This is a genomic window from Rhodococcus sp. NKCM2511 (assembly GCF_014905595.1).
In the GTDB taxonomy this organism is placed as follows: Bacteria; Actinomycetota; Actinomycetes; order Mycobacteriales; family Mycobacteriaceae; genus Rhodococcoides; species Rhodococcoides fascians.
In genome coordinates this window covers 458,712-515,963 of sequence record NZ_BNHJ02000002.1, presented here as the reverse complement: position 1 = coordinate 515,963, position 57,252 = coordinate 458,712, and the positions used below count along the sequence as shown (strand labels likewise).

Here is a 57,252-nt window from a genome sequence, read left to right as displayed (position 1 = left end):
CGGGTAGCAAGCGTGCGAGGGAGGAGCGTCACCAATGTGCTGTTGCGCAACATGAATGGGGCTACGGTGGCGCTTGCCGTGATCTCGACTCGGCGCGGTATGCCGAGTACATCGAGGTTCGTGTCGCCCAACGAGGGCCGTGACCCGTCTCCGAAAGTTGCTGCGAGATAGGGCATGGCGCTGAATTCGTCGACCGTCATTGCCGGACGGACTGCGCTGTTGGCGGCGTCCGCTGCCAAGACATATCGATCCCGATAGAGCACCTCGCGACGGACGTTGTCTCTCCATAACGCAGGAAATGACGAGATCGACTCGCGCGGTAGCACGATCACGTCAGCGCGTCCACGGAGCAGCTCATCGGGGATATCGTAGGAGACCGTCCTGACCTCCAAGCGGATGCGGGGGTATGTCGACGAAATCTCCACCAGAAGCGGGTGCAGGAGCGCTGCCGCTGCGAAGTCACTCGCGATCACGGAAAATGAATGCTCGTCGACCTCTGGGTCGAACGTTCCAAGAGCCGACAATGTCACCTGAAGCTCGGCCAGCGAGTCGCTCACCGGTTTGCTGAGCGCGTTCGCGAGTGGAGTGGCGATCATTACTCGGCCCTGGCGTACGAGGATCGGGTCCTTGAGGAGTTTGCGCAGGCGTGAAAGGGTCGAGCTCATCGCAGGCTGACCCACCCTCAGTCGCGCAGCAGCTCCGGTAACGCTTCGTTCGGACATCAGCGCCTCGAAGGCCACCAGCAAATTGAGATCGACACGGCTCAGTTGCGCGAGCAGGGGATGCGGCAGATGGCCGGTGCCGAAACCGATTCCTTCGCTCACCGTTCGACTCCTGCCATCGTTGGCCACGTCTTCCCAGAGGCTATGTCGACCAGCCGTTCTCGGAGCCATACGTGGCTTGGGTCGTCATCGTTCCGACCCTCCCAGACCATGACCTCTGTGATGGGCTCCAGCTGCATGGGCGGCGTGAGCAACTTCAACCGAGCGCCCTCAGCGACTGTCGACGCCAAACTGGCCGGAATAATGGACACGAACGGCGTGTCGCGCAACAGGAATGGCGCTATTCCAAACCCTGTGGTCACATCCAGGCGGCGCGGGATCCCGAGCCGATCCAATTGCGTCTCGATGAGCGTGGGGGAGCGACCATCGTTGCTGGCGAGATAGGGCAGCGACGAAAACTGTTCCAGCGTGATCTCATTCGAGACATGCGGGTTGTCCGCGTCTACAGCGATGACGTAGGGATCGGTGTACAGCGTCCGGTAATCGAAGGAATCGGCGAGTGACTCCACGGCTGCCAGTGGGACAATCGTCAGATCGACGGTGTCGGCAGTCAAATCGTCGAGAAAGCTTGCAGAAACCGGCAGAATGCGTAGCTCGATATGAGGTGCTTCCGCCGGTAGCGCGACCAGTAGCGGCTGGAGAACTGCCATGGACGCGTAATCACTTGCCATCACCGTGAAGCTGCGGTGGTCCTGTGCGGGGTCGAAGTCCGGTGGTTCGGTAAGTACGGAATTGAACCTGACCAATGCCTCTCGCACCGGAACTACGAGCGACTCGGCCAGTGGAGTCGGAAACATGTTTCGGCCCCGCCGTTCGAGCACTGGATCGTCGAGTAACGTCCGCAACCTCGCCAATGTCGAACTCATCGCCGACTGTCCGACCGACAGCGTGCGTGCAGCCGCCGTCACGTTCTGCACGGACATGAGTACATCGAACGCCACCAGAAGGTTGAGGTCGACTTGTCTGAGATCCATGGGCCGAGGCTACGCCCAATGATCGACGAAATCGATAGCAACGCATCGTCAGACATTGTTGGTGCCGCGTGATCGACGCCACTAGCGTGGTTGACGTCGGTGCCCCGCCCGGGGGCGCAGTCGAGAGGCGAGGAGTTCATCGGATGGCTTCCGGATTCAGTCCGATCACGCATTTGCGGCACGTCGGTCTTGCCGTACCGAATTATGACCAGGCTGTGGAGTTCTACACGAAGGTGTGGGGCCTCACGCCCATAGCCAATGATTCAGGAGTGACCTTTTTCGGTTCTCCCGCGGATCCAGAGCACTACATTCTGCGAATTCGAGAAGACCGACAGAAGCGTCTCGACCTCATTTCGTTCGGGGCGGAATCGATGGGTGAGGTCGACCTCTTGGCTGAGCGTCTGGGGCGAGCAGGCGTAAAGATGAACCGCGAACCGAGCGTGATGACAACCCCGGGCGGTGGGTACGGCCTGCGGTTCTTCGACTTGGACGGTCGTCTGATCGAGGTGTCGGCAGACGTGCAGCAGCGCCCGTTCCGACTCCTCGAGGAACGGGAGTCCATACCGCGCAAGCTCAGCCATGTGGTGATCAATTCGACGGACGTCCAGAAGACGAAGGCGTTCTACGAAACGCATCTCGGATTCCGATTGTCGGATTGGCTGGGCGACATGATGTGCTTCATGCGCAGCAGTTCTCAGCACCATATTTTGGCGATCTCGCAAGCACCGTCCACGTCGTTGAACCACATCTCTTTCGAGATGCGCGGAATCGACGAGTACATGCGCGGCACGGGCCGGATGATTCGCAGCGGCTACCGGCCGCTGTGGGGACCGGGTCGCCACGGTGCCGGCGACAATACGTTCTCCTACTTTCTCGATCCGCTGGACAATGTTATCGAGTACACGACCGAACTCGAGATCGTCGATGAAAACACTTGGGAGCCATCGGTATACGATCCGACCCGTTCGGACACTCAGGATCAGTGGGGCACCGGTGGGGCCATGACAGAGGTAATGCTTCCGGTCATGCTGAAGCAGCGCGACGACATCGGTCTATGGGTTCCCTCACCGGTCTGACTCGCCCGCAGCATTGTCTTCCAACAAATCCACCCACAGCCCAATGAAGGAAACCCGCGTGTCTGATCTGGACGGAAAAGTCGCTGTCATCACCGGCGGTGCCAACGGCATCGGCTTGGCCTGCGCTCAGAAATTGAGCGATGAGGGGGCCAAGATCGTGATCGCCGACATCGATGTGGCAGCAGCCCAGAAGCGAGCCGACGAACTCCCGACGGAGTCACTCGGCGTCCGACTCGACGTACGAGAGTCGGCCTCCGCCAACGAATTGGCCTCGACGGTGCTTCGTGAATACGGTCGAGTGGACATACTCGTGAACAACGCGGGAATGAACATCGGAGCCCGAAACACTGTCGACGTCACCGATGAGGAGTACGACCGTCTCATGTCGATCAACGTGCGGGGTACCTTCACGACGACGAGGGCACTGCTACCGGCTTTCATCGAGCAGCGCGGCGGCAGCATCGTCAATATGTCTTCGATTTGTGGCCAAAGAGGGGTCGCCCTGATTGCGGCCTACTGCGCATCGAAGTTTGCCATCGTGGGGATGACCAAGAGCTTTGCAGCCGAACTCGCTCAGTACGACATCACTGTGAACTCAGTCCATCCCGGCATCGTAGCCACCGATCTGCACGACAAGGTGGTTAAAGAATTCAGCGGGCTCAATGGCCTCAGCTTCGAGGAGGGATGGGACGGGTTTGCTTCGAGGATCCCGCTCGGTCGGTTACAGACCACCGATGACATCGGCGACATGGTGGCATTCTTGGCGTCCAGCAAAGCTCGCAACATCACCGGGTCCGAATTCAATGTCGACGGTGGACTTTTGGTGTCTTGACCAGGTTGGCGCTCGAAACGCGCCGATGCACTCATCACTTACGATCCATTGCAATCATTTTGTGTAGTTATCCGGGCCTGGTTGCGAAGACGTAGTTCGTCCCGTGTTATGGACATGATCCATACGGCAGCGGAACCGAGTATGTACGAGGATCGACACCGGCCGCTGGCGATGCTGCTGTGGCTGCCGTCGAACGAGGTCGGGTAAAACACACCCAAGGGTCACCGAAGGTCTGCGTGTGAGCAGATCATCGGTGACCCTTGGGCAGGTTGGTCGCTGCTTGCGGTGCAGTCGCGCGCGCAGACCGATGTCGACCCCCCGGAATGTCCGAGGGGCTGCCGGTGCTCGCGCTGTCAGGTCGGTTCGTCAGTGAGTACAGCGGTGGTGATCCCGAATCCCGCGATGTACTCCTTGATAGGCCGATAGAACTCGTAGGTCACCCGGTATTCCCCACACGCGGCCAGTGCTGAGTACGCGGACACCCAGTTCCGAACCTCATGGGCTGAATGGCCGGCCACTGCGTCCATCTCTTCGGCCCTGTAGTCGTCGAAGTTCTCGACGCGACCGGAGTGGCATACGTCGAGAAACGCGCGATCCCAGCCGGGGTTGAGATCCATGATGTCGGCACCGTCGGCAGCGAAAGCGCGGGCTGTGGCGATCACGCGGGCCTGACGCGCGTCGCGGGCTTCGGGCGTGGGGTTTCGGCCGTCGGTAAGCAGTTTGCGCTGTGCCTCCGTGGCCGTGGCGATTTGGGGCACCGGAGGATCGTGCGACAAGCCGCCGGAGCCGATGAACAAGATCCGGTTGTTCGACGACGCGAAGTACTCGCCCACGGCCTGTCCGAAGGCACGGACACGCGCCATCTTCACAAATGGCCGTGCCACCGAGTTGACGAAGATCGGGACGACCGGCACGGGCGCGACGTCGCCGAAGATGATCTCCATGGGCTGGACCGCACCGTGGTCGACCTCCATCTGCCGAGAGATCGCCACGTCGATCCCACGGTCGATGACGTGTTCGGCGAGTGCTTCGGCGACATCGGTCGGGACATTCAGTTCGCCCGCGAACGAGTCGAAGTCGCCAGTGCCGCGTGCCCTGTACCCGATACAGAAGGGTGGCATCAGGTCGTAGAAGAATCCGTTGTAATGGTCCGGCCCGAAGTTGACCACGAGATCGGGGTCGAAGTCGCGAACAAAGGCGCGGGCTTGCTCGAATGCCGCATCGACCGAAGCCTTGACCTCGTCCGGTGGGTTCACGTGATGTAGAAGCGGGCTGTGCGACATGCAGAGCAGTGCGTGTGGCATGGTCCGAGCCTCCTCAGTGTCCGACGCCGTGGCTGGCGAGGTACCGCGTGATCACGGTATTGAAGTCCTCCGCGCGTTCTACCTGCGACCAATGGCCGCACTGGCTGAAGATATGTGCGTCCGCGTGGGGGATCAGGTTCAGCAGTTCCCACGTGCGCGACACCGGAATCACAACATCCTGTACACCGTGTATCAGCAGTACCGGAATCTTCAATGCAGCAAGCACATCGAAGTCGAGGGGCAAATCGTGTCGATCGCGGTCACGGGCCGCGACGACGTCGGCCAGACGGTCGGACGCGGTGTCGTTCAATGCCGATCGGTAACGAAGTGCCACCAGTTCATCGGTGACGAGGGACTTGTCGACGACAAAGAGTTCGAGGGTATCGCGAATGCCATTCTCGGTGAGCGTCGGGTTGGAGTGTCCGGCAAGGGCGCCGGTCAGCTTGGCACCTCCAGTACCCATCGACACGATACCCAGCAATCGATCCGGGAAGTCGATCGCGAATTGGAAGGCCAGCCATCCACCCAGTGAGTTGCCGACGATCCACGTCTTGTCGATACCGAGTGCGTCGAGTACTCGGACCGCATGCCGAACCCATTCCTTGATTCCGTACGCGGTGTCATCCGCGACGACGGTCTGTCCGTAGCCGATCGAATCGATTGCAATGCAACGACCTTGTTCACTGACGGCGGGAAGATTGAGCCACCAGTTGGCCGCCGCCGTTACCCCGGTCCCAGACCCGTGCAGAAACAGAATGGGTGTTCCTTCGCCGAGTTCGTGGTAGTGCGTGACTTCGCCGGGGGCGGTTTCGATCCACTGGTCTCGAAGGCCGAAGAAGGAGTCGGTGACATATTCGGGCGTGGGTGTATCGATCATGGTGTTCCTTAGCTGTATTTTTCGGCCGCCGAATTCATATTGCAGCAGATGTTTTGTCGGGGATATCGATTGGCGCGTGGTCGACGAACGACATGGAAGCGAGGATGGCGTCGAGAGTGGCGGGGGCGTTCTGCGTCAGACATGCTCCCGCGACGAAGCGGTCGGGACGCAGGAAAACCAAAGGCGTCGGTCTATCGTCGAACCACTTCTTGAGCAGCCCGGTGTGATCTCCCACAACGAGCACGTCCGCGTCGATGTGCTGGTGCGCCCACGCGCGTTGGGTGTCGGGTACCACCGCCACCAGTCGCGCGCCCAATGCTTCGAGTCGGCGGAGGGAGCATTGGGGCAGAACGTCTTTGGGGTTGTTGCCCCACACGATGACCGACCACCAGTTCCCGATGGCATCGTCGAGCAGAACGATGGCTCCGTCCACAGTGGTCACTCGCGGCTGTGGGAACTGAACCCCGACCGGAGAGATCCTCACGTTGGCGGTCCGTACCGGAATCAGGCGACTTGTGATCGTTGCTCCTGCTCGACCGGGTGTGCAGTCGGATGGATCGGCCAATACGCCCTCGGTGTACCGCGGCATGGGCTTGAAGCGCATCTCGGAAAAGTAGCTCTTTATCTGCGGGAGTCGGTTCAGGAACGAGGATGCTGTGTCTCGAAGAAGAGCCGCAACGGGATTGGTGACCTTGATGACCTTTCCGAAGGTCAACGACAGGTCGACCATCGCCTTCGCATGGTCTCTACGTTCCGTCGTGTACGTGTCGAGCAGATCGTCATCGGCCTGCCCGGACAGTACGGTGGCGAGCTTCCAGCCGAGGTTGGTGGCGTCGCGTATCCCGGAGTTCCAACCCTGTCCCAGCCAGACCGGCATGAGGTGGGCCGCGTCGCCTGCGATGATCTGGCGGCCACGCCTGAAGTTGGACGCGACTCTGGCGTGGTGGGTGAAGACGCGTCGGCGAATGAAGTCGAGTCCAGCGGGATCCGGAACATGTTCGGCCAGTAGCGTGTTTACGTATTCGGGGTCGGTGACCTGGTCTTCGGTCTCGTCGTCGTGCAGCATGAATTCCCACCGTCGGACAGCATGGGGCAACCCGATCGAGACGTACGGACGCTTCGGGTCAGCACCGAGGAAGACATTGGGCGTGCCAAGTGGGTCGTTATTGACATCCACCACCAACCAACGGGTCGAGGGAGATTCGCCATCGAAGCTCACCCCGAGGCGCTTACGCGTAGGTGATTTTCCCCCCTCGCAGCCGACGAGGAATCGGCCTCGGATCGAACGGCGAGTGACTTCGCCGTCCTCTGACTCGACGAGTGCTATGGCCGTGACCCCGTCGCTGTCCTCCTCCACGTCTTCCACTCGATGGCCGAAGAGCACCTCGATGCTGTCGAACCGCGCGAGTCCCTCGTACAGAGTTCGGTCCACCTCGGGTTGTATGAAAGAGTGCTTTCGTTCCCAGCCGAATTCCTCGGTCTGCGGATTGTTGACCAACATGACTTTTCCCGCGCCGTTGACCAATCTCATGATGTGTTGTGGACTCGTGTGCGGGCGCACTGCTTCCGCAAGGCCCACTGTTTGAATCGTGCGGAACGATTCGTCGTCCAGGCCGACACCACGGGGATAGTCGATGAGCGAAGACAGCCCTTCCAACACGATGACACGTTTCCCGTACATCCCAAGGATATTGGCCAACATCAGTCCGGCGGGACCGGCTCCGACGATCACTACCTCGGACTCTATGGAAGATTCCATCTGCGCCGCACTCACTTTCGTCATCGAGAAGAAGACTTACCCGTAGAACGGTCTGGCCGAAGTCAGACCAACCCGCTGCAAAACACGCGTTCCGCAACACTTCGAGATCGACTACCTGACCCCGGAGTTCTGCTTGGTCCGCAGTGTCGACCTACCCGCTCAGGCATGTACAGGCAAAGGGCCTCCGTTGTACGTGACCATGTCTTGGAACACTTTCGGCACGTCGAGTGGTCCGCCTGCGGGGAGTCCATCCAGCTCGGCCATGGCCCGGTGCAGGTTGCCGACGATGCGCTCGGTGTCCGTCCACTCACCGAACCGGCCGAGATTCAGCTCTCGCGCGGCATCCAACGCCGGTACGCCTGCCGCACGTGCGTCCCTAGCGGCCTTCGATACGAACTGGAGGTAGTCGACCGTCTCGTCGATCACCTCGGTCCCGCACACCGGACCGTGGCCAGGAACAATGGTGGTGGCACCCAACGGGCGGATCACATTCTCGAGGACGTCGATCAGGCCCGTCACAGAGCCGCTCAGGAGAAACGGGGTCCCGCCTTTGAACAACAGGTCACCTGCGTAGAGGACGGACTGATCGGCGACCCACACGATCGAGTCATTGGTGGTGTGTGCAGGACGGCCCACGTAGCTTATCTCGCACCGTCGGTCTCCCAACCACAGCGTCATCCCGTCGGTGTAGGTCAGGAATGGAGGGGTGAACGGGGGGTTCCCATTGTCGATTTCCTCGAATATGCCGGGTGGTAGCTCGATCTCTGCGTGCGCAATCATCTCTGCTCGCGTTTGTTCGTGGCCGATGATGGTGGCACGGGGAAGCATTCCGTTCCCAGCGGTATGGTCGGGGTGGTGGTGGGTATTGACCACTGTCCGGATCTCGCGCCCTGTGAAGTCACGAACTGCGTCGATGTATGCCTGTGTGCGCTGGGCAGTTTCGCAGGTGTCGACGCTGACGACGCCATCGGGACCGACGATGAACCCGGGGTTGTTGATGGACCATGTGCCGTCGGGCTGGATGTAGGCGAACAGGCCGTCGCCGACCTCGTCGATGTGTGGTGTCCCGCTCTTGAAGGTCGGAATGTGTGGTTGGGGGATAACTGCTGTCATCGGACTCTCCTGGTTGTCGGCGGCTGAACGGAGTGGGCGCTTCTACGGCGACGTCGAAGGCACAGATGAGGGTTCGGCTGGGCACACCGAAGTTGGAGACCGAAATTCAGCCTGTCGCCACGACTTTGCTACGGGAGCCCGGGCAAGGGCCCGTTACTCGCGAGTCGGTGAGTGCCGCTGGAGTGGTCTCGCATCGAAGGCTGCACCGAATATGTCTGCAAGGAGCCGATCTCCGCCTTCGTCCAGTGTGATCTCGAGACATGGATACAGCTGCGCGACAAGGCGGACGGTGCGCTGGACCCGGAACGGTACGCCGCCGAACCCTGCCGCAGCGCATCAGGGGCCGTCGGGTCGTGCTCCAAGATCGCCACCTCCGCGCCTCTGACGCGGCAACAACCGCGCAGCTCAAGACTACGAGAGTCGAGGCATGGTGAGAATCAGTTCGTATCGATGAGCGCTTATCGATGTCGTCGATAGGAAACGGCAGGGCCGAACCGGCAGTCGAGCCGACCCTGCCCCACACGTGAGGCTCAGCGTGGCCTCCGTTGAGTCTACTTTTCTGGTACCGATCCGAGATTGTTCGCGACAGGCCGTCTCGAGGACGGTTCAGACCGTCGGCGGCTTACACGGGAGAGTTCGATCGCCTCGCGAATGTTTCGGTTGGGGTTGTGTAGCTGCTGTGCAGCGGGGAGTGCAGGAAGCTGGTTAGTCGATGCGCTCGATCAGCGGGCGCAGCGCACCTGGCGCGATACCCGCATTCTTCAGCTTCTTCGGGATGACGACCTTCCACCGATGCTATCGCCAGGAGATGCCCGCCCTTTTCGAGACGTAAGGCGCAGCGGCACGGGAAGTGCGCCATGCGCCGGTCAGATTGACGTCCACGACGCGTTCGAACTCCTCGGCTCGGGTCGCGTCGATGGACCCGATTACGTTTCCGATTCCGGCTCCGGCTCCGGCCACGACGATATCGATTCCTCCGAAGTGCTCCGCGGCGGCAGCCATCGCTGTCTCGACACTGGACATGTCAAATCTGCCTGCTGAGAGGATCTATTTGCCGTGATCGGCTTTCCTGACGTCATGTGGTCTTCATTGCGTTCACCCGCGCCGATGCCTGTGTTCGCGATCACACATCGGTGAGGTATGTTTCGCTGAACGCCACAGAGCGTCCATGGCAACGGAGTCACCCCTGTACAGCAACAGACCGTACCGACAGAGCATCACCAGCTTCATCGGCCGCCGTAAAGAGATAGATGAAGCGCGCGTCCGCCTGCAGCAATCCCGGCTGGTTACGCTGCTCGGTCCTGGCGGCGTCGGAAAGACTCGGCTTGCGGAACGGATCGCGGAACAAACGTCCAGGGCGTTCCGCGATTCATACCGATGGATAGATCTTGCCTCGGTTCGAGATCCGGACGCGTTGACACCGGCCGCGGCTGCTGCGCTAGGGGTGATCGATCAGTCCAACAAAGATGCGATGGACAAGATACTTGACTATCTTCGCGACAAGCACGTGCTCATCGTGCTCGACAACTTCCGGTGATACGCCGAAATCCGTAGCTAATAAACTGAATTGGGCTTGGTCCTACGTACGTGTGGTCTCCGTACAAGTCCAAGAACACCGGCAGGGCGGTTGACTTCATCGCGTGGCATATCAGATGTCCGTGCCGTCCGCCCCCGATGACTGCCACCCGACCGGGTCGAGAACTCACCTCGTGTTCTGACATTGCTCGACTCCTTCCTCGACCTGTGCTGCAGACCACACTTCGCCCCTTACCTGAGTTGCCGGGGGAGTGTTCGACAGTGCGGACGATGCAGTCGATTTCCGAATCCGATGTTCGACAGAATCGGCAGTTACGTCGCCCCGGGCATGGCCCATCTACGGTCTCGCTGCATCAACAGCTATCGAAGAGGTCAATCGTGGACTGCGACGCAGCGATGCATATCGATATTCCGCGGCAATGGTCGCTCGCTCGAACCGCATTGACGGCCGCGGGATGCGCGTCGGTGGGGCTAGGCGTACTGACCGTAGCCACCACGTGGAGCGTCCTGCCGTTGGCAATCGTTCTCGCGGGTGTGCTCGTTCTGGTGTCGAGCTCGTCTGCTACTCCATTCACCGAAGCTGGATTGGTCATCGGTGGCACCATTGCGTTGCAAGCGTCCCTACTCCAAACACCCCACACCGACCGAGTCTCGTTCCCGTCGGTTCACGGGGCCTTCGTTTTCATCGGCTGTGCCTACATCGGCCTGGGACTGCTTTCGATTCGGTTGTACCGATCTCGGTTTCGTCCGTACTTCTTCGATTCGTCGGCCCCACGATGAGCAGGCGATGAAAATTTTGGGCACCCGCGGCGAGCCGGACTGTGCGCGATCTCGAACTCTTCGTTTCGCGAAGACGCATGACTTTGGGGATATTGCCATCCCTTTCTCGAGGAGAACGGCAACACGCGGAGGCAGTCTCTTGTCCAGATGCTGTCCAGTCGAGGCTTGGTCTGGCGTGGAATTCGATCGAGCTGAAGGAACTGAACCGCGTACACCATCTTGCGCGGGCCGTGCAGAACATGGAACCGCTTCGACTGATGTTCGCGAAGATCGGCGGCGACGATCCGGCGCACGTTTTCAGCCGTGATGTTTAACGAACGGGGGTCACCGGCATCGGTGCCGTAGCTTTGGATCGCAGTTCACGGCACCGGGACACCACGCGCAGCATCTTAGGGGGCGTCGCGTCCGCGGCGTATCCTCATTCCGATGCTGGATGAGTCCCAAGGACAGGGCGGTCCGTTTAGACGTTGAAAGATTTTACGGACGCCGATGGACTGGGAACGGGTCTAAGGAGGTCATCGTTTACTCATCACTTTGGATCGAGCCCGTCTGGATTCACCTGGACATCGGTGGCCACTCGATTCGCCGAACACCCAGCTCGGCGGGTCTGCGGTGAACGTTCTGGGACCTCCCTGAATTGTTATCTCTAGTACAGCGGGTCCGGGGTTCGAATCCCTGATGGCGCACAGCGAAATGCCCGTTCACCGCAGTTCGTGAACGGGCATTTTTGTTCGGTAGCCCGCGTCGTCAACCCATCTCGACCGTTTCCGCCGCTGAGTGCTCGGATCCAGTCGAGCGGCAGGGAGAAACAGTCAGCAACTCGGCCGGCCACCACATCCCTCCGAGTCGCGCTAGCCCTCGACAACTCGCAACCGGCTTTACTCGACTAAGCCCCCCACTATTCGAGGGAGTCGCCGACCTGAAACTGTCCGCTGCGCAATAGTTCCTGAGTAAGTTCGATTCCAGTGTGGTTGACGATCATCGCTGTGTAGACCTCCAGCGTGTGAAACAGGCCGTCGGGCATCGGACCCTCGCCGTCGGGGTCATCGCCAGCTTCACGCATGCGATCTCGCCAGGGGCTGTCAGGTTCACTGAAACCCGGCCCGTCCTTCAGGAGCGCATCGAACATTGCTGTTCGAGCACCGTCGACCCACTGGGCGAGATTACTGTGGCCGACCTGAGTGGCGAACGTGAGGGCCTCGCCACCGATCGACAGCGGTGCCATCAGCTCATCGGCCAACCCTGCCACCGACCTGCAAAGCTGTGCCCATGGCGTTCACCATCAGGCTCACGACTTCGATCGCGGCGAACCCCGCTGACGTGTTCGATCTGGAGTCGGATGCAATCGTTCACGCCGAGTCTCAGGGAGCGTACGGAGAGAGCGTGCGAGTCGATTCGAAGCGGAGTGCTCTTCGTTTGGGCGATGAAATCGACATCCGCTCCAGGCATCTCGGTGTGTGGTTCACCTTGACCAGCCGCATCACCGAGTACGAGCCCGCGAGATATTTCGTGGACGAGCAGGTCACCGGACCCTTTGCCTCGATGCGCCACGAGCACTTCTTTCTCGCACGCCGGGGTCAGACGCAGATGGTCGACATCATGTCGGTCGAATTCCGTGGTGGACGACTCGGCGCGGCGATCCTGGATATTCCAGGCAAGCTGTATCTCCTGCGCGTCCTGTGCGTTCGGAATGCATACATCAAGAAGCGTGCCGAAGCGGTGCGAGAAACTCGCGACCCATAGCAGTCTGCAATCCGACACCGACACAACGGTTCTCGACCCTGTTTCTCGCCCCGTTCGGCTGCATTCGGTTCGAAAGATGCTGATCGGTATTTTTTGATGCAGACTGGCAACTCGGACATAGTTCACGCGAACCAGGAGGATTGCCATGCGATCGACCAGTCGGATTCTGATCGGAGCGCTACTTTGTGCGCCAGCACTAGCGGCGTTTCCAGCGACGGCATCAGCGGCGCAATCGACAGACGTGACGTATGCGTTCGAGGTCGACGGATCGACGGTGACCAACACGATCACCAACAACTCCGGTAGCGACCTGGCCTGCGGCACATCGTTGGCTCCGGCACCGGGCGGAGTGCTGCCTCCGGTGTGGGAGGTCGTCGGTAACGGCCAGTCGCTGTACTCGACCGACGACGGGGGCCAGATCGGAATCAGCACCCAACACGTCACCGATATCCCGGCCGGCACCTATGTCGCGCTCGCATCGTGCGTAACCGAAGGCGTCGATCCGACAACAGCGTGGGTCTCCGATTACCCCGGGCTGCCCGACGTCCTCGCGACTTTGCCGTGGAACTCGTTTACCGTGCAGCAGGCTTCTCCGATCGTGACGATCGAAGACTGAGCGCCTGCACTGGATTCGAGCCTCGGGAGCCGCAACCACCGAGGTGTCGCTGCCCCGTTCTTGTGGACGGTCAGCGGCCCTTGGATCGGAGGAAGTCCGCCACCGTGGTGACGGCGGCGGGGTTGCGTGGTCCTTCGACGAGCGCTGCGTAGGGGAGGGCAATGATGTTGTTCTCACGTACGGCGGTGGTGCCGGACATCAGGGGTTGTGCACGTAGTTGCGCGATCTTGGCGTCCACCGAATTCGACGGTCCGGCACCGTAATCGACGATGACGATGAACTCGGGGTCGCGGTGGGCTGCGGCTTCCCAGGACGCGGTGGTCCAGGAATCGTCGAGGTCGTCGAAGATGTTGCTGCCACCGGCTTCTCGGATGATCTGCGACGGAGCTGCGGTGCGGCCGGAGGTGAAGGGCTCGGGATCGGCGCTGTCGAACAGGAACACCCGCGCCGGGTCTCGGCCGTCCGGAGCCCCGGCGTTCGCGGCACCGATCTGGTTCTCGTAGTCGGTGACGAGTCGGTCGGCCCGGTCAGGAACTCCGAAGAGGTCGCCGAGGTTTCGTAGGTCGGTGTAGAGCGCGTCGAGGGGCTCCATGACTCCGCGTGCAGTACTGCCGGGTTGCCGGCATGCTTCGGTGAGTTGGTAGGGAACTGCGCCTATGCTGCGAATCCAATCGGGAGTCACACCGGTCGACTCCTTGTAGCCATAATTCCAGCCGGCGAAAACGAAGTCCGGGTTCGCCGACTGAATCACCTCACGGGTGAAGGCGTCGGCCAGTTCCGGTGCCGCGTCGAAGTCGCTCTTCCACGGCGAGGAGTCGATGTCTCGCTCCTTGCCCGGGTAGCTGGTGTATCCGACGAGGCGGTCGGCGAGGCCGAGGGCGAACATCATCTCGGTGATGCCGGTATCGTTGGTCAGTACCCGCTGTGGGGTACCGGTCACGGTCAGCGGCTCGCCGCAGTTGGTGACCGTCACCTGATCGCCACCCTGCTCGGTGGCTGTGTCGACCTGGGCTCCGCACGAACTGACCAGTGCTGCAACAGCGGTCGCGGCAATGGCGATCGTGCGAGGCCGGCGAAAGAGGTGGGTCATCGAGTGTCCTTGTCGTCGAAGAGAACCTGGGGAACTCCCAGGCGTGGGTGGGTGACGATGTGTCCGCCGATCCCGAACCAGGTCGAGAGCACCTTCTCGGTCACGACATCATCGGGTGAACCCGCACAGACGATGCGGCCGGCGTGAAGTACGACCAAGCGGTCGCAGAATTGGGCGGCGATATTCAGATCGTGAAGCGCGGCGATCACGGTGATCTGCAGGCTCGCAGCGGCGCTCAGCACTGCGTATTGGTGTCGTATATCGAGGTGATTGGTGGGTTCGTCGAGCACGAGCACGTTCGGTTGCTGGGCGAAAGCCCGTGCGATCAGAACACGTTGGCGTTCGCCTCCGGACAGGGACAGGAACGATCGGTCCAACAGATGTTCCACGTCGGCGACGGTCGAGGCACGAGCGCACGCGTCGTCGTCGCGGGTGCGGTTGCGTCCTAACGTGGAGTTGTGTGGAAGACGTCCGGTGGCGACGACCTCGCGTGCGGTGAAGTCGAAGTGCATCGAGGAGTCCTGGGTGAGTGCTGCGACCTGACGTGCGTTCTCTTGCATGGTGATTGCGGTGATGTCGCGGCCACCTACCTCGATGCGTCCGGTCGAGGGCTCGGTCGCTCGATACAGGCACCGCAGCAGTGTCGACTTGCCGCTCCCGTTCGCGCCGACGATGCCGACGATGCTGCCGGCGTCCAGGCTCATGGTGATGTCGTCGATGATGCGGGTGCCGCCGATATCGACTGCGACGTCGGCGTAGTCGACGCGCATCAACGGTCGCCGATCATCGCGCCGCGGCGACGCATCAGCAGCACGAACGCCGGAACTCCGACTGCCGCGGTGATCGCCCCCAGGGGGAGCTCTTGCGGCGGTAGAACCGTTCGGGACACCAGATCTGCGGTGACGAGGAAAGCCGCACCCAGGACCGGGGTGATCACGACAAGCCTGCTGTGGTCGGCCCCGACCAGTAACCGTGCTACGTGAGGGACGACCAGACCGACGAATCCCACTGCGCCACAGATCGACACGTAGCACCCTGTCATCGCTGCGGATGTCACGAAGAGAGACAGACGTAGACGTGCCGCGTTCAAGCCCAGTGCCGCGCTGACTTCGTCTCCCATCGACAGCGCGTTGAGTCTGCGGGCCGTCAGAGCGGTCGCGGCTACTCCGGCCACGGTGACGGCGGCGGCCAGCGGGACGCTGGCCCAGGTGGCACCGGCGAGGCTGCCGAGCAACCAGAACATCACACTGCGAGCGCCGTCGCCCTGAGGTGCCAGGAAGATCAGCACGGTGGTCATTGCTGAAAATCCGTAACCCAACGCGGTACCCGTCAGGACCAGGCGCAGTGGCACCAGCCCTACCGGGGAGCGTGCCATCAGATACACGAGGGCGGTTGCGGCGAGTGCGCCGAGGAACGCTGCGCTCGAGAGCGCGTAGATGCCCAGGGCACCGAAGGTGCCGAACAGGACCACCGACGTCGCGCCTACCGATGCACCCGACGAGATTCCGAGAACGTAGGGATCTGCGAGTGCGTTGCGCACCATCGCCTGCACCACCAGTCCGACCACAGCCAGACCTGCTCCGATGACCGTCGCCAGCAACACCCGAGGCAGCCGAGAATCGACGACGATGCGGTAGTCGGGGACATCGCTGACGGCGATCGTGCCGCCCGACAGCTGTGCCCACAGGTAGCCCATCGCGTCGGTTGCCGGGATGTGCGCGGCCCCGAACATCAGTGCCGAGAGTGCAGACACCGCCCAGATCGCGGCGGCGAGCACAGTGAGGGGCAGGACCGATCTGGACTGCATGCGCAACTTTCTCCGCTGATCCCTGACCTGGCGACCTGCGAAAAGCACGGCTTCCGAGGCGAATCCGCGCAGCGCGAACGACGACCTCGTCGACCGTGTCCCTCGGGATCGACAGGCGACCACGCCGGCGGCGCAGCCGCGGTGGCAGGTCTTCGGACTCGCGGACACGCCATCCGACCACCTTCTCGGACGACTCCTATTGGCGGTCGCTTCCCGGGACGAATCCCAGTGCTCGATGACCGCGGTCGTTTCCACTCACCGCTGCGGGGCAGTTCCGGGTTTTCACCGGATTCCCTCTTACGATCCGATGACCAGCACGGCCATCGAAAACCAACGCCCACGCACGATAACAGCTCATGCGTGACGCGTTGTGTCGGTCGGCTTCGGTGCAAGTCAGCGGATGTACTTCGCGGCGGATGAGGCGAAGCGTCGGGGAGAGTAGTAGTTTTCTGCCCACCGTCCACTGGAATAATTGAACCTTCATCGACGCTGATGGGTTCGTCCATCCCGAATCGAGAGGTACCCAATGCACCTGGGCGTAGACAGCTTCGTCTCTTCCGTGACCGATCCGACCGACGGCCGCGTCATCGCGCCGGAGGAGAGGATGGGGCACCTACTCGAGGAGATCGCCCTCGCGGATCAGGTCGGTCTCTACTCGTTCGGCATCGGTGAGCACCATCGCAGCGAGTACTACGACTCCGCTCCGTCGATCATTCTGGCCGCAGCAGCCGCGCGCACCGAGAACATCCGGCTCGGCAGCGCGGTCAAGGTACTCAGTGCCGACGATCCGGTGCGAGTGTTCCAGGAGTTCGCCACTCTCGACCTGATCTCGAAGGGCCGGATCGATTTGGTGGTCGGCCGAGGCTCGTTCACCGAGTCTTTCCCACTGTTCGGACTCGACTTGGCCGATTACGACTCCCTGTTCGCCGAGAAGCTGGATCTCCTGCTGCAGATTCGCGACAACGAGGAGATCACGTGGTCCGGCCGGCACCGGCCGGCGCTGAACCGTCAGGGGATCTATCCGCGTCCGCTGCAAGATCCGCTACCCATCTGGGTCGGTGTCGGCGGAACCCCCGAATCATTCGCTCGTGCAGGGCTTCTGGGCCTACCCCTGATGATCGCCATCATCGGCGGAGAGCCGCGCCAGTTCGCGCCGCTCGTCGACCTGTATCGGCGCGCGGGCGCGCAAGCGGGTCACGCGCCGGAGAAGCTGAAAGTCGGATTGCACGTGTTCGGATTCGTCGCCGACACCACCGAGGCGGCAGCCAACACCATCTACCCGGGCTGGAACGAGATGTTCACCAAGATCTCTCGCGAGCGCGGGTTCGCTCGACCGAGCCGACAGCAGTTCGACGCTACGTCGGGACCCAACGGCGCGTTCTTCATGGGAGACCCGAAAACCGTCGCCGACAAGATCGTTCGGGTAAGCGAGCAACTCGGCGGTGTGGATCGACTGTCACTGCAGATGACCAATCCGCGTCTCGCCCACGGTGATCTGTTGCGCGGCATCGAGCTCCTCGGTACCGAGGTCGCTCCGCTGGTAGCCGACGCGTAAGCGGCAGCGAGCCAGAATCAGTTCGCGGCCCATTCCATTTCGTCCACACCGGCGACCGGAGTGGACAGCGAACGTATCTCGCTCGCGTACATCGTGCGCTTGATTTCGCCGAGTACGGGCCCGCGGGTTCCGATCAAATCCGTTGCCCTCGAGAGTGCGTCGTCACGCAGCCGATCCTCGGTGGACACTGCGTCCACCAAGCCGAGGGCGGCTGCGTCCACTCCGCCGTAGCGTCGGCCCGTGGTCAGTGCTTCGTGGAACGTGTGCGGTGCGAGCTTGGCTCGGACCATGTCGACTGTTCCCGGGCTGTAGGTGGCACCGATGTTGACGCCAGGAAAGCACAGGAAGCCGCGATCGGAGCGCATGACGCGGTAGTCGTGTGCCATGACGAAAAATGCGGCACCGCCGTAGGTGTGCCCCTGCATGGCCGCCACCGTCTGCATCGGGAGGGTCAAGAACCGCACCAGCAGTTCCTGCACCGTTCCGATGAACCGGTTGATCTGGTCCAGGTTCTCGGCACCCCAGGACAAGTCGACTCCGGTGGAGAAGTACTTGCCGGTGGCCGTCGTGACCAGTGCAGTCGGGCCACTACTGGCTTCTACCTCGTCGAGCTGAGCGTTGACCTCGGCCACCCAATCCGGCCCCATCCGGTTCTCGGTGTCCTCCACGTCGCGAGTGCCGAGATTCAATACGAACACGTCCGCGACACGATCCAGGTAAGGCATGTCCCGAAGGTACCCAGCTTTCGTTGTTCTACCCCACAGCGACAGAAGGCAAGTGTGTTTGCCGGCGGGAGCACCGGGTAGTTGTATCAGTACAAACGATCGAACGGAGGACCAGCATGCCCACCAACGATGACCAGCCCCAGCTCAAGGACCAGGATCTGTACGAGAAGCTCCGTGACGAAGGAAACTCGAAGGAGAAGTCGGCGCGCATCTCGAATGCCGCGGCCAACGAGGGCAGGAAGAACGTAGGCAAGAAGGGCGGCGAGTCCGGATCGTACGAGGACTGGACCGTCGACGAACTGACCGATCGAGCGAAGGAGATCGGCCTGGAGGGCTACTCCAAGCTGAACAAGAAAGAGCTGATCGAAGCGTTACGCAATCACTGACGTCATTCCGGCCGCAGAGACGAGTAGTACTCCTGCTGTGCGGGGTAGTAGTCGTCGAAGCTCGGCAGCGGTGCGGCGTCCCTGGATGCGATCAGCATGTCCAGGTAGTACTCCCAGCCCGGACCTATGTCGCCGATGCCGTCCGTGCTGTCGAGGCCGTGGGTCAGCACGACGAGTGTGTCGCGGCCCTTCTCGGTGAGCCTGACCTCGAGCGGCCAGCCGCCCTCGTCCGACATACGGACGGCCAGTCGTTGGGGCGGCTCGCAGGCGTCGATCGCCATGTCGGCGACGGGTTCGCCGTCCTCGAAGATCATGATGACGCGGATGCTGTCGTCCGTCACCCGTTCCCAGGGCCCGAACCACAACGCGGTCCGAGAGGATTCGGTGAGGCTGGCCCACACATCCTCTCGTGACGCGGCGACGGTTCGGCTCAGCTCGAGGGCGTAGCCGGTCTCGGTCTCGCGCAGCGTGCCCGTGGGTATCGGTGCCATCGGGTCATTATGCGTCGTGCGACGATCCACCGTCGAGCACTCATCCTGTCAATCGGTGAAATCGATCCGCACAGATATCGGGTCGGTCTGGAGGGCGCGAAAACCTGCGCCGATGAGCCGCCCGAACAGTGGGTTCGCGGAAAAAGCGCGCGCTCGCGCACTGACGTCGTCCTCGGGCACGAACGTAGCTGTGCCCGCTCGCCAGCGATCGCCGACGCGAATCCTGATACGCGGCTCGTCTCCGATGTTGGCTCCCCAACCGGACCTGGTTCCGTGCTGGGAGATCACCCACGCTCCTGCCCGGTCGAACGACGCAGAGACCGGTACCTGTCGGCGCAGACCGGATCGACGGCCCACGGTCTCGATGTCGGTGACCAACGATGTTCTGAATCCGACCGACGTCAGCCCGTTCACGAGCGGGTTGGCGACGTGCTTTCCGATCCACCGCTCCCGGCGGAACTTCGCGGCTGCGGCGGACGCTGTCGTGGTGCCCCCGGCGCGCCGACTGCGAAACGCGTCCCAGCCGTTGCGCTGCACCATTGCTATCGCTGTTCGCCAGGCGGGGCGTCCCGAATCGGGTTGCTTTCCGTCGCCGATGAGCTGCAGTTGGTCGGTGTGCCACTGCAAGTCCAGAGCGCCGTTGATCTGTTTGAAAGCACCAGCTTTCGACGGAACTCGCAACGCGACGAGCGGAGTCTCGACCCGATCCAGTGAGCCGTCGACCAGTGAGCGGGCTACTGCCGGGGCGAGAGCAGTCGGGCGACCGAGACCGACGACGTCGCACTCTCCCGATCGTACGGCCGCACTCATCACCGAGCGGGTGCGGAAACCACCGGTCACTGCAAGTGGAACGCTCCCGGCTGCGTCGCGCACCGTGTGGGCGTATTCCAGGAAGTAGGCTTCGCGATCGCGAGTGCTGGAGGTGCCCATCATCGCGGGTGATTCGTAACTGCCGCCACTGATTTCGATCAGATCGATCGCTTCCTCGACGAGATGCTCGACGGTGATGCGAGATTCCTCTTCGCTGAATCCGCCGCGCTGGAAGTCTGCGGAGTTCAGTTTGATTCCCACTGCAAAGCCGGGGGACACGGCCGCTCTGATGGCGCGCACGACGTGAAGAACGAATCGCATCCTGCCGTCGAGGTCTCCGCCCCACGCGTCCTCGCGTCGGTTCGACAGTGGTGAGAGAAACTGGGACACCAGGTATCCGTGGGCACCGTGGAGCTGCACACCATCGAAGCCGGCCGCCTCCGCTACCGACGCGGCCAGGGCGAACCTGTCGATGATGTCTCGAATCTCGTTCTCGCTCAACGCACGCGGTGTCGGTAGCCCGGGTACGCCGGACGCGATGGCAGACGGGGCGACGGGCGTGGCACGGGTGACGATCGGATTGGCCTGCCTACCAGGGTGATTGAGTTGTACCCAGATGGGGACGCCACCGTCGGAGGTCGATTTCGCCCAGCGCGCCAGCGCATCGTGGTCGCGGTCGTCTTCGATGACGACGTTGCCGGGTTCGCCCAGGTGAGATCGGTCGACCATCACGTTGCCGGTCACCACCAATCCGTAGCCACCCGCGCCCCAACGGCGGTACAGCGTTTCGAGCCGGGTATCGGGTGCGTGTTCGGCAGTCCCAAGGCCCTCGCTCAAGGCCGCTTTCATCACCCGGTTCGGAAGGGTCTGCCCGCAGGGGAGTGGGAGCGGGGTGCTCAGTTCGACGACGTCGGTCTCGGTGGGCATGGCGTGACTCCGGTTCAGCGATAGCGTGACGGGATATGATTGCCGTCATAGTCACACGCGACTGTAGATGTAACTCGGTGTCACGTCAATGATCGTGTTCGGAAAGGTGATGGATGGCGAATCGAAGCAGTGCTCGTGAGGACATGCTGCGCAGTGCGGCGCAGTTGTTTCGGCAGCGTGGAGTCGAAGCGACTTCGTTGGCCGACGTCATCGAGCACGCAGGTGCGCCGAGGGGCTCGATCTATCACCACTTTCCTCGGGGCAAGCCTCAACTGGTCGAGGAGGCAACGCGAACGGCCGGTGCGGTGATGGGGGCGATGATCTCCGAGGGGTTGGCCCAGGTCGGGCCGGCGGCGACGGTGCGCGCGATCATCGAGGGCTTTCGCAGTGAACTGTCGAGCACCGATTTCGTGTCCGGTTGCCCCATTGCTCCTGCCGCACTCGAGGGGGCGAATGCCCCCGGTGCCGTCACCGCGGCCGGTGAGTCGTTCTCGTCGTGGGAAGACACGATCGCCGCATCGCTCTGGCAGCACGGGTTGACGAGAGAGCGGGCGCAGGCGCTCGCGACGTTCTCCATATCGGCGATCGAGGGTGCCCTGATCGTGGCGAAAGCGCAGCGATCGACCACTGCGCTGGATCGGACGGAGGGGGAGTTGTTGGCTCTGCTCGACGCGGTCCTGGACGCAGCGGGTGGGCAGAGTTCCCGATAGCGTCTATTGCTATAACGCCGAGTTACAGTTACTTTCCCCTCAGGAACTATGTCACCTGTCATAGCCGGAGGGGATCTCATGCCGTCACTCACCACTTCTCGACACCGCGTAGAGGGTACGAAGCTTCGCGGCCGATATCTGGCTCTACTCGTGATCTGCGCAGCGGAACTGCTCGTTGTGTTGGACAACACCGTCGTCAACGTCGCCCTGCCGTCGATGGGGCTACAGCTACGCGCCGACATCAGCGGCTTGCAGTGGGTGGTCGACGCCTACACGCTGACGTTCGCGGGATTGCTTCTCGCTTTCGGCCACCTAGGAGACCGATACGGGCGCAAGAAGGTGATGATCATCGGCCTGGCGGGCATTGGGCTGATGTCGGTGGGCGGCGCGGTCGCCGTCGACCTCGGGCAGGTCGTTGCCGCCCGCGCCGCGATGGGAGTCTGTGCGGCGGCGGTCTTTCCGGCCACGTTGGCTCTCATCATCAATATCTTCACCGACGCCAAAGAGCGAGCGCTGGCCATCGCAGCGTGGACGGCGATGGCAGGTTTCGCCATCGCCATCGGTCCGACAGCGGGCGGCTTTCTGCTGGAGCACTTCTCGTGGCATTCGGTGTTCTGGATCAATGTTCCGGTTGCCCTGCTCGTTCTGGTGGCCGCACTGGCCTGCGTTCCGGAGTCGAGGGCCGAACATGTGGGCAAGTACGACCCTGTCGGAATCGTGCTGTCCTTGACGGGCATCACGGTCGTGGTGTGGGCGATCATCGAAGCGCCGCACAACGGTTGGTTGTCAACGGCGAGCATCGGAGGCTACATCGCCGGATGCGTCGCGCTTGCTGCGTTCGTGTGGTGGGAGTTGCGAACACCGTCTCCGGTACTGGACCTGAATCTGTTCCGAATCAGACGATTCTCGCTGCCCGCCTTGGCCATTGCTGTGGGGTACTTCAGTATGTTCGGCTTCCTGTTCATGATCACCCAGTATTTTCAGGGTGTCATGGAACTGACGCCGTTGCAGTTCGGCGTTCATTCACTGCCGTTCGCGGTATCCATCGCGGTCGGGGCACCACTGGCCACACTGATCGCGCAGCGAATCGGAACGACGGCCGTCATCGTCTTCGGACTCGTCGTGATGAGCATCGGCATGTTCATTGCGGGCCAGGTCGAGGTCGAAACGCCGTACCTGGGACCGGTCGTCGTCTCGATGATCTTGATGGGCCTCGGGTTGGCGATCGTGCAAGGCCCGGCCACCGAATCCATCATGTCGTCGGTGACGCTCGACGAAGCAGGTGCGGGCTCGGCGGTGAACGACACCACCCGTGAGGTGGGTGGAACACTCGGCGTCGCGGTGCTGGGCTCGATCGTCGCGTCGATCTACACCACGAAAGTGGGCCCCCGAATCGACGCCATTCCCGACGCAATCATGGAGCCCTACCAGAAGGCCTTTGCCCGTGAGACCGTCGTCAGCGTCATCGAAATCGTCAAGGCGCCGACCAACCCGATCTTCGCGACGCAGAAGGCGGAGCTCGTGTATGCGATGAAAGCCGCGTCTCTGGAGGGATTTCAGCTCGCGTCGTTCGTCACCGTCGGGGCCGCCATGGCATGCGCGTTCGCTGTGGCGCTCTTCCTGCCATGGCGGCGACCCGAAGGAGACGGGGTGCTGTTGGCGTGGCGGGCGTCGAAGTCCGAAGACCCCGAGATCAGTTGAACGGGGTGCCCCCGGTGACCGCAATGGTCTCGCCTGTGATGTAGCTGGACTCGTTCGAGGCCAAGAAGACGTAGGCCGGAGCCAATTCCGCGGGCTGGCCCGGGCGGCCCAACGGAACCGTCTCGCCGAACTCGCCGTACTTCTCGGCAGGCATGGTCGCAGGAATCAGGGGAGTCCAAATAGGTCCGGGCGCAACGGCATTGACTCGAATGCCCTGGCCGGCGAGGTCGCCGGCCAGGCCCTTGGTGAAAGCGACGATGCCTGCCTTGGTGGTGGCGTAGTCCATCAACTCCGGTGACGGATTCGATGCCTGAATCGAGGTGGTGTTGATGATGGTGGAGCCCGCACCCATGACGGCGGCGGCGTGCTTCGAAATCCAGAACAAGGCATACAAGTTGGTCTTGAGCACACGGTCGAACTGGTCGGTGGTGATATCGGCGATGCCGCCCATCTGGGCCATCTGGAACGCGGCGTTGTTGACGACGATGTCGAGGCCTCCGAGAACCTCCACGGCAGTGTCGACCAACTTGGTGCACTGCGTTTCGTCGGTGAGGTCGCAGGCGATCGCTCGGCCCGACCGCCCAGCGGCTTCGATCAGGTCGACGGTCGCTTGGGCATCGGGGCCCTCGGATTCGAGATGAGCAATGACGACATCGGCACCTTCTCGCGCGAATGCCAGCGCCACAGCTCGTCCGATCCCGGAATCACCACCGGTGATCAACGCTTTTCGGCCGTGCAACCGATCCGAACCCCGGTACGACTTCTCGCCGTGATCCGGTGCGGTGACCATGTCGCGAGTCAATCCCGGATGCTCGAGCTCGGGCTGGTCGTCCCGATCGGGCATGGAGAAAGCAGTGGTGGGGTCGCTCTTGGTGAACTGGTCGGACATTGTCGATCCTTGCCTCGTGTGAAGAGGACCCATTGCGGCAAAACGAAAGCCGCCCCAGTTCTCGAGACGATTCACGGTCGTTACCGACTGGAGTCGCTGTCCACATGAGGTTTGCCGGTTGTACCTCCACGCAAACCTTGCGAATCAGCGCGCGGAGGGATCTTCCCCGATGAAGCTCGCACCCACCGCATCGAGCACTCGGCGCGCCGGCCGGGTAGGAGCGAAGACCTCGACGCGTCCGTCGGAACGTTCGACAGCATCGACGATCGCGCTCGCGGCACCCGAGTACATGAAGTCCACCGCCGACAAGTCCAGCAGCACAACTGCATTGCCCCGTAGGGCGCCGTCGAGGGCGTTCACCAAATCTGCTCGTGCACTCATGTCCAGCTCGCCGACGGCGCGAACAACGGTCAGATCGGGGGAGTAGGACTCGATACCGATCGAGTGGCGTCGGTCGGGGGCGGTGGAGCGAACATCGGTGAAATCGGAAACAGTCACGGTGCGAACCTCTCAGTTCGGGTGGCCTATCGAACCGGCGTGCTCGGTGTGGAACCCGAGGGCTGCAGGTTCCGGTGCACGCTGTCCCGTAATCCTGACAGCGCAACATCACCGAACCGAGCCTGCAACATCACGGATTCGTCGCTACTTGGTAACGGCGAGGTAACACAGCCCGATGCCCGGCATCAGGGCAGTGTGTGACCTGCTGCGCGGAACAGGCCGTACCATTCCGCCCTGGTCAGGCGGATGTCCGACCCCGTAGCGGCCTCTACTATCCGATCCGGCGTGGTGGTCCCCAGGACCACCTGAATGTCGGCCGGGTGGCGTGTTATCCACGCGACCGCTATCGCAGCCGGTGTCGTGTCGTATCGGGTGGCAATGTCGTCGAGCGCATCGTTGAGGGCCGGGTAGTTCGCGCGATCTCCGACGAACACACCCGACGAGGTCCCGCTCTGGAGTGGCGACCACGCTTGCACGGTGATGCCCCGCGCCCTCGCGTAGTCGAGCAACCCGTTGTCACGATCCACCGACTGGTCCAGCGCGCCGATGTTGGCGGTCAGGCCCGCAGCGATCAGCGGTGAATGGACGACGCTCAACTGCACTTGGTCGAACAGAAGTGGTTGTGTGACTGCTGTTTCGAGCAATTCGATCTGACCGGGAGTGTGATTGGAAACGCCGAAACCGAGCACTTTGCCCGACGTGTGCAGTGTGTCGAATGCCGCCGCGACCTCGTCGGGCTCGACCAGGCTGTCCGGTCGATGCAGCAGCAGGGTGTCGAGATGATCGACGCCGAGAGCCGAGAGCGAACCCTCGACGGTCGACACGATGTGGTCTTCCGAGAAGTCGAAATAGCCGTCGCGAATGCCGACCTTGCTCTGAATGCTGACGCGCTCACGCTGCGACGGAGTGAGTGTCACCGCTTGTCCGAAGCGCTCCTCGCACCCGTGGGGTCTGCCGCCGTAGATGTCGGCGTGATCGAAGACGGTCACACCCACGTCCAGGGCGGTGTCGACCAACCTGCGAATCCTGTCGTCGTCCAGATCGAGGATGCGCATGAACCCGAGGACGATGCTCGACACGGTTGTGCCGGTCTGGGGGTGCGTGAAGGTGCGCAAGGTGAGTCTCCCTCTGTGCGGACGTGGTCGCAGTCGAGTGTGTCAAACCGCGGACCCAGTACGCCCGGGCCTCTGTTGCGCAAGGCGTTGACAATATTGCGCAACTTCTGCCATCGTTGTGCTCGGCATCACAAAGAACCCAGGAGGTGAACCGTGGCACCCACGCTCACGCAGGTCGCACAACGAGCAGGTGTGTCGCTGTCGACGGCATCGCGCGCCTTCAGCAACCCGGATCGAATCGGGGCGGACACGTTGGCTCGGATCATCGCCGTCGCCGACCAGATCGGCTATGTCGCGGCCTCGGGGCGCTCCTCCGACACCCGCGTCTCGGCGACGACGGTCGCAGTCGTGGTACCCGACATCGGCCACACCGTCTTCGCCAGCTTCGTCAAGTCCGCGCAAGCGCAGGGCTGGCATCGCAGACAGACCATCGTCCTCACCGACACCGACGGAAGCGCAGACCGTGAGCGTGAAGTGATCGGTGACCTGCAGGGCCGAGTCGACGCTCTGATCGTCTGTGCTCCACGACTACCGGCCGAGGACATCGTGCAGCTGGCGGGCGACACACCGCTGGTGCTGGTCAACCGATCCTCCAGCGAATGCGATTGTGTCGTGGCCGATTCCGAGGACGGTATCCGGCAGGCCGTCGATTACCTGGCAGCTCTCGGTCACACGCATCTCGCGTACGTCCAGGGATCGCCGCAATCGTGGTCCAACGAGCGACGCGTCGACGCCGTTGAACAGTTCTGTGCAGCACGAGGAATTGTGCTCGATGTACTGGGGTGGCAGCAGGAGACCTTGGCCGGCGGCCATGCTGCGGCTGCCAGCGTCGTCGCCACGGGTGCGACCGCCGTCATGACCCACAACGACCCCATGGCCATCGGTGTCATGAACGGGGTCCGGTCGATGGGCCTGGCAGTACCGGAAGACCTCAGCGTCATCGGCATCGACGATTCGCCCCTGGCCGAACTCGCGCATCCCGCTCTGACGAGTATCAACGTTCCGATGGGCCGTGCAGGTCTGGTGTCCTCCGATCTGGTGTTCCAGCGGGCAGCCGAACCGGAGTCGTCGCCCAGAACCATCCACCTCCCTACCCAACTCGTGGTCCGCGGCTCATCGGGGCCCGCTCGGATTCGCACTCTCGCACCAGGAAAGGACGACTCGAAATGAAGGTCGTCATCGCAGATTCCAACCTCCTACCGCATCGTGGCCGCTTCGAGAGCCGAGTCGCCTCCGATATCGAGCTGTCGTGGCACGAGAAGTTCGACGTCGATGCACTCGTCGCGGACATCGCCGATGCGACCGTGTATGTCGGCGGAAAGTTCCCGGCCGTTCTGGCGGAGGCGGCACCCGATCTGCAGCTGGTGCACGTTGCGGGGGCAGGCACGGACGGCGTTTCCTTCGACGACCTGAGCGCTCGGACATTGGTGGCCAACACTTTTCACCACGAACGCTCGATTGCCGAATACGTCGTAGCCACCGCCGTCGTGCTTCGGCGCGGGTTTCTCGGCCAGGACCGCCTCATGCGAGAGGATCGGTGGGCGTCGCCGGTGTACGACCGGACGCTTCGGCAGTCGACTTCGCTGGGTTCGGCAACGGTGGGATTCGTGGGCTTCGGTCATATCGGCGCGCAGTCGTGGCAGTTGCTGCGGGCCTTCGGTTGCCGGGGTATCGCGGTCACAGGAAGCGGATCGGTGAACGCTGCCGAGAACGGATTGGCCTGGGCCGCAGCGACCGATCGTCTGTCCGACCTGATGACCGAAGCAGATGTCGTCGTGGTGTCCGCACCACTGAACGAGCGCACGACCGGCATGATCGGCGACACCGAACTTGCAGCTCTCGGACCGGACGGCGTGCTGATCAACGTCGGCCGCGGCCCCCTCGTGCAGCAGGATGCACTGTTCGACGCCCTGTCCGCCGGATCGCTCGGCAGCGCCGCCATCGACGTCTGGTACGACTACCCGTCGGCCGACGGCATCGGTGCCCCCTCGCGGCATCCGTTCCACACGCTGCACAACGTCCTGATGACACCTCATTCTTCCGGCATCACACGCGAAACCTTCGAGGGTCGGGTCGACGACATCACCGCCAACATCGGTCGACTCGCCGCGCGCGAACCGTTGACCGATGTCGTTGCGGGAGGAAACTTCACGGAGAAAGCAGAGCGCTCGTGACCGACAAGATCGTCGCTGCGGACGTCATCGTCTGTAGCCCCACTCGTAATTACGTCACGCTCAAAGTGACCACCGCAGACGGCGTCGTCGGCTACGGCGACGCGACCTTGAACGGCAGGGAACTCGCGGTGGCGTCGTACCTGCGAGATCATGTCGCGCCGCTTCTCATCGGCCGAGATCCCGCACGCATCGAGGACACCTGGCAATACCTCTACCGCGGTGTCTACTGGCGCCGTGGGCCGGTGACGATGGCCGCGATCGGTGCCGTCGACCTCGCCTTGTGGGACATCAAGGGCAAAACCCTCGGGCAACCCGTCTACCAGCTGCTCGGTGGAGCCGTCCGCGACCGCATTCTCTCGTACACCCACGCCACCGGCTGGGACACGTCGGAATTGATCGATTCCGTCGATCGACGTCGAGCACAGGGTTTTCGCGCCGTGCGGGCCCAATCGGGTGTTCCCGGCCTGGAGTCGGTGTACGGAGTGCACCGAGGCGCGCGGGGATACGAACCCGCAGGGCGTGGTGCCGTTCCCGTCGAGGAGGTCTGGGATACCGATGCCTACCTCAATCACGTTCCCGGGGTGCTCGCAGAGGTGCGCGAACACGTGGGATCCGAGCTCAAGTTGCTGCACGACGCGCACCACCGACTGACACCGCAACAGGCTGCGCGACTGGGCAAGTCGCTCGAGGACGTCGATCTGTACTGGCTCGAGGACGTCACCACCGCCGAGGATCAGAGCGCCCTGCGGCTGGTGCGTCACCACACCACGACCCCGCTCGCGATCGGTGAAGTGTTCAACACCATCTGGGACTGCCAGCAATTGATCTCCGAGAAGCTGATCGATTTCATTCGGGTGGCCATCGCCCATGCCGGCGGTATCAGTCATGTCCGAAAGATCTTCTCGCTGGCCGAGGTACACCAGGTTCGTTGCGGACCGCACGGGCCCTCCGACGTCTCGCCGATCACCCTCGCCGCGAGCGTGCACCTCGGAATGGCCACCCCGAATTTCGGCATTCAGGAGTTCATGGGCTACGACCCACTGGTCGACGAGGTGTTCCCGCACGCATGGTCGTTCGCGGACGGCTACCTGACCCCCGGTGACGCCCCCGGCCTGGGCGTCGACATGGACGAGTCGTTGGCCGCGCGGTACCCGTACGAGCCCGCGTATCTCCCGGTCGCTCGTCGCCTCGACGGCTCGATGACGGACTGGTGACGAGATGAGCGAATCCAGACTGTCTCGTTCGGCACTCGCTTGCTCGGGGGCCGTCCCAGCACGACCGGACGGCACCGGAATCGTCCATCTGGGGCTGGGCAACTTCCATCGCGCGCATCAGGCCGTGTACACAGCTGCGGCACTGGCACAGGACGGCGGCTCGTGGGGAATTCTGGGTGTAGCGAACAGATCTCGGACGATTGTCGATGCCATGCTCGCTCAGGAACTGCTCTACGGCGTCGTCGAGATATCGCCGTCGGGTTCGAGGGTGAGCGTGCCCGGAGCGCACACGGGAGCCATGGTCGCCGCCGACGACCCCGCCGCCGTCGTACGGGCCATTGCGGACGAGGACGTCCGAATCGTGACGATCACCGTCACCGAGTTGGGCTACACGCTGTCGTCCCGGACGGGCTCCCTCGACCTCGAATCGACTGCAGTGCAACAGGACCTGCAGCGGCCGGAAACGCCGACGACCACGGTGGGGCAGCTCGCGAGGGCTCTGGCGATGCGGGCACGAACGCACGGGGCCCCCATCGCCGTGGCCAGCTGTGACAACCTGTTGGGGAACGGTGATCGCACCGCTGCACTCGTGCGTCGGTTCTTGGACCGTTGCGGTGCGGACGACGTGCTCGAGTGGCTGGCGGCGGCGGTGACGTTCCCCAACTCCATGGTCGATCGCATCGTTCCGTCCAGCAGTGCGTTGTACGACGCCGAGTCCACCGCCGAGCTGGGCGCTGTGGACACCATTGCCGTGCCGGCGGAGCCGTTCACGATGTGGGTGATGGAGGACGAGTTCGCCGCAGGACGTCCCCGCTGGGAAGCCGGTGGTGCCGTGTTCACCGAGGATGTCGAACCGTACGAACTGATGAAGGTTCGACTGCTCAACGGAACCCACTCTCTCATTGCCTATCTCGGCGCACTCGACGGTCGCGCGACAATTCCGGACTCGATCGGTCGCCCGTTCGTGGAGGCCGCAGCTCGAGCGGTGTTGGTCGACGAATACCTCCCGACCGTGCCCGTTCCGGACGGGGTGGATATCGACGACTACATCGCCCAGCTGTTCGTGCGGTGGTCCAACTCCGCTCTGGGGCACAAGACCGCGCAGGTCGGTTCGGACGGCTCGGCGAAGCTCGCGCAGAGGATCCCGGACCCAGCGCTCCACCACCTACGAAACGGTGTTGTACCGCAACACCTTTCCTTGACCATCGCCGCCTATCTCTGCTGCGTGTGCCCGCCCGACGGTTTCGACCCGGGCCCGCATGCGCATGCGATGGCCGACCCTGCACGTGCGCGTTTGGCAGGACTTGCCGCTTCGGCAGCGTCCAGTGAGGATTTCGTCCGCTCGGTTCTCGAACGCGGCGACATACTCCCCATCGAGTTGGCGCAGTTTCCCGAATTCATCACACGCACAGCGGAATTGATGGATACTGTTGTTCGTCACGGTCCGATGGCCGCAGCCGTCGAAGCGGCGAGTTCTTCGCTCCGCCCCGTCGTCACGGCATCCCGGACCACACTCGACTGACTCATTCTCCTTCCTTCGTTCGGCCGAGGCCGAAACTCACCCGAGGACAACCATGGACACGACCACAGAACCGTCAGATTCTCCCAGAATCGCTCCGGCCCAACATGATCCTTCCGCCGTACGACGCGCAGCGTGGGCCGGCCTCATCGGAACCACACTCGAACAGTACGACTTCGTCATCTACGGCACGGCGTCCGCGCTGATCTTCAACAAGTTGTTCTTTCCCAACATCTCTCCGGCGGCCGGCATCATCGCCAGCTTCAGCGCGTACGCCGTCGGCTTCCTCGCCCGGCCACTGGGTGGACTGTTCTTCTCACGCTACGGTGACCGGCTCGGTCGCAAGTGGGTTCTGGTCGCCACGCTGATGCTGATGGGCGGCGCGACCATGGCCATCGGTCTGCTGCCGACGTTCGAGCAGGTGGGACTACTGGCCCCGGTGTTGCTGGTCCTGTGCCGATTCTTCCAGGGCTTCGGCGCTGGTGCCGAACAATCAGGTGGCGCAACGCTTCTGACGGAAACGGCCGCGATCGGAAAGCGTGGCAGATTGGCCGCTCTTGTCATGACCGGCGCGGCGCTCGGCACCGCTCTCGGAGCAATCGCCTGGATCCTCGCCCAGTTGCTTCCCGACGACCAGCTCATGTCCTGGGGCTGGCGGATGGTGTTTCTGAGCAGCATCCTGGTCACAGTGGCCGCGTTCATCATCAGACGCAAGCTCAACGAGTCACCGGTGTTCCAGGAACTGAAGGCGGCACAGGAGCGACCCAAGGCGCCGGTGAAAGAGGTGTTCACCAACGGCAAGCGACCGCTGTTCATCGTCATGTTCATGACCGTCGGCATCAGCGCTCAGTCCTACACGTACCAGGTGTTCATGGCCTCCTACATGAAGAACGACATCGGCGTCGATCCCACGTTCATACCCAAGGTTCTGCTCATCGGCGCAATCTGCGGCGGCATCGCGGCTTGGGGCTTCGGATGGTTGTCGGACAAGGTGGGTCGTAAGCCCGTGTACATCGGTATCGTCAGCCTGCTCGTCGTTCTTCCGGTTCCCACGTTCATGGCTCTCAGCACCGGTTCGCACGTACTGATCACCCTGGTGATGATCATCGGATTCATCCTGGCGTGCCAGGGGGCCGTCGGTGTCACGATGAGCTACTTCCCCGAGATCTTCGGGGCTCGATACCGGTACGCCGGAGTCACTCTCGGCCGCGAGTTCGCGTCCGTCTTCGGCGGCGGAATCGCTCCTCTGCTGTGCGCCGCACTGATCACCGCGTTCTCCGGATCCTGGGTGCCGGTCGCGGTCTACATGATGATCATGGCCGTCTCGGTGCTCGTCGCCGCAACCTTCGCACCGGAAACTCGGGATCGCGATCTGACCGATCCGGCCAACGCAACCGATCCGGTGCTCGACCGGGTCTGACCTGCCCACCTCGAACGGAACGGACGACACGATGACCACCGAACCGAATCCGATGCCCGACAGAACGATTGCCTTGATCGCGTACGGCACCGATGACATCCGCGTCGAAACAGTGGCGGTGGCCGACCCCTCGCCGGACGAGGCGATCGTCGCAATTGCCTACGGCGGAATCTGCGGCTCCGATCTGCACTACTGGAAGCACGGAGCGGCCGGGCAATCGGTACTGAAAGCGCCGATGCGATTGGGACACGAGGCGTCGGGCACCGTGTTTCGGCGCGCAGGAGACGGAAGTGGCCCCGGTGAAGGCACCCCGGTCACTGTCCATCCGGCGACTCCCGCCGCCACCGGCGCGAAGTATCCGGTCGATCGTCCGAACCTGTCTCCCGGATGCCGCTACATGGGAAGCGCCGCGCAGGTACCGCACGACGACGGTCTGTTCATCGGTCATGTTGCCGTCCCGACACGAATGCTCAGAGTGTTGCCGGACGGTCTGGATCTGAGAATTGCCGCGTTGGCCGAGCCGGCGAGTGTCGCGTGGCATGCCGTCGAGCGTGCTGGGGCGGTGTCCGACAAGACGGTTCTCGTCGTCGGGACCGGTCCGATCGGTGCCCTCATCGTGGCGGTCGCTCGCCGAGCCGGTGCAGCTCGGATCGTCGCGGTCGACCTCGAAGACTTTGCGCTCGATGTGACGCGTCGACTCGGAGCGCATCGAACAGTCGACGCCCGAGACGGGGCGGAAGTCGCGGCGGTCGAGGCCGATGTGACGTTCGAGTGCTCGGGCAACCATTATGGTCTGGCGTCTGCAATTAACGGCACGGCTCGCGGCGGTCGTGTCGTCATGGTCGGGTTACCTGCGGCGGGGCCTCAGCCGGTGCCGCTGTCATTGGCGATCACCCGGGAGATCGACCTGATCGGCTCGTTCCGGTTCAACACCGAGATGGACGACGTGATCCAAGCTCTGGCCGACGGTTCACTCGATGTGGCACCGGTCGTCACTGCGGAGTATCCGGTGAGGGACGCCCTCGACGCGTTCGCACTCGCAGCCGATGCATCCCGGTCGAGCAAAGTCCTGTTGACGTTCTGACGGGCTACTATTCAAATTCGGTTCGTATCGACTGTGTCGTGAGCTGGAGCATCAGCACGAAGCCGGTCAGCGTCACCACGATCGGGGCCCACAGCACCACCGCCACGAAGGTGTCCACATCCCGTTCCAGCACTATGTACACCGCGACGATCGACGTTCCCAACAAGCACAGGGCGATGTGCGCAGCGAGTCGCCATTTGTCGAAGAAGAACCCGGCCAACATTCCCATCGGGATGAGGAAGGTGCATTTGCCGAGGGTGACTTCGGGCGCGAAATTCGCGGTGATGGTGGCTCCGAAGATCGAAAGATCGGCGATGACGACGAAGGCGAAGGCTTGCCCGAGCGTCGGCCACGGTCCGAACCACCAGAACGCGCCCATGACGTACGCGGCGATCATGCACGTCCATTGCACGATCGCGGGGATAGGGGTGGTCGCGCCGTACCCGAACGCCAGCTCGAGGGTGACCACGACGGCCATGGCCAGGGCGGCGGCGGACACGATCCGCTTGACGAGGGTCGTGACAGCGAGCGACGTCATCACGCCCATGCCCCATTGGTAGTGCTCGTTGGACCTCGTCAGTGCGCGAGTCACAGTGCCCCCTCGTTCCAATCGGGAGTCGATTGAAACACAGTCGCACGGCTCGACGTTCGGCTTTCACCGAGTTCCGGCCGACGGCGCGGCACGATCAGCTGGTCAATTGGTGTAACAGCTCCGGCAGTGTCTCGCTGATGTCGTGCCGGCTGGCCACCCGATAGCGGGCGGCTTCACCGAGCAGCCGCCGTCGATCGGCGTCGTCGACCACCGCCGAGACGGCGGCAGCGAGAGCATCCGAGTTGCCGGGCTCGACCAGAATTCCAGCACCGTCGGCGAGAAATTCGTGCGTGCCACCGTGATCGCTTCCGATCACCGGCAATCCGTGCGACATCGCTTCCAAGACCGACAACGGACCTGCCTCGGGAGAAGTACTGGCCGACACGACGACATCCCACCTGCGAAGAGCGGACTCGGCATCGGTGTGCCCGAGGAACTCGACACGTCCGGCAAGATCCGGTTCCGCGGCGCGCGCGCGGAGTTCGTCGACGTATTCGCGATCACCGGGGAAGCTTCCCCCGGCCAATTCGACTCGGACGTCGGGGAGCATGGCGACGGCGTCGAGCAGCACGCGGTGCCCCTTCCACGGCGTCAACAACGCCAGCATCCCGACGACCGGCGGAGAGTGCAGCGCACCGCCGAACCGCGGAACCGGCCACGGCACGCCGTTGTGTGACACCACCACGGGGAGGCCGGCCTTTCGGAGCGGTTCTGCGGTGGCCTCGGACACCGATACCGCAACGCGAACGGCCGGCCGGGCGAACCGGACCACCACACGCTGCTTGAGAGAGGTCATCGTGTCGTGGACGAGCCACGACGCCCCGCGAGCGGGCCGCGCAAACCGCGCCACCGGAAGCGCGAACAGCGAGTTGACGACCGTGGCGGTGCCCGGTGCGCGGGCGATCGTGCGCACGGCGCGCGCCGCCCCGACCCATCGTGCGACCATCCTGATCGCCGCGATACCGCGCGCGGCACCTCGTTGCCCACCCAGTCCGAGCTCGTCGATGCGGATGTGCCGCGTCGTGTCGGGTAGACGGTCTGCCAATGGGCCTGCGGGGCAGGCGATCACGGTGGCATGGCCGCGGCGCGTGGCCTCGTCGATCAAATCCAGCAGCACCTTCTCGGCACCGGACACCTGGCCGGTGTGCGCGAGGAAGAGAACTGTCGATTCGTCGGTCATGTATCGGCCCGTCTGTGCGGCGAAGGTGGTTCTGGCGGATCAGTACGCATCGCGGAGCAGTGCCACTGGGTCTTCACACATTCTGCCTAGCGCTGCATCCATGACGGCCACATCGACCATCTTGCTGCAGAACGAGGCCGTATAGGTTCGGCCACCGGCGATTTCGGCGATGAGCATCGTGCAGCCGTCCGGACCGTCCGGTTCGAGCGACGCGGCCATCTGCGGGGGCCTGCCGTCGTCGGCCCAGTCGAGGTGGTCGAACACCCGCACTTTCCCGAGGTCGCTCACGGCCAACCGCAAGGTCTCGGGTACCTCGACGACCGGATTGTCCTGCGACGGTGCAGACGGCCGAATGCGTGACGCCACATCGCGAAGATGCGACATGCCCAGTACCGCGATGGGCCAGCCGGATTCGATCACCTCACGCATCGATGCGGTGATTCGGACGGGTGTCGTGTCGGCGGGAAGATGCAGGGGGATACCGACGGCAAAGTTTCCGTGTGCGCCCTGCTGGGCCGGATCGAGATAGCGGCGGCTGTTGAACAACACCATGATGTGATCGTCGACGTCGACGGATTCTGCCCGTAGCGCCGCGCTCCACAGGGCAATCGAGATCGACGCAGCGGTCGCTCCGGGCAGGTTCTCCGCAGTCCAGTTCTTCAGCTCGTCGACGTGGGCTTTGCTCATGTACCCGGCCCGGCTGACCTTTCCGGCTTCCCAGTTCTCGATCCGACGACGGGGACCGGACCCGCCGTACGCTGCGCGCCGGTGTCGAGCACGCAGGGACCAGAAGTCCGCCAGCGTTTTCGGGTGTCGGGAGTAGTGACGCCACAGAGCTTTCCAGGTCGTGCTCGGTGGCAAGCCTGCGGCAAGTCCGGGAACCAGTGATCCGTCGGCATCGTCGCAGAATGCCGCCAACATCAGGACGCCGATCTGGCCGTCCCCGATTCCGTGCGAATAGTCGATGGCGAGGTGATCGTCGAACACGACCACCTCGAGTGGACCGCGAGCACCTTGTCGCGACCGAATGTCGGTGAGCATCTGCCCCAGGTCTTCGGTGCCGCTACTGCTCGTGGTGACATTGTCGCCGGCGATGTTGCTGCGGTAGCGCCACCGTCGAGCATCGGAGCGTGGTTCCAGCGCGATGTGCGGCTCCGCGTCGACGTGTTCGGCGGCGGTGAGCGTTCGACGCGTCCGCTCGATGTCGAGACCGCGGACGGGCCCGACCGCGGTGACTATCCGGGTGTCGGCGAAGACGCGATCCAGTGCAGTCGAGCGATAACTACGCTCAGCGGACGGCATCGACGACCTCCTGCATTCGGCTGCGGAAGTTGGCCCGTGAGAAGCCTTCCGCCCATCTACGAATGGCGGCGCGATCGTAGTCGGCTGGGTCGAACGAGCGCATGGCCTCGGCGAACCCGGCGATCACGGCCTCGTCGGAGCCCGGCTGTACATGCAAGCCGGTCTCACCGGGAATCACCGAGTCCACGGCCCCGCCGTCTCCCAGTGCGATGACCGGTGTTCCGGTGGCCATGGACTCGACCGGGACTATGCCGAAATCCTCCACTCCGGGCATCAGCAGGGCACGCGTCGTGCGGTGCAGTTCGAGAAGCTTTTCGTGCGAAACCCGCCCCAGGAAGGTCGTTTTGGGTCCGGCCAGTTCCCGGCAGGCGTTCATTGCACGGCCGTCTCCCGCCACCACGAGCGGAACGTCGGCCTCGGCGGCGGCGCGCACCGCGATGTCGGGACGCTTGTAGGGGACCAGGCGGCCGGCAAGCAGGAAGAAGTTCTCACGCTCGATCGACGGATCCGGCGTGAAGCCCTCGGTGTCGACCGGAGGGTGGACCACCACGGCGTCGTCTCGGCCCCACCAGTCATCGATGCGGCGAGCGACCGCCGTCGAATTGGCCACCACGGTCGTCAGTTTCGGTGCGGCGGCGATCTCGCATCGACGGGCAACGGCCGACAGCGCCGTCAGTATCGCAGCTCCGGCTCTGCCGCCGCCTTCACCTGCGCGAAGTTCGGGATCCCAGGCCCATCGTGCGGGACTGTGCACGTATGCGATCACGGGGGAGTCGGTGGCGAACACGGCCTGAGTCGCGAAGGCATGATGGCTCACCACGACGGCGTCGTAACCGCGCAGCGGCATCCGACGAAAGGCCAACGGCATCATCGGAAGAACGGGTGCGTACGACCGTTGGCCCAATGCGTTGTACACCCGATTGAGGGCGGACGTATGCGGCGCGCGGCTGATTCCGGACGGAACCCCGGACGGGCGGGAGATCGGTGCGAACACTTCGGCAGCGGGCCAGTGCAAGGCCAGCTGTTCGATGACGTGCTCGGATCCTGCGATCTCCGTGAATCTTTCGTGTACGACGGCAATTCTGTCAGCTGGCATGGCGTTGGCCTTCCGGCGCGATCGTCTGCGCGGTCTGTTCTGCTCGTCGGGTCGAGTTCTTGTTCTGCAATACCAGGTGTACGGGAATGTCGAAGTCGTCGAGCCGTCGCAGCGCCGCAGTTGCTGCCTTCTTGTCCCGTCCACGCTTCGACACCAGCACGACGACGGTCTCGACGTCACCCACGTCGGTGTACTGCCACCACTGCTCCGACAGGCCGAATTCGGCGGTGGCTCGATGGTGGCCGGTGGTCGGTCCGTCGCCGTGCGTCGACTCGAAGACTGCACCTTCGCCAACCAGGACGAGAATCACGCTGTCGCCCTTCGGGGCTGCGTGTCGCGCACTTCTCGATGCCGGTCGGTCGCCACGCTGGAGGGCAGCGATCCGGGAAGCCACGACGGGCGGTACCGTGTCGCCGGTTGCCGGGTCGAAGTGTGCACCGTATTTCCGGGACACCCGACGAGCCCAGGAGCGAGAGGGCTTGCGGCCGAGCCTTCCTCGAAGCATCACGATCAGTTCGGCCGCGACGATGAGTGCAGCCAGAGCTGCGACGAGTGCCTCCGAGGCCGGTTTCGGTGAGACCGGAGTTGTGCTCTGCTCTGGTTTCGACAACACGACCAGTCGATCTCCGCTGGCAGCTGCTTCGAGTTCGCTCTGCTGGGTGCGTAGTTGGGCCAGTTCGGACAGTGCCGCAGGCCGACTCGGATCGTCGGCAGGCAGGGCGTCCACCCGAGCCTGTTGCGCATCGACGGTGGACTGTCCCTCGGCCGTTCGTTCCTGCGAGTCGCGGATCGCGTTGGCGGAGGACGTACTTGCCATCGTCGACACCATCGCCTCGGCCAGTTCCGCGGCGAGTTCGGGAGATCGGGTCGTCACGGTCACTGTCAGCAGCGCGGGTGAGGTGCCAGGAGACAGTTCGACGCTCGAGGCCAGTTGCGACGCGTCCATATCGGCGTCGACCTGTTCCAGGACCTGATCGAGAACGCCGCGATCGGTGGCCAATTCGATGAACGGTGCGCGCATCTGCTCGATGAACGCGTCACCGGGAACGAGCGTTTGGGCAGGTTCGATCTCCGCGACGATCGACGCGGCGTACTGCTTGTCGGTGAGTTCGCTCCTGAGGTAGAACATGCCTGCACCGACCAACACGGCAATGATCACGGCGGGCAGCAATGCCCGGCCGAGTTCGCGCATGTGTCCTGCGAGGTCGATCGGTGGGGGCACGTCGCCCCGGTGTACGGCATCGTGGACGGACATCAACCGCGTACCCTTCCGTCGTCGATGCGAGCGGATGGACCGCTTCGGTGGTTCGTGGAGCCGACAGGCTCGATGATAGCTGGGTGTGGATACAGTCCGCGTAGCCGTGCCGACTGCGAATGAAACTGCATCTCAACGACATTGGAATAGCAGGGGCGGTGGTCGGAAAAGATCGTGAAACCGAACTTCGGCTCCGAAGCCTGCCGCCGGAATCGGGCGATTCGTCTGTTGTGTGTCCGCTTCTCACTGCACGTGCGCACGGTGTCGTCCTTTCTCGGCTGATCCCGGCATCGGTGACTCGACGACTCCGATGGCAACGAACGCGGCGAGCGAGGTCGCGACCAGTAATGCCGCCCCGACGGATACGAGCAGCCACAGGCCGGGGTAGTGCTGTACCAGGAACCAGCCGCCGACCGTGACGGCCGCGGTGATCACGACGACGACCGAAAGGGACTGCACCGGAAGTAGTCCGGGGATGGGCATGCTTCGCGCTATCACGATCCACAGCAGGACGAGGGTGGTTCCGATCGTCGCGACCGTGGAGATGGCAGCTCCGTCATAAGACATCCGTGGGATCAGCACGAGGTTCAACCCGATGTTCAGGGCCAGGCCGACCAACGCAACCACGGGGTAGTGACGCTGCATCCCGGCCGAGGCCAGGAGAAAGATGCCCAGCATCACCAACGACATCAGTGCCGCGCCGATGACGAGCAGCCGGGCCGCGTGTGCTCCGTCCACGAATCTGTCGCCGTACAGGAGGCCGATCAACGGCTCGGCCGACGGTACGAATGCCGCCACGGCCATCGCACCGAAGACTGCGAACAGCAGTGCGGCCGAACGGGTGCGCGCTCGAAATGCAGTGGTGTCGTGAGGCCACGACGCCACGAGCAGGGTGCTGATCGGTGCCACTGCCGCCAATACGAAGGTGTCGATCATGTCGGAGAATTTGTAGCCGATCGAGTACAGACCGACGGCCTCGAACGTGTCGAGGAGGCTGAGCATCAGCATGTCGATCTTGAGCATGGCAATGGTGAGGGCGAAGCCGATGGCGAGGGGCACGGCCTCCCTCAGGTACGGACCCCAGCGGCGCACCTCGATGCGCCTCGACGGTCGCAACCCCATGGAACGGTTGCCTATGCCGAACCCCTTGGTGATCAGTTTGAACACTTCGTTGACCACAGCCGGCAGTACGAAGATCAGCAGGGTGGGAGCGAGCACGGCCGCCAACACGGTCAAGGCCAACTGGATTGCCTGACCGGCACTTTCGGCCACCGCCACCAGAATCAGCCGGTGACGACTCTGGAAGAGGACGCTCAGGGCGTGGCCCGGTGTGGCGAACACGACCACCAGTCCACCCAGCACCGTCGCGAGGACCACCTCGCTCGGATACTGCAGCAGGAGAACGTATGCCACGGCGAGTACGTAACCCACGAGTCCGAGGGCAGTACGCAGGGCCAGAAACGACGACGCGGTTCGACCGATTTCCTCGGGATCGTCGTCCATCAATTTCGCCAGCACGACGCGTCCGACTCCCAAGTCGGTGACGACCGACATCAGGCCCAGCAGTGCGAAGACGAAACTGAACTGACCCCAGTCGTCCGCTCCGAGGGACCTCGCGACGACGACACTGCCGACCCAGCCCAGCGCCGCGATGATCACTCTGCTGATCAGAACGGCAATCGTCGCCTTGGCTGCGGCCTTCGGATCCGCTGCGATCGCGCGGTAGTCCGGGGGCTGCTCTGTGCCGTCGAGCGCGAGCTCGTCCGACATCAGACCACGCCCGCGGCTCGATACGCGTCGGCAGTGAGCTCAGCCGTTCGACGCCAACTGATCTCGCGAGAGGCGTCGGCTGCCGCGCCGACGAGGGCTGCGCGTGCATCCGCGTCGAAAGCGATGGGTTTCATCGCGTGCACCCAGTCGTCCACGTTCTCCGATGCGACGAGCACGGCACCGTCGCCGACGACGTCGGGGAGGGCACCGACTGCACTGGCGACGACCGCGCCGCCCGAGGCCATGGCCTCGACGGGTGGGAGCCCGTAGCCCTCGTAGCGAGAGGCGTACGCGGTGACGGTCGCAGCTGCATAGAGGGCAGGCAGGTCCTCGACATCGACGTACCCGAGCCCGCGGGAATTGCGGGGAGCGTGGGGACCGGTCGAGCCGGCTCCGGCCAGCAGGCACGGGATACCCAGACTCTCCGCTGCGTCGGCCACCAGCTGAACGTTCTTGCGAGGCTCCACCGTTCCGACCTGGATGACGAAACGGTCCGGTAGGTCGTACTTGGACCGAACAGCGTCCACTCGGCTGTCGGTGGGGACTTCTGCCCACGCTGCGGGTGCCAGGCCGACGACGGTGGCGTCGCGGCCGCTGACGGCCTTGATCCGGTCGGCAGTGAACTGCGAGACAGCGATGAGCAGATCGGCACGGCGCAGAGCTCGCCGCACCAGTCTCTGTTCACCGAGCGCGCGAAATCTACTGGAGGCCGACGGCATGTCGATGACCGAAAGATCGTGCACCGTGGCGACTGTGAAGGCCTTGGTGACAAACGGAAGGTCGACGTCCAGGCCGTGTACGACATCGCACCGGCCGACGGGGAGTGCGCCGAGCACCGCCCGAGCCGCACCGCTGGTGACAGGCCGTTCCATCGCCCGAACCGAGGGTGGCAGCTCGCCGACGGCGTCGCGCTGCACGACCGCGGTGAGATCGGCGTCGGGCAGACGATCCGGTAGCTCGTTCAGGAGCTCGCGAATGTAGGTCTGTACTCCACTTCCGCCCGGCCTGAGGGCGAGCGCCCCGAAGACGATTCGTGTTGCGCTGCTGCGCATCCCACCACTCCTAACAAGAGCCAGAAATAGACATCGATCGGAAAGATCTCGAAATACGTGGAGACCAGACTGGCGAACATGGCGGCGACGATCGAAGCGCCGACGCCGAGAGCGAGCGCCCCGTCGTCGCCCCGTAGTGCCCGGGACAGGCGTGTGCACCACAGCAACGACGTCACCAACAGCGCCACCACCGCCCAGAGGCCGATCGGCCCCAGTTCGAGCAGGGCCTTCACGTAGTAGTTGTCGGGTTGGTAATTGGTCGAGAGTCCTGATTGCGTGAACGCTCGGCCCTCGGCGGTGGAAATGCGGTCTGCCGCAGATCCACTCGATCCCAGACCCGTGCCGAACGGATGAATCAGGATGCTGGCGATGATGTTGGCCCAACCGTCACCGCGTTGACCCAGACTGCTGGACGAGAAGAAGACCGACGTGATCTTGGGTACGAAGGGGACCGTGACGGCGACGGCCAGAGCCGCCAGAGCAAACGGCGCGGCGAGGTATCGAAAACGCACGGCGATCAAGTAGATGACCCCGACCGCGAGCCCGAGAATCGCTCCACGCACGATCGAACTGGACATCGCGACCACCATCATCGGAGACGCGCAGAGAAACAACAAGTTTCGACGACGGCGCGGATCGGCCAGTGCGACCGCACCGCCGACGAGCAACGCCAACATCACGTACAGCCCGAACGGGAACGGCAGGTTGAACGTGCTGAACGTGCGCAGCAGCCCGCCCGATGTTCGGACCTGCGTGCCGTATTCGTAACCCAGCGACACCAGTGCGGCGGGCCCGGCCACCAGTTGAGCGATGCCGACGGCAGACGTGAACACACCCATGCCCATCAGAACCGAGACGAGGTGGTCACGGTCCCTGGCGTCGAACGGCGCGAGCCACATGACGACCACCAGCAGAACGTAGAAGAAGGTGACCTTGATGCCGAACAGACCGACTATTCCGAACGTGGCGAATGCAGACACGCTGCCGAACACGACGAAGACCGCGGCCGCCGGCCACCACGGCACGAACACCCGCGCAGGCGAGCCGGGGACATGTCGTGGTCGGCGTAACCACGCACACAGAACCGTGAAGACGACAAGGCCTTCCTTCCAGCCCGACACAATCCCGGGAAGGGGAACGAGAACCAGAAGTCCGTGCAGTGGAACCAATCCCGCCAACAGCAACACTCCACGTTGCGGGCGGCGGTAGATGGCCGATGCCACCGCGCAGCCGAGCACGAGGACCACCGCTGCGCCGAAAGCAAGCGCAACGTACGTGATCACGGGGTGACCCGAACGTGGCGGTGTTCGGCGTAGACCACGATCAGTCCTCGGCGCGTTTCAGAACGGCCAGCACGGTGAGGAACAGGATCTTGACATCGAGCCAGATGGACCAGTTCTCGATGTAGTAGTTGTCCCACTCCGCGCGGTCGGCAATGGAGGTCTGGCCGCGAAGACCGTGCACCTGCGCCCATCCCGTCACGCCGGCCTTGACCCGGTGCCGTTCGCCGTACCGACGGATCTGCATCTCGAACAGGTCCACGTATTCGGGCCGCTCCGGCCTGGGGCCGACCAAGCTCATGTCGCCACGAAGGACGTTGAGCAGCTGGGGCAGCTCGTCCAACGAGGTCTGTCGCATGATCTTTCCGATACGGGTTCTCCGGTCGACACCCTCGACGCCGCCGGGCGCGTCCCCGGCCTTCCGCTCGAACGCCGCGTCGGATGCCCGCGGGGGCCGCATGGACCGAAACTTCAGGCAGTCGAACGGCAACCCATCCCGGCCGATTCGCTCCTGCGCGAAGAAGATCGGGCCGGGGGAGCTCAGGCGCACGAGCAGCATCAGCGTCAGGAAGACGGGGGAGAGCAGCAGGAGTCCGAATGCCGTCAGGACTCGATCCAGTACACCCTTCAGGGCGAACTGCCACCCCTTGGGATTGACGTGCGGCAGCACCATCAGCGGCAGGCCGCCGATGTGTTCGACACGAGTGTTGACGCCGACGGCGTCGTACAGCCTGGGCACCACCCACACCCGCATTCCGAGTCGGTGCGCAGTCCTGATCGCGCCGACCAATACTCGGTCTTCTGTCGGAGCGAACGCAACTATCAGCTCTTCCGCACCGGTCCTGCGCGCAATTGCCTCGAAATCACTCGGGAGCCCGAGGTGCGGCAGATCGGGGAGCTCGCCCCCCGGCGAGACGTCGGCGATCGGGGCTTCGCCGACGTAGCCCACCGGAGCGAGACCGTACTCGGGGAATTGTCGTGTGCGAGAGACGAGTTGGTGCGCAATCGGATCGTTGCCGAGCACGATGGTGGGGGCAGCGGAGCCGAACTTGGTGCGCAGCATGCGCTGGACGACGATGCGAATGAGACGGGCGATCGCGATCGTGAATGCGCTGAGTAGCCACAGTCGCAACACGACCGCGCTGGGCCGGTAGTCGGTGTCGGACAGGAACATCACCACCGTCAACGCGAGCACAGCGAACGCAACAGCCGTTTCGGCCGGACCGATCTCGTCGAGGAAGTTACGACGAAGGCTGCGCCTGTACATCGACTTGCCGGCCATGATTCCGATGAGCAGCGGCAGGAAGAGCCATGGCAGCCAGCCGGTCTCGACGAGACTGCCCGAGTACCACAGCAGCGCTCCGGCCACCGCGACCGCGGCACCGAGCACGTCGACCGCGACGTTGATCGCGGTGTTCAACGGATCGGCCCGTAGTCGGTCCGCGAGTGCGCGACGGGCTACGACGACGTCGGGCTCGGCAGCCCGCGGGCGAGTGTGCGGTGATTCCAGTGTTTCGGGCACGGCTTCTTCCGGTGGTTAGTTTCGAATGAGGTCGGTCCTGAATATCCCAATTAATGTATACCGCCAGGAAAGAGGACACCCGGTCGACTTCATGAAAAAAACTCGAAGTCGGTTGTAGGTCGAAAATGCTAATGCCCGTCGGGGAAATCGACCTTTATTCGAAAACTCGCTCGCGAATAATCCAGGCCAAATCCTGAAGAATCTGGATGTGACCGGTCGTCCACTGCCGCGGCTGTCGATCCCACACACAGAGGGTGCCCACGGAATGGCCGTCGTCGTCGACGAGCGGAACTCCGAGATAGGACACGAGCAGATTGCCCTGGACCGACGGATGGTCCTTGAGGACGTCGTTGAGCCGCGCATCCTCCACCACCAGTGGTTGGCCGAGGTCGATCGCGTAGCGGCAGATGGACCCGTCGAGAGGAACCTCTTGCGCGCCACCGAGTTCCGACGGAAGTCCGAGTGCACTCTTGAAGTACTGACGTCGGTCGTCGAGCAGAGAGAATGCGGCCGACGGGGCGCTCAAGGCATCGGCGACCATCGCGACGATCCGGTCGTAGCCGGCGTCGGAACCGGTGTCCATCAAACCCGTTCGAGCCACTGCGGCCAGCCTGTCGGGGTCGTCGATCGGGGTACCGAACGCCCGGGTCACCTCGGCGGGGCCGACGCCCTTCTCCGCGCCGGCCTGGAGAGCCCGGAGCAAAGCACCGACCTCGGAATCCTGATCGTCGGACAGTTCACGAACGAGTCGATCGACCACGGCCCGCCGAATGAATTCTTCGGTCCCGAGGCCGGATTTCTCCGCCTGCCGGGCGAGTAACTCGTTGAGACGCTCGTCGAAACCGGGAAATCCTGTTGTCATTGGGCATATGGTAGTACAGGCAATGTCGTCCTACCGATGACTGCGGGGTCGAATTCTGCGTCAATCCGAATCGTTGCCGTAATTGCCACAAAGCGTATGACAATCCGTTTCGGCGAAGATCGCCTACCGGTGTTGCTATCATCCCGCAGATGAAAGCAAATGCTCCTCTGCGGGTGATGGCCGTTCTTGCGGCTCTGGTGTTGCCGTTCGCTGCCACGCCGGCAGTGGGTGCAGCTCCCGTCGTGCGGGCTCAGGCCGGTCCGGTGAACTGTGGCGGACAGTCCGACGCCATCCGGATCGGAGTCTCGCCGGGCGCGTCGATAGGTAGCCTCTCCCCGGCAGATCTGGATCGCGAACTGACGCTTGCCAAAGCCGCAGGAGCCTTCGCGGTTCGTCTCGATATCGATTGGTCCGCAATCGAATCGACACGGGGCGCTTTCGATTGGAGCCGAACGGACCGAGTGATCGATGCCGTCGTGGCCCACGGGATGTGCCCGCACGGCATCATCGCCTACACCCCCAGATGGGCGCGAGTAGCTGCCGCGGTCAACGATTCTCACTCCCGTCCTGCAAACCCGTCCACTTACGCGGCTTTCGCCAAGACGGTGGTTCAGCGGTACCAGAACCGCATCAAGATCTGGGAAGTATGGAACGAGCCGAACATCGTGACGTTCTTCAAGCCTGTTCCCGACGTCACGGCGTACTCGGCGCTGCTTCGAGCGGCCTACACGGCGATCAAACAGGTACAGCCCGGTTCGACCGTGCTCGTCGGGGGGATGGCACCGTCCGAGGACACCAACGGCAACATCGCGGGTACGTCGTTCCTGTCGAAGATGTACGCGCAAGGATCCAACAAGTACTTCGACGCCTTCAACGTGCATCCCTACACGTGGCCGTTCCTACCCAACGACCCCAGCACAGCGTCATGGAACACCGCCATGAAGATGTGGTCGATGCGAGACACCATGGTTGCCGGCGGTGACAGTGGCAAACAGATCTGGATCACCGAATTCGGCGCACCGACCGGGACCAACCCCAACAGCGTCAGCGAGCAGGTGCAATCGGACAGCATCGGGATCGTCCTCGACGCCGTCCTCGGCAACGATTGGCTCGGACCGGCTTACGTCTACAGTCTCCGAGACGCCGGGTCCGACACCGCCGACACCGAACAGAACTTCGGCTTGGTTCGCAGAGACTGGACCCCCAAGATCGCCTACGGTCGCGTCGATGCCTACGCCGCGGAGCATTCGGCACCGTAGATCGACCGATTCCGCTGCCGGTGTTCGTGGGCTATGGTTCGCCCATGAATTCGCAGCCGGGGGGCGCGGTCCCTGATCGTAAGGACATCACGTTCGACTCGAACGGCGTCGACTGTGCGGCGTGGCTGTACCTGCCCGACAGCACCGAGCCGGCCCCGGTGATCGTCATGGCGCACGGTCTCGGCGGAACCCGGGGAATGCGACTCGACGCCTACGCAGAACGATTTCGCGCCGAGGGCTACGCGTGCCTGGTGTTCGACTATCGGTACTTCGGAGACAGTGGCGGGCGACCGCGACAATTGCTCGATATCGAGTCCCAGTTGCAGGACTGGGCGGCAGCGATCGCGTGCGCCCGGGGTCGGCAGGACGTGGACGGTTCGCGAATCGTGTTGTGGGGCTCGTCGTTCGGCGGTGGCCACGTCATCGTCGCGGCAGCACGGGATCAGCGTGTCGCCGCGGTGGTCGCGCAGTGTCCGTTCACCGACGGCATCGCCTCCGGGCTCGCTTCGAACACATGGACCTCGGTCAAACTGTCCGTGCGGGCCGTGCGCGATCTGCTGGGATCGGTGATCGGGCGGCCGCCGGTGATGGTGGCGACCGCCGGACGACCGGGGACTACCGCATTGATGACGTCACCCGACAGTTACGACGGGTACCTCGCGCTCGCTCCGGACTCCGACGAGTCGTTCCACAATCGGGTTGCCGCCCGCTTCGCGCTGCAGATCGTGCGCCATCGGCCCGGACGTCGAGCGAAGGACGTCCGCTGCCCGATACTCTTCGTCGTCTGCAACACGGATTCTGTGGCACCGGCGAAGGCCACCCTGCGATACGCCCGGACAGCCCCGCTCGGCGAGATCGAAACCTACGACGCAGGCCATTTCGACATCTATCTCGGTGCTGACTTCGAGCAGGTGGTCGCAGACCAAATCGCCTTCCTCCTGCGCACTGTCCCGCCGCTGGTGGCTGCGGATCAGTAGACGTCGCGCACGTACCGCTTCTCCGCAGCGAGAGCCTTGACGTACGCCTCGGCGCTGCTCGGGGCCAGTTTCCCGTGCTGTGCGACTACGCCTTTCAGGGCCGCATCCACGTCTTTGGCCATTCTCGACGCGTCGCCACAGACATAGAAGTGGGCACCTCGGTGAATCCAGTTCCAGAGCTCGCTGCCGTGTTCGCGCATGCGATCCTGCACGTAGACCTTGTCCTTCTGATCCCGGGAAAAGGCGACGTCGAGGCGGTCGAGCGACCCGTCGCTCAGCATCGCGGTGAGTTCGTCGCGGTAGTAGAAGTCGGTGTCCGCGTGCTGTTCACCGAAGAAGAGCCAGTTCGGGCCGGTGTGCCCGAGCGCGCGCCGCTCGTGCAGGAACGCCCGGAACGGTGCAATGCCGGTGCCGGGACCGACCATGATCATCGGCGTGGCGGGATCCTCGGGCGGTTTGAAATGGGTCGATTTCTGTACGAATATCCCGATGTCATGATTGGCGGCATGGTCGGCCAGATACGTCGAGCACACCCCGCGTCGAGCGACACCGTGCACGTTGTATCGCACAGCCGAGACGGTCACCTGCACCTCCTCGGGATTCTCCTTCGGGCTCGAGGAGATGGAATACAGACGCGGCTGCAACGGCTTGAGAACGCCGAGCCAATCGTCCACCGACGCGCGAACCGGATGTGCGGCAAGTACATCGATCGATTGCCGTCCCCACATCCAGTCGGTGAGCGTGTGTCTGTTGTCCGGATGCAACATGGCCTCGAGGTCGTCGTCCGCGGTACGCCGGTGCACGAACTTCAACAGATCCGGTGTGGCACGGGCGATCTCGAGGTGCCGACCCAACGCCGTACGGAGCGGCATTTCACCGTGCTCGGCCAAGTCGACGACGGCGTCACCGTCGAGTCCGGTGGCACCGAGCCACTCCTGCACGTACTGGTCACTGTTGCGAGGCCAGACCCCGAGTGCGTCACCCACCTCGTATTCGAGGGTGCCCGCAGGAAGGTGGAATCCGAGTTGACGGACGTCCTTGAGCGATCCGCGTGCGGTGAGCACTCGATTCCGAACGAGAGTGGTCACGAGGGGCGACTTCTTGCTGTAGCGCGGTCCTACGTCAGCGGCCGCAGGCCGACGTGCGGGTGCCCCAGGCTCGGCCGGCGCGGTGGCGGGATCGGACGTTGGCGAGTCACCTGCCAGCAGCGCGCTCACCGAGTCGAGCCACTCGGCGGCCTCGTTCTCGTAGTCGGGCTCGAGGTCGACCCTGCCGAGTAGTCGCCGCGCACCGAGTTGCTCGAGGCGTTCGTCGATCTTGCGGCCGTGCCCGCAGAAGTCTGCGTAACTCGAGTCGCCGAACGCCAGCACGGCGTAACGGATTCCGTCCAGTGCGGGTACCGAATCGGTTGTCAGGCTCTCCCAGAAGGTTGCGCCGTTGTCGGGTGCTTCGCCGTCCCCGGTGGTACTGCTGACGATCAACACGTCGGCCTCGGCCGGTAGTCGGTCTGCGGTGAACGAGTCCATGGAGTGTTCGGTGACGGCAGACCCAGCAGCTCGCAGATGAGAAACACTGGACTGGGCGAACTCCTCGGCAGTTCCCGTCTGCGAGGCCCACAGCAGGAGCAGTGGTCTGCCCGCTGCCGACGAGGTGTCCGCGGCGGGTGCATCGGTGCCCGGCGAGGGAGTGCGCGAGAACAGGCCTGCGAGAACACCGTCGAGCCACGCGTGCGTCTCGGGAGTCAGCGGGGTCCGTTCGGGCAGCGTGGGGGTTCCCGGCGCAGAACGGGCGGCGTCGGTCCGAAGTCCCTCCAGCAGGCCTGCCATGTAACTTTGTTCGATGACGGTGAACGGTTCTGCGGGTCGGCTCGGGCGGCCGACCAACACGGCGAGAGCGTCGACCGGATCGTGCACGTCCTCGGACGTATCGGGCGAATCCGATTGAGCAGCAGATACTTTCGTCAGCGACACGGCGCAGGCCTTGAATTCGGGTTGCTGCGAGTAGGGATCGACGGCGTCATTGGTCACCGCGTTGATCGCCAGGGATTCGCCGAACTCGTCGCTCCAGTGGAACGGCGCGAAGCAGCCTCCGGGTAACACTCGGTCGGTAACGACAACGGGCAGTGCTGCACGGCCTCGACGCGACGACAGTTCGACGGTATCGCCGTCGGACAGATCGAGCCGGCCCGCATCGGTCGGGTGTATTTCCACGAACGGGCCGGGGTTCAGTTTGTTCAGCTTCGCGACTTTGCCGGTCTTGGTCATGGTGTGCCACTGATGGGGGAGTCGCCCCGTGTTGAGCAGGAACGGATAGTCGTCGTCCGGCATTTCGGCCGGTGCCATGGCGGGTCGGGCGAGAAACTGCGCTCGACCGCTTGCGGTGGGGAACGACAGGGCAGGAATCGAGCCGTCCTCCGACACCCGCAGGGTTTGGCTGACTCCGTCGTTGAGGTACCGGATGGGGTGTCTGGTGGTAGTCGACTCGGGCGGGCACGGCCACTGAATCGAACCCTCGCGGAGCCCGTCGTAGGTGACGCCGCGAATGTCGTAACCGGTGGCGGGGTTCGAGAATCGCTTGATCTCCTCGAAGATCTCTTCGGCACTGGAGTACGTGAACGACTTGGAATAGCCGAGAGCGCAGGCCATGTCGGCGATGATCTTCCAGTCGGGGAGTGCTCCGCCGGGTGCATCGACAGCCGGCTGGAACAGTGTGAGGTTCCGCTCGGAGTTGACCATGACACCATGGGCCTCGGTCCACAGCGCGGCGGGCAGCATGACATCGGCGTATCGGTTGGTCTCGGTGTCGGCGAAGGCGTCTTGGGTGATCACCAGTTCGGCACGTTCGAGACCGTCGATCACGGTTGTTCGATTGGCCACGGACGCAACAGGATTGGTGCAGATGATCCAGCAAGCTTTGATGTCGCCCGCAGCCAACTTCGAGAACATCTCGATGGTTCCACCACCGACGTCGGTGCGGAGTGTTCCGGGCGGGATTTTCCAGGCCTGCTCGACGAACGCGCGGTCGGTGTCGTTGGTGACCGCCCGTTGGCCCGGCAGTCCGGGGCCCATGTATCCCATTTCCCGGCCACCCATCGCGTTCGGCTGACCGGTCAACGAGAAGGGGCCGCTTCCGGTCCGGCAGATAGCACCCGTTGCCAGGTGGAGATTGCACAGTGCGTTGGTGTTCCAGGTGCCGTGGGTGGACTGATTGAGTCCCATCGTCCAACAGCTCATCCAGTTCTCGGCAGTCCCGATCATCTCCGCTGCTGCACGCAGATCTTCCTCGGCGAGACCGGTTGCAGCGCAGACCTTCTCGGGGGTGTAGTCGCGAAGAAACTCCGGCATCGCGTCCCAGCCGTCGGTGAACTGGGCGATGAAGTCAGGGTCTGTGTTTCCGCTGTCGACGATCAGAGCCAGCAGGCCGTTGAGCAGCGCCAGATCGGATCCCGGTTCGAGCATGAGGTGCAGGTGCGCCTTGTCGGCGGTGGCGGTGCGCCGCGGATCGACCACGATCAGTTTCGCACCGGCCTTGACCCGGTCCATCATTCGCAGAAACAGGATGGGGTGGCAGTCGGCCATGTTGGAGCCGATGACGAGGAACACGTCGGCGTTGTCGAAGTCTTCGTACGACCCCGGCGGACCGTCGGCTCCGAGTGACTGCTTGTAGCCGGTCCCCGCGCTGGCCATGCACAATCGTGAGTTGGATTCGATCTGATTGGTACCGATGAACCCTTTGGCCAGTTTGTTCGACAGGTACTGAGCCTCGATCGACATCTGCCCCGATACGTACAGCGCAACGGAATCGGGTCCGTGTTCGTCGAGGATCGTGCGGAGCCTGCGGGCAGTATCGGTGATGGCCACCGAGGTGTCCGTACTCTCCGGCCGGTCACCGCGCCGGTGGCGAATTCGAGCCTTGTCGAGGCGGCCCGGCGCGGCAAGCATGTCTGCGGTGGTGCTTCCCTTGGTGCACAGTCGGCCGAAGTTCGCCGGGTGGGTCTTGTCGCCGACCGACTTGGTGACCGTAGGCCCGATCGGCAGCGTCGACCGGGAGCTCGACTGGGACTTCGCAGCCGACGGCCCACCGACCTCGAGCACCATGCCGCATCCCACGCCGCAGTATGCGCAGAGTGTCTTCACCGTGGTGACCATGGCTTCCACAGTGCCCGGTGCAGTGTGCGCGGCCATTACACATCGGTTAGCCGGATATGACGTTGTCCTCACCGGGCGTCGAACGAGGCGGTGATGTGCGTTCGCAGCACCGCCCTGTGTGGCAGGGAGGTAACACCAACTTTCTGCGGTGCGATTGGTACTCGAACGTTATTCGTCGAACGGGCTGTCGAGTGGAATGTGTGGATTCTGCGCTGGCAGAATCGTCCGGGTCGGGCTCGAAGTGGGAAGTGGTGTGTTCATGAGGGTGTCTCGAGGATTCGTTCTCGCCGCGGTGGGAGTTGTCGCTTCGGTGGCGGTGCTGTCCGGGTGCAGCTCGCAGACGGACATCTCCGAACCCTCCGTTCCGATCGATTCCAATCCGATGACCGAACTGATGAAGCCCAAGCTGACCGCGAGCGTGCTCGACGGAGCAGTCGGATTCTCACCGGCGGACCCGGTGACCGTCTCGGTTGCCGACGGCAAATTGTCCTCGGTCACCATGCTCAACCCCGATGGCGAGCCGGTATCGGGAGCCATTGCTCCGGACGGGCTGTCGTGGACCAACACCGAACCCCTCGGCTACAACCGCGAGTATCGAGTGCAGGCCGATGCGTACGGACTCGGAGGATCATCGAGCACGGTGTCGAGCTTCACCACCAGCCAGCCGGGCAATTTCACCAAGCCCTACGTTCTGCCGAACCCGGGCGACGTGGTGGGTATCGGGCAGCCCGTCGCGGTCCAGTTCGACGAGGCGATCACCGACAAGCTTGCTGCCCAGAATGCGATCACGGTCACCACGACGCCGGCCGTGGAAGGTGCGTTCTACTGGGTGAACAACAAAGAGGTTCGCTGGCGACCGCAGAACTACTGGGCACCGGGCACCAAGGTCGACGTGGCCGTCAACGTGTACGGGCGTGATCTCGGTGACGACATCTACGGCCAGGAGAATGCGACGACGTCGTTCACGATCGGCGACGCGGTCATTGCCACTGCGGACGACAACACCAAGCAGGTGACGTTCAACGTCAACGGCCAGGACGTCATCACGATGCCGACGTCGATGGGCAAGGACTCCACCCCGACGGACAACGGCGTCTACATCATCGGTGATCGATTCGAGCATCTCGTCATGGATTCGTCGACCTACGGTGTGCCGGTCAACTCGTCCACCGGGTACCGCACTCCGGTCGACTGGGCGACGCGTATGTCGTACAGCGGCATCTTCTTCCATTCCGCACCGTGGTCGGTGGGGCAGCAGGGCTACTCCAACGCCTCGCACGGGTGTCTGAACCTCAGTCCGACCAACGCCAAGTGGGTCTATGACAACACCAAGCGCGGTGACATCGTCGTGGTCAAGAACACCGTCGGTGGAACGTTGTCGGGCACCGATGGTCTCGGCGACTGGAACATTCCCTGGGACGAGTGGAAAGCGGGCAACGCCACCACGGTCTGATCGGTATCGATCGGGTGGATCAGCTTCGATCGCGGGTCTGGTAGAGCGAAGGATCTATCCCGAGTGTCTTCAGGTACGCGACCGGTTCGATGCTCGAGCCGTTGTTGCGGACCTCGAAGTGCAGATGCGGTCCCGTCGAATTGCCGGTGCTGCCGACCGCCCCGAGGACATCTCCCGGTGCCACCTCGTCACCGACGGACACAGCGAGGCTGGACTGATGGCCGTAGTAGGTCTCGGTGTTTCCGCTCTTGACCCGAACGAGCTTGCCGTAGCCGTCGCCCGCGTCTCCGGCCTGAACGACGGTTCCGCCGGTCACCGCATGGATCGGGGTTCCGCTGTCGGCAGCCAGGTCCACACCCTGGTGGTACTGCGCGCCGTTGCCGGTCGGGTTGTTGCGTCCGCCGTAACCCGAAGTGATGCGATATTTGCCTGCGTCGATCGGGAGCACGGCACCGCCGAGCCCCACCGTGGGCGGCGCACTCGGAAGTTCGATCTCGGGTACATCCGCGGGAGTTGCGGTATCCGGCACCGACAGCGCGTCGCCGTCGAGAACGATCGCCGCGACCTGGTTGATGAGCACACCGGTGGCGTCGAGCACCGCGGCGAGTATTGCGGCCCGCTGCTGAGCATCGGGCTGGGGGATCGGGATCTGAGGTAATTCGATCGTGGGTTGAGCGGTGGCCACCGCTGGGCTGAGCAAGCCGGTTGTGCCGATGCACAGTGCTGCCGACAAGATCGAACCCGCTATGACTCTGTGCATTCTGCGACCCACGAAAAGCCTCCTCGTCTGCGTCCACCGGGCACCCGTCGGATGGGCGCCCACAGGACGTAAGAACATGTTCGGTGACGCTTCGGGGCACGCTGAACTCACGTAGCAGAAAACACATGAATCACATTGGTACTTTTCTTCCCCAAAAGTGCCATTGGTAACCGTACGTCACAGAAACCCCATAAGAAACTCGAAAACTGAATTACAACAACGTAATTCGAGGTCAGGGTGGGTACGCACCGTCCGCTCGAACACCCTTACGAAGGGTGGAGTGAATACACGAAAAAGGCCGGTCTCGCGAGGAGACCGGCCTTCTTCGTGTGGGGTGAGCGACGGGACTCGAACCCGCGACATCCAGGATCACAACCTGGTGCTCTACCAGCTGAACTACGCCCACCATTGCACGCGTCCGCAGAACCTTTTCGGGCTCTGCATCAGCAGCGTCGACAATACTAGCGGGTTGAATCCGAGGTTGCTAATCCGCCCCCGATTGCGTGTCGAGTTCGGCAACAACTGCTGCGATGTCGCTGGTAGAGGGCCCCGGCGGAGCCACGAAGGCCGTCCGGCGGTAGTACTGCAACTCTTTGATCGACTCCTTGATGTCCGCGAGGGCGCGGTGCGCAAGGCCCTTGGCCGGCTGCCCGTAGTAGATCCGTGGGTACCACCGTCGAGAAAGTTCCTTGATCGAGCTGACGTCGATCATTCGGTAGTGGAGGTAGGTGTCGAGCGCGGTCATGTCGCGAGAGATGAATCCACGATCGGTCCCGATCGAGTTTCCCGCGAGCGGAACCGTTCCGGCCACCGGGACGTGCTCCTTGATGTACGCGAGCACGCGCTGCTCGGCTTCCTCCAGGCTCACCGTCGACGCGCGCACCTCGTCGGTCAAGCCCGACTTGGTATGCATGTCGGTGACGACGGCCGGCATGTTCGCCAACGCATCGTCGTCGGCGTGGATGACGATGTCGACACCCTCTCCGAGGATGTTGAGCTCACTGTCGGTCACCAACGCCGCGATTTCGATCAGCTTGTCCTTGCTCAGGTCCAAGCCGGTCATTTCACAGTCGATCCACACGAGTTTGTCCTGCACTCGCTCCACAGTAGTGCGCCCACCACAGCCACTAGGGTTTGCGGTGGCGATCGACCCCGTTCACTTCAGCGCACGTTCACGAAAGGATGCGGACATGACAGGCGACCCGACGCAGCCGGCACCCACGCTCAGCCCTGCCGAGAAGGCGAAGGCGGCCAAAGCGGCGGCCGTGGAAGCCGCACGGGTGGCTGCCGAAGCTCTGGCTGCGGCCGACGCCGCCGAGGCCGAGGCGCGTGCCGCAGAGCAAGGGTCGGCACCGGCGGTGCACGGTAAAGCAAGCGAGATCGCAGCCGGATACACATCGGCAGGTGCGGCATTGGAACTGGGAACCGTCGTTCTGGACGGTGTCACCGACCCCGCTGCCCGCATTCGTATTCCGTTGGCCACGTTGAACAGGCACGGTCTCGTTGCCGGGGCCACCGGAACCGGCAAGACCAAGACGCTCCAGGGGATAGCCGAACAGCTTTCTGCCGCAGGGGTTCCCGTCGTCATGGCCGATGTCAAAGGAGATCTCTCGGGCTTGTCCGCGCCGGGCGAAGACACCGACAAGATCCGCAGCCGCGCTGCGGACACCGGCCTGACGGACTGGGCTCCAGCCGGACACCCGGTGGAATTTCTCTCGCTCGGCACTGAGGGAATCGGGGTGCCGGTGCGGGCCTCGATCACCGCGTTCGGACCGATTTTGCTCAGCAAAGTGTTGGGGCTCAACAACACTCAAGAGTCGACCCTGGGGCTGATCTTCCACTGGGCCGATTCCCAGGGACTTGCCTTGCTCGATCTCAAGGACCTGCGGTCGGTGATCATGCATCTGACGAGTGACGAAGGCAAAGCCGACCTGAAAGGCATCGGCGGTGTCTCGTCGGCGACCGCCGGAGTCATCCTGCGCGCCTTGGCCAATCTCGAGGCCGACGGCGGCGACACCTTCTTCGGCGAACCGGAACTCGAGACCGAGGACCTGCTCCGCGTCGGACCCGACGGACGAGGCGTCATCACCCTGTTCGAGCTCGGTGCTCAGGCGTCACGTCCGGTGATGTTCTCCACCTTCCTGATGTGGGTACTGGCCGACCTGTTCCAGACGTTGCCCGAGGTGGGTGACGTCGACAAACCCAAGCTCGTGTTCATCTTCGACGAGGCGCATCTGCTCTTCGCCGACGCGTCGAAAGCCTTTCTGCAGCAGGTGGAACAGACCGTCAAGCTCATTCGCTCGAAGGGCGTCGGCGTCTTCTTCTGCACGCAGCTGCCCACCGACGTCCCCAACGACGTTCTCTCCCAACTGGGTGCGCGAATCCAGCATGCTCTGCGCGCCTTCACTCCCGACGACCAGAAAGCACTGAACAAGACGGTGCGCACGTACCCCAAGACCGACGCCTACGACCTCGAGAAGGCACTGACGTCGTTGGGGACCGGAGAAGCGATCGTGACGGTGCTCTCGGAGAAAGGCGCGCCGACACCGGTGGCATGGACGAAGATTCGCCCGCCCCGCTCCCTGATGGACACCATCGGCAACGACGCCATCGCGGCTGCCGCGTCGTCGAGCACCCTGTCCGCCAAGTACCGCGAGACGATCGATCGCGAGTCCGCCTACGAGCGGATGAACGCACGCGTCACGGACGTGGCTGTGCCGGCCGAGAAGTTCGATATCCCACCGCTGCCCGCCGATCTGCCGGATCTGCCTCCGAGCGAGCCGGACGGGCCGTCGGCCGCGGAGCGCATCATGAGCAACCCGGCGGTCAAGAGCTTCCTTCGATCGGCTGCCTCGGCCGCCGGGCGGGAAATCTCGCGCAGCATCTTCGGAACCGGTCGGCGTCGGCGGCGCTGAGCTTGCTCGGTCGGGAGTGGAGCCCGCGGAACGACCGGGATTCGGGTACTAGCTGCCGAGCTTCTTGTAGAAGCTGCCGATGATCGGCGCGGAGATGCTGCGCGGGCTGTACTGCCCGGCTACCGACATGCCCTTGCTGAGCAGTCCGGGAACGACGCGCATCTTGTTCTTCGCCAGGCCGTCCAGTGACAGCTTCGCGGTGTAGGCGCTGTCGATCCACAGGAAGTCGGGAACCATCTTGTCGACGATCGACGCATCGGCCGGGTCGGGTGTCTCGGTGCGGACCGGGCCTGGAGCGAGCAGGGTGACGTTGACGCCGGTG

At 63.3% G+C, this 57,252-nt stretch carries 51 protein-coding genes, 1 tRNA gene, 1 pseudogene and 1 riboswitch (2 of these 54 running past the window's edge); of the genes and pseudogenes, 21 read left to right on the top strand and 32 right to left on the bottom strand.

The annotated features are described in order from the left end of the window. Positions 1-824 carry the 5' portion of a LysR family transcriptional regulator gene (locus JLZ96_RS19075; protein ID WP_201010976.1) on the bottom strand. The gene continues 169 nt to the left of window position 1, outside the view, so the window shows 824 of its 993 coding nt (coding positions 1-824); the start codon lies at positions 822-824; its stop codon lies off the left edge, out of view. Beyond that, positions 821-1,756 carry a LysR family transcriptional regulator gene (locus JLZ96_RS19070; protein ID WP_268963057.1) on the bottom strand — a complete coding sequence of 312 codons (936 nt, stop codon included), beginning with the start codon at positions 1,754-1,756 and terminating at the stop codon, positions 821-823. The genes JLZ96_RS19075 and JLZ96_RS19070 overlap by 4 nt, the downstream gene beginning before the upstream one ends. A gap of 143 nt (positions 1,757-1,899) precedes the next feature. On the opposite strand from JLZ96_RS19070, the gene JLZ96_RS19065 reads away from it, so the two are divergent. Then, positions 1,900-2,832 (top strand): VOC family protein, encoded by a 933-nt coding sequence (locus JLZ96_RS19065; protein WP_201010974.1) that lies wholly within the window; start codon positions 1,900-1,902, stop codon positions 2,830-2,832. Positions 2,833-2,890: 58 nt separating this feature from the next. Further along, positions 2,891-3,664, top strand: coding sequence for an SDR family NAD(P)-dependent oxidoreductase (locus tag JLZ96_RS19060; protein ID WP_201010973.1), 774 nt, complete (start codon positions 2,891-2,893; stop codon positions 3,662-3,664). 353 nt (positions 3,665-4,017) lie between these two features. Here the strand turns inward: JLZ96_RS19060 and JLZ96_RS19055 are convergent, their stop codons facing one another. The 5 genes from JLZ96_RS19055 to JLZ96_RS19035 all read right to left on the bottom strand — a co-directional run bounded on the left by JLZ96_RS19055 (position 4,018) and on the right by JLZ96_RS19035 (position 9,740). Then, entirely contained in the window at positions 4,018-4,968 is a 951-nt protein-coding gene (locus JLZ96_RS19055) for a 3-carboxyethylcatechol 2,3-dioxygenase (protein ID WP_201010972.1), read from the bottom strand. 13 nt (positions 4,969-4,981) lie between these two features. After that, positions 4,982-5,845, bottom strand: a complete 864-nt coding sequence (locus JLZ96_RS19050) for an alpha/beta fold hydrolase (RefSeq protein ID WP_201010971.1) — start codon at positions 5,843-5,845, stop codon at positions 4,982-4,984. A gap of 34 nt (positions 5,846-5,879) precedes the next feature. Beyond that, positions 5,880-7,604 (bottom strand): bifunctional 3-(3-hydroxy-phenyl)propionate/3-hydroxycinnamic acid hydroxylase, encoded by a 1,725-nt coding sequence (locus tag JLZ96_RS19045; RefSeq protein ID WP_201010970.1) that lies wholly within the window; start codon positions 7,602-7,604, stop codon positions 5,880-5,882. Between the two features lie 159 nt (positions 7,605-7,763). Beyond that, entirely contained in the window at positions 7,764-8,717 is a 954-nt protein-coding gene (locus tag JLZ96_RS19040; protein WP_201010969.1) for an MBL fold metallo-hydrolase, read from the bottom strand. A gap of 795 nt (positions 8,718-9,512) precedes the next feature. Further along, on the bottom strand, positions 9,513-9,740 hold the full coding sequence (locus JLZ96_RS19035; RefSeq protein WP_201010968.1) for an SDR family oxidoreductase: 228 nt from the start codon (positions 9,738-9,740) through the stop codon (positions 9,513-9,515). A gap of 145 nt (positions 9,741-9,885) precedes the next feature. On the opposite strand from JLZ96_RS19035, the pseudogene JLZ96_RS19030 reads away from it, so the two are divergent. The 3 genes and pseudogenes from JLZ96_RS19030 to JLZ96_RS19020 all read left to right on the top strand — a co-directional run. Further along, a pseudogene (locus tag JLZ96_RS19030) lies at positions 9,886-10,245 on the top strand (NB-ARC domain-containing protein); the annotation flags it as partial. 386 nt (positions 10,246-10,631) lie between these two features. Further along, on the top strand, positions 10,632-11,033 hold the full coding sequence (locus tag JLZ96_RS19025) for a hypothetical protein (protein WP_201010967.1): 402 nt from the start codon (positions 10,632-10,634) through the stop codon (positions 11,031-11,033). A gap of 41 nt (positions 11,034-11,074) precedes the next feature. After that, complete coding sequence (locus JLZ96_RS19020; RefSeq protein WP_201010966.1) at positions 11,075-11,347, top strand: hypothetical protein; 273 nt, start codon at positions 11,075-11,077, stop codon at positions 11,345-11,347. A 584-nt stretch (positions 11,348-11,931) separates the two neighbouring features. Here the strand turns inward: JLZ96_RS19020 and JLZ96_RS19015 are convergent. Then, positions 11,932-12,273: a DUF6461 domain-containing protein gene (locus JLZ96_RS19015; protein ID WP_201010965.1), complete on the bottom strand. Its 342-nt coding sequence runs from the start codon at positions 12,271-12,273 to the stop codon at positions 11,932-11,934. A gap of 143 nt (positions 12,274-12,416) precedes the next feature. On the opposite strand from JLZ96_RS19015, the gene JLZ96_RS19010 reads away from it, so the two are divergent. Continuing rightward, the gene (locus JLZ96_RS19010) at positions 12,417-12,776 is read left to right on the top strand and encodes a hypothetical protein (protein WP_201010964.1); all 360 of its coding nucleotides are present in this window, start codon (positions 12,417-12,419) and stop codon (positions 12,774-12,776) included. A 145-nt stretch (positions 12,777-12,921) separates the two neighbouring features. Beyond that, positions 12,922-13,392 carry a hypothetical protein gene (locus JLZ96_RS19005; RefSeq protein WP_027497649.1) on the top strand — a complete coding sequence of 157 codons (471 nt, stop codon included), beginning with the start codon at positions 12,922-12,924 and terminating at the stop codon, positions 13,390-13,392. Between the two features lie 70 nt (positions 13,393-13,462). Here the strand turns inward: JLZ96_RS19005 and JLZ96_RS19000 are convergent, their stop codons facing one another. From JLZ96_RS19000 to JLZ96_RS18990, 3 genes are read right to left on the bottom strand one after another with little or no spacing between them, the layout of a single operon-like run. Then, positions 13,463-14,482 (bottom strand): ABC transporter substrate-binding protein, encoded by a 1,020-nt coding sequence (locus JLZ96_RS19000; RefSeq protein WP_201010963.1) that lies wholly within the window; start codon positions 14,480-14,482, stop codon positions 13,463-13,465. Further along, complete coding sequence (locus JLZ96_RS18995) at positions 14,479-15,252, bottom strand: ABC transporter ATP-binding protein (protein WP_032374496.1); 774 nt, start codon at positions 15,250-15,252, stop codon at positions 14,479-14,481. The genes JLZ96_RS19000 and JLZ96_RS18995 overlap by 4 nt, the downstream gene beginning before the upstream one ends. Further along, positions 15,252-16,289, bottom strand: a complete 1,038-nt coding sequence (locus JLZ96_RS18990) for an iron ABC transporter permease (protein WP_201010962.1) — start codon at positions 16,287-16,289, stop codon at positions 15,252-15,254. Before JLZ96_RS18990 ends, JLZ96_RS18995 begins: the two co-directional genes overlap by 1 nt. Positions 16,290-16,414: 125 nt before the next feature. Further along, positions 16,415-16,639, bottom strand: a riboswitch (cobalamin riboswitch). Between the two features lie 176 nt (positions 16,640-16,815). Here JLZ96_RS18990 and JLZ96_RS18985 point away from each other — a divergent pair. Then, positions 16,816-17,844 carry an LLM class flavin-dependent oxidoreductase gene (locus JLZ96_RS18985; RefSeq protein WP_201010961.1) on the top strand — a complete coding sequence of 343 codons (1,029 nt, stop codon included), beginning with the start codon at positions 16,816-16,818 and terminating at the stop codon, positions 17,842-17,844. A 17-nt stretch (positions 17,845-17,861) separates the two neighbouring features. On the opposite strand, the gene JLZ96_RS18980 is transcribed toward JLZ96_RS18985, so the two are convergent. Further along, the gene (locus JLZ96_RS18980; RefSeq protein WP_057473259.1) at positions 17,862-18,569 is read right to left on the bottom strand and encodes an enoyl-CoA hydratase-related protein; all 708 of its coding nucleotides are present in this window, start codon (positions 18,567-18,569) and stop codon (positions 17,862-17,864) included. A gap of 116 nt (positions 18,570-18,685) precedes the next feature. Between JLZ96_RS18980 and JLZ96_RS18975 the strand changes: the two genes are divergently transcribed. Next, positions 18,686-18,955, top strand: a complete 270-nt coding sequence (locus tag JLZ96_RS18975) for a Rho termination factor N-terminal domain-containing protein (protein WP_027497643.1) — start codon at positions 18,686-18,688, stop codon at positions 18,953-18,955. 2 nt (positions 18,956-18,957) lie between these two features. Here the strand turns inward: JLZ96_RS18975 and JLZ96_RS18970 are convergent, their stop codons facing one another. Together JLZ96_RS18970 and JLZ96_RS18965 are read right to left on the bottom strand one after the other, a co-directional pair. Next, a complete protein-coding gene (locus JLZ96_RS18970) occupies positions 18,958-19,446 on the bottom strand; it encodes an SRPBCC family protein (RefSeq protein ID WP_201010960.1) in 489 nt (162 codons plus the stop codon). Between the two features lie 48 nt (positions 19,447-19,494). Next, complete coding sequence (locus tag JLZ96_RS18965) at positions 19,495-21,183, bottom strand: nitroreductase family deazaflavin-dependent oxidoreductase (protein ID WP_201010959.1); 1,689 nt, start codon at positions 21,181-21,183, stop codon at positions 19,495-19,497. A gap of 113 nt (positions 21,184-21,296) precedes the next feature. Between JLZ96_RS18965 and JLZ96_RS18960 the strand changes: the two genes are divergently transcribed. Together JLZ96_RS18960 and JLZ96_RS18955 are read left to right on the top strand one after the other, a co-directional pair. Next, a complete protein-coding gene (locus tag JLZ96_RS18960; protein ID WP_230590987.1) occupies positions 21,297-21,893 on the top strand; it encodes a TetR/AcrR family transcriptional regulator in 597 nt (198 codons plus the stop codon). A 78-nt stretch (positions 21,894-21,971) separates the two neighbouring features. Further along, positions 21,972-23,594, top strand: a complete 1,623-nt coding sequence (locus JLZ96_RS18955; RefSeq protein WP_201010958.1) for an MFS transporter — start codon at positions 21,972-21,974, stop codon at positions 23,592-23,594. On the opposite strand, the gene JLZ96_RS18950 is transcribed toward JLZ96_RS18955, so the two are convergent. The 3 genes from JLZ96_RS18950 to JLZ96_RS18940 all read right to left on the bottom strand — a co-directional run bounded on the left by JLZ96_RS18950 (position 23,587) and on the right by JLZ96_RS18940 (position 26,096). Beyond that, positions 23,587-24,483 (bottom strand): SDR family oxidoreductase, encoded by an 897-nt coding sequence (locus tag JLZ96_RS18950; protein ID WP_032368240.1) that lies wholly within the window; start codon positions 24,481-24,483, stop codon positions 23,587-23,589. The two genes, JLZ96_RS18955 and JLZ96_RS18950, sit on opposite strands and share 8 nt — an antisense overlap. Before the next feature lie 144 nt (positions 24,484-24,627). Beyond that, a complete protein-coding gene (locus JLZ96_RS18945) occupies positions 24,628-24,981 on the bottom strand; it encodes an STAS domain-containing protein (RefSeq protein WP_201010957.1) in 354 nt (117 codons plus the stop codon). A gap of 185 nt (positions 24,982-25,166) precedes the next feature. Then, complete coding sequence (locus JLZ96_RS18940) at positions 25,167-26,096, bottom strand: aldo/keto reductase family oxidoreductase (RefSeq protein ID WP_236254156.1); 930 nt, start codon at positions 26,094-26,096, stop codon at positions 25,167-25,169. Positions 26,097-26,249: 153 nt separating this feature from the next. On the opposite strand from JLZ96_RS18940, the gene JLZ96_RS18935 reads away from it, so the two are divergent. From JLZ96_RS18935 to JLZ96_RS18910, 6 genes are read left to right on the top strand one after another with little or no spacing between them, the layout of a single operon-like run. Continuing rightward, entirely contained in the window at positions 26,250-27,266 is a 1,017-nt protein-coding gene (locus JLZ96_RS18935; RefSeq protein WP_027497635.1) for a LacI family DNA-binding transcriptional regulator, read from the top strand. Further along, positions 27,263-28,270 carry a 2-hydroxyacid dehydrogenase gene (locus tag JLZ96_RS18930; protein WP_201010956.1) on the top strand — a complete coding sequence of 336 codons (1,008 nt, stop codon included), beginning with the start codon at positions 27,263-27,265 and terminating at the stop codon, positions 28,268-28,270. The genes JLZ96_RS18935 and JLZ96_RS18930 overlap by 4 nt, the downstream gene beginning before the upstream one ends. Then, positions 28,267-29,484 (top strand): D-mannonate dehydratase ManD, encoded by a 1,218-nt coding sequence (manD, locus tag JLZ96_RS18925; RefSeq protein WP_201010955.1) that lies wholly within the window; start codon positions 28,267-28,269, stop codon positions 29,482-29,484. The genes JLZ96_RS18930 and manD overlap by 4 nt, the downstream gene beginning before the upstream one ends. 4 nt (positions 29,485-29,488) lie before the next feature. Beyond that, positions 29,489-31,006 (top strand): mannitol dehydrogenase family protein, encoded by a 1,518-nt coding sequence (locus JLZ96_RS18920; protein WP_201010954.1) that lies wholly within the window; start codon positions 29,489-29,491, stop codon positions 31,004-31,006. A 52-nt stretch (positions 31,007-31,058) separates the two neighbouring features. Continuing rightward, positions 31,059-32,423, top strand: a complete 1,365-nt coding sequence (locus JLZ96_RS18915) for an MFS transporter (RefSeq protein WP_057473266.1) — start codon at positions 31,059-31,061, stop codon at positions 32,421-32,423. Positions 32,424-32,454: 31 nt separating this feature from the next. Further along, positions 32,455-33,507 carry a zinc-binding dehydrogenase gene (locus JLZ96_RS18910; protein ID WP_201010953.1) on the top strand — a complete coding sequence of 351 codons (1,053 nt, stop codon included), beginning with the start codon at positions 32,455-32,457 and terminating at the stop codon, positions 33,505-33,507. 7 nt (positions 33,508-33,514) lie between these two features. On the opposite strand, the gene JLZ96_RS18905 is transcribed toward JLZ96_RS18910, so the two are convergent. From JLZ96_RS18905 to JLZ96_RS18860, 10 genes are all read right to left on the bottom strand, one after another. Then, positions 33,515-34,099, bottom strand: a complete 585-nt coding sequence (locus JLZ96_RS18905) for a hypothetical protein (protein ID WP_027497630.1) — start codon at positions 34,097-34,099, stop codon at positions 33,515-33,517. A 94-nt stretch (positions 34,100-34,193) separates the two neighbouring features. Beyond that, positions 34,194-35,279 carry a glycosyltransferase family 4 protein gene (locus JLZ96_RS18900; RefSeq protein ID WP_045841302.1) on the bottom strand — a complete coding sequence of 362 codons (1,086 nt, stop codon included), beginning with the start codon at positions 35,277-35,279 and terminating at the stop codon, positions 34,194-34,196. 39 nt (positions 35,280-35,318) lie between these two features. Beyond that, a complete protein-coding gene (locus JLZ96_RS18895) occupies positions 35,319-36,581 on the bottom strand; it encodes a hypothetical protein (RefSeq protein ID WP_236254155.1) in 1,263 nt (420 codons plus the stop codon). Beyond that, a complete protein-coding gene (locus JLZ96_RS18890; RefSeq protein ID WP_032368233.1) occupies positions 36,568-37,677 on the bottom strand; it encodes a glycosyltransferase in 1,110 nt (369 codons plus the stop codon). Before JLZ96_RS18890 ends, JLZ96_RS18895 begins: the two co-directional genes overlap by 14 nt. Further along, the gene (locus tag JLZ96_RS18885) at positions 37,667-38,932 is read right to left on the bottom strand and encodes a hypothetical protein (RefSeq protein WP_236254154.1); all 1,266 of its coding nucleotides are present in this window, start codon (positions 38,930-38,932) and stop codon (positions 37,667-37,669) included. The genes JLZ96_RS18890 and JLZ96_RS18885 overlap by 11 nt, the downstream gene beginning before the upstream one ends. A 243-nt stretch (positions 38,933-39,175) precedes the next feature. Further along, positions 39,176-40,702: a flippase gene (locus JLZ96_RS18880; RefSeq protein WP_201010952.1), complete on the bottom strand. Its 1,527-nt coding sequence runs from the start codon at positions 40,700-40,702 to the stop codon at positions 39,176-39,178. Then, positions 40,702-41,754, bottom strand: a complete 1,053-nt coding sequence (locus tag JLZ96_RS18875) for a glycosyltransferase family 1 protein (protein ID WP_201010951.1) — start codon at positions 41,752-41,754, stop codon at positions 40,702-40,704. The genes JLZ96_RS18880 and JLZ96_RS18875 overlap by 1 nt, the downstream gene beginning before the upstream one ends. Then, a complete protein-coding gene (locus JLZ96_RS18870) occupies positions 41,664-43,037 on the bottom strand; it encodes an O-antigen ligase (protein ID WP_094717969.1) in 1,374 nt (457 codons plus the stop codon). Before JLZ96_RS18870 ends, JLZ96_RS18875 begins: the two co-directional genes overlap by 91 nt. 40 nt (positions 43,038-43,077) lie before the next feature. After that, on the bottom strand, positions 43,078-44,556 hold the full coding sequence (locus JLZ96_RS18865; protein ID WP_236254153.1) for a sugar transferase: 1,479 nt from the start codon (positions 44,554-44,556) through the stop codon (positions 43,078-43,080). Between the two features lie 154 nt (positions 44,557-44,710). Beyond that, positions 44,711-45,418, bottom strand: coding sequence for a GAF domain-containing protein (locus JLZ96_RS18860; protein ID WP_048318572.1), 708 nt, complete (start codon positions 45,416-45,418; stop codon positions 44,711-44,713). Positions 45,419-45,567: 149 nt separating this feature from the next. Between JLZ96_RS18860 and JLZ96_RS18855 the strand changes: the two genes are divergently transcribed. After that, on the top strand, positions 45,568-46,677 hold the full coding sequence (locus JLZ96_RS18855) for an endo-1,4-beta-xylanase (RefSeq protein ID WP_052718652.1): 1,110 nt from the start codon (positions 45,568-45,570) through the stop codon (positions 46,675-46,677). Positions 46,678-46,721: 44 nt separating this feature from the next. Further along, positions 46,722-47,654, top strand: coding sequence for an alpha/beta hydrolase (locus JLZ96_RS18850; RefSeq protein WP_032389275.1), 933 nt, complete (start codon positions 46,722-46,724; stop codon positions 47,652-47,654). On the opposite strand, the gene JLZ96_RS18845 is transcribed toward JLZ96_RS18850, so the two are convergent. Continuing rightward, positions 47,648-51,838, bottom strand: a complete 4,191-nt coding sequence (locus tag JLZ96_RS18845; RefSeq protein WP_236254152.1) for a bifunctional nitrate reductase/sulfite reductase flavoprotein subunit alpha — start codon at positions 51,836-51,838, stop codon at positions 47,648-47,650. The two genes, JLZ96_RS18850 and JLZ96_RS18845, sit on opposite strands and share 7 nt — an antisense overlap. A gap of 223 nt (positions 51,839-52,061) precedes the next feature. Here JLZ96_RS18845 and JLZ96_RS18840 point away from each other — a divergent pair, with 223 nt between their 5' ends. Next, a complete protein-coding gene (locus tag JLZ96_RS18840) occupies positions 52,062-53,255 on the top strand; it encodes an Ig-like domain-containing protein (RefSeq protein WP_032370364.1) in 1,194 nt (397 codons plus the stop codon). Positions 53,256-53,274: 19 nt separating this feature from the next. Here JLZ96_RS18840 and JLZ96_RS18835 read toward each other — a convergent pair whose 3' ends face one another. The 3 genes from JLZ96_RS18835 to orn all read right to left on the bottom strand — a co-directional run bounded on the left by JLZ96_RS18835 (position 53,275) and on the right by orn (position 55,111). Next, the gene (locus tag JLZ96_RS18835) at positions 53,275-54,015 is read right to left on the bottom strand and encodes a M23 family metallopeptidase (protein WP_236254151.1); all 741 of its coding nucleotides are present in this window, start codon (positions 54,013-54,015) and stop codon (positions 53,275-53,277) included. Positions 54,016-54,345: 330 nt separating this feature from the next. Beyond that, a tRNA-His gene (locus tag JLZ96_RS18830) sits at positions 54,346-54,421 on the bottom strand. Between the two features lie 78 nt (positions 54,422-54,499). Continuing rightward, positions 54,500-55,111 carry an oligoribonuclease gene (orn, locus tag JLZ96_RS18825; RefSeq protein WP_201010949.1) on the bottom strand — a complete coding sequence of 204 codons (612 nt, stop codon included), beginning with the start codon at positions 55,109-55,111 and terminating at the stop codon, positions 54,500-54,502. A gap of 94 nt (positions 55,112-55,205) precedes the next feature. Between orn and JLZ96_RS18820 the strand changes: the two genes are divergently transcribed. Then, complete coding sequence (locus JLZ96_RS18820; protein ID WP_201010948.1) at positions 55,206-56,930, top strand: helicase HerA-like domain-containing protein; 1,725 nt, start codon at positions 55,206-55,208, stop codon at positions 56,928-56,930. A 48-nt stretch (positions 56,931-56,978) separates the two neighbouring features. Here JLZ96_RS18820 and cmrA read toward each other — a convergent pair whose 3' ends face one another. Continuing rightward, positions 56,979-57,252, bottom strand: partial view of a mycolate reductase gene (gene cmrA / locus JLZ96_RS18815; protein ID WP_027497614.1) — the final stretch only. It continues 530 nt past the right edge of the window; the window shows 274 of its 804 coding nt (coding positions 531-804); the start codon falls outside the window, past its right edge — the gene reads right to left on this strand; its stop codon occupies positions 56,979-56,981.

Bases quoted from the DNA above. Each gene is read 5' to 3' on its own strand.
- JLZ96_RS19070 (WP_268963057.1), bottom strand. From the start codon at position 1,756: ATGGATCTCAGACAAGTCGACCTCAACCTTCTGGTGGCGTTCGATGTA.
- JLZ96_RS19065 (WP_201010974.1), top strand. From the start codon at position 1,900: ATGGCTTCCGGATTCAGTCCGATCACGCATTTGCGGCACGTCGGTCTT.
- JLZ96_RS19055 (WP_201010972.1), bottom strand. From the start codon at position 4,968: ATGCCACACGCACTGCTCTGCATGTCGCACAGCCCGCTTCTACATCAC.
- JLZ96_RS19050 (WP_201010971.1), bottom strand. From the start codon at position 5,845: ATGATCGATACACCCACGCCCGAATATGTCACCGACTCCTTCTTCGGC.
- JLZ96_RS19045 (WP_201010970.1), bottom strand. From the start codon at position 7,604: ATGGAATCTTCCATAGAGTCCGAGGTAGTGATCGTCGGAGCCGGTCCC.
- JLZ96_RS19040 (WP_201010969.1), bottom strand. From the start codon at position 8,717: ATGACAGCAGTTATCCCCCAACCACACATTCCGACCTTCAAGAGCGGG.
- JLZ96_RS19035 (WP_201010968.1), bottom strand. From the start codon at position 9,740: ATGTCCAGTGTCGAGACAGCGATGGCTGCCGCCGCGGAGCACTTCGGA.
- JLZ96_RS19005 (WP_027497649.1), top strand. From the start codon at position 12,922: ATGCGATCGACCAGTCGGATTCTGATCGGAGCGCTACTTTGTGCGCCA.
- JLZ96_RS19000 (WP_201010963.1), bottom strand. From the start codon at position 14,482: ATGACCCACCTCTTTCGCCGGCCTCGCACGATCGCCATTGCCGCGACC.
- JLZ96_RS18995 (WP_032374496.1), bottom strand. From the start codon at position 15,252: ATGCGCGTCGACTACGCCGACGTCGCAGTCGATATCGGCGGCACCCGC.
- JLZ96_RS18990 (WP_201010962.1), bottom strand. From the start codon at position 16,289: ATGCAGTCCAGATCGGTCCTGCCCCTCACTGTGCTCGCCGCCGCGATC.
- JLZ96_RS18985 (WP_201010961.1), top strand. From the start codon at position 16,816: ATGCACCTGGGCGTAGACAGCTTCGTCTCTTCCGTGACCGATCCGACC.
- JLZ96_RS18980 (WP_057473259.1), bottom strand. From the start codon at position 18,569: ATGCCTTACCTGGATCGTGTCGCGGACGTGTTCGTATTGAATCTCGGC.
- JLZ96_RS18975 (WP_027497643.1), top strand. From the start codon at position 18,686: ATGCCCACCAACGATGACCAGCCCCAGCTCAAGGACCAGGATCTGTAC.
- JLZ96_RS18970 (WP_201010960.1), bottom strand. From the start codon at position 19,446: ATGGCACCGATACCCACGGGCACGCTGCGCGAGACCGAGACCGGCTAC.
- JLZ96_RS18965 (WP_201010959.1), bottom strand. From the start codon at position 21,183: ATGCCCACCGAGACCGACGTCGTCGAACTGAGCACCCCGCTCCCACTC.
- JLZ96_RS18960 (WP_230590987.1), top strand. From the start codon at position 21,297: ATGGCGAATCGAAGCAGTGCTCGTGAGGACATGCTGCGCAGTGCGGCG.
- JLZ96_RS18955 (WP_201010958.1), top strand. From the start codon at position 21,972: ATGCCGTCACTCACCACTTCTCGACACCGCGTAGAGGGTACGAAGCTT.
- JLZ96_RS18950 (WP_032368240.1), bottom strand. From the start codon at position 24,483: ATGTCCGACCAGTTCACCAAGAGCGACCCCACCACTGCTTTCTCCATG.
- JLZ96_RS18930 (WP_201010956.1), top strand. From the start codon at position 27,263: ATGAAGGTCGTCATCGCAGATTCCAACCTCCTACCGCATCGTGGCCGC.
- JLZ96_RS18920 (WP_201010954.1), top strand. From the start codon at position 29,489: ATGAGCGAATCCAGACTGTCTCGTTCGGCACTCGCTTGCTCGGGGGCC.
- JLZ96_RS18915 (WP_057473266.1), top strand. From the start codon at position 31,059: ATGGACACGACCACAGAACCGTCAGATTCTCCCAGAATCGCTCCGGCC.
- JLZ96_RS18910 (WP_201010953.1), top strand. From the start codon at position 32,455: ATGACCACCGAACCGAATCCGATGCCCGACAGAACGATTGCCTTGATC.
- JLZ96_RS18900 (WP_045841302.1), bottom strand. From the start codon at position 35,279: ATGACCGACGAATCGACAGTTCTCTTCCTCGCGCACACCGGCCAGGTG.
- JLZ96_RS18895 (WP_236254155.1), bottom strand. From the start codon at position 36,581: ATGCCGTCCGCTGAGCGTAGTTATCGCTCGACTGCACTGGATCGCGTC.
- JLZ96_RS18890 (WP_032368233.1), bottom strand. From the start codon at position 37,677: ATGCCAGCTGACAGAATTGCCGTCGTACACGAAAGATTCACGGAGATC.
- JLZ96_RS18885 (WP_236254154.1), bottom strand. From the start codon at position 38,932: ATGTCCGTCCACGATGCCGTACACCGGGGCGACGTGCCCCCACCGATC.
- JLZ96_RS18880 (WP_201010952.1), bottom strand. From the start codon at position 40,702: ATGTCGGACGAGCTCGCGCTCGACGGCACAGAGCAGCCCCCGGACTAC.
- JLZ96_RS18875 (WP_201010951.1), bottom strand. From the start codon at position 41,754: ATGCGCAGCAGCGCAACACGAATCGTCTTCGGGGCGCTCGCCCTCAGG.
- JLZ96_RS18860 (WP_048318572.1), bottom strand. From the start codon at position 45,418: ATGACAACAGGATTTCCCGGTTTCGACGAGCGTCTCAACGAGTTACTC.
- JLZ96_RS18855 (WP_052718652.1), top strand. From the start codon at position 45,568: ATGAAAGCAAATGCTCCTCTGCGGGTGATGGCCGTTCTTGCGGCTCTG.
- JLZ96_RS18850 (WP_032389275.1), top strand. From the start codon at position 46,722: ATGAATTCGCAGCCGGGGGGCGCGGTCCCTGATCGTAAGGACATCACG.
- JLZ96_RS18845 (WP_236254152.1), bottom strand. From the start codon at position 51,838: ATGGCCGCGCACACTGCACCGGGCACTGTGGAAGCCATGGTCACCACG.
- JLZ96_RS18840 (WP_032370364.1), top strand. From the start codon at position 52,062: ATGAGGGTGTCTCGAGGATTCGTTCTCGCCGCGGTGGGAGTTGTCGCT.
- JLZ96_RS18835 (WP_236254151.1), bottom strand. From the start codon at position 54,015: ATGCACAGAGTCATAGCGGGTTCGATCTTGTCGGCAGCACTGTGCATC.
- JLZ96_RS18820 (WP_201010948.1), top strand. From the start codon at position 55,206: ATGACAGGCGACCCGACGCAGCCGGCACCCACGCTCAGCCCTGCCGAG.